Annotated in this window: 56 protein-coding genes and 1 tRNA gene (2 of these 57 running past the window's edge); 28 read left to right on the forward strand and 29 right to left on the reverse strand. The window is 65.7% G+C overall.

Going from position 1 to position 54,318, the window contains the following annotated elements; all coding sequences use genetic code 11:
- Positions 1-1,005 carry the 3' portion of a C13 family peptidase gene (locus AC2T4A_RS00280; protein ID WP_486742497.1) on the forward strand. 726 nt of this gene lie to the left of the window's left edge, so only the last 1,005 of its 1,731 coding nucleotides appear in the window; its start codon lies beyond the left edge, outside the window; the stop codon is at positions 1,003-1,005.
- 30 nt (positions 1,006-1,035) lie between these two features.
- Positions 1,036-1,677 (forward strand): oxidoreductase, encoded by a 642-nt coding sequence (locus tag AC2T4A_RS00285; RefSeq protein ID WP_416745927.1) that lies wholly within the window; start codon positions 1,036-1,038, stop codon positions 1,675-1,677.
- Between the two features lie 39 nt (positions 1,678-1,716).
- Here AC2T4A_RS00285 and AC2T4A_RS00290 read toward each other — a convergent pair whose 3' ends face one another.
- From AC2T4A_RS00290 to AC2T4A_RS00310, 5 genes are read right to left on the reverse strand one after another with little or no spacing between them, the layout of a single operon-like run.
- Positions 1,717-2,283, reverse strand: coding sequence for a nucleotidyltransferase family protein (locus tag AC2T4A_RS00290; protein WP_486742498.1), 567 nt, complete (start codon positions 2,281-2,283; stop codon positions 1,717-1,719).
- Positions 2,280-3,251 carry an XdhC family protein gene (locus AC2T4A_RS00295; protein WP_486742499.1) on the reverse strand — a complete coding sequence of 324 codons (972 nt, stop codon included), beginning with the start codon at positions 3,249-3,251 and terminating at the stop codon, positions 2,280-2,282. The genes AC2T4A_RS00290 and AC2T4A_RS00295 overlap by 4 nt, the downstream gene beginning before the upstream one ends.
- Positions 3,252-3,254: 3 nt before the next feature.
- Positions 3,255-4,466, reverse strand: coding sequence for a c-type cytochrome (locus AC2T4A_RS00300; RefSeq protein ID WP_478377420.1), 1,212 nt, complete (start codon positions 4,464-4,466; stop codon positions 3,255-3,257).
- Positions 4,467-4,468: 2 nt separating this feature from the next.
- Positions 4,469-5,008 (reverse strand): (2Fe-2S)-binding protein, encoded by a 540-nt coding sequence (locus AC2T4A_RS00305; protein ID WP_024764769.1) that lies wholly within the window; start codon positions 5,006-5,008, stop codon positions 4,469-4,471.
- Positions 5,001-7,832 (reverse strand): xanthine dehydrogenase family protein molybdopterin-binding subunit, encoded by a 2,832-nt coding sequence (locus tag AC2T4A_RS00310; RefSeq protein WP_416745935.1) that lies wholly within the window; start codon positions 7,830-7,832, stop codon positions 5,001-5,003. Before AC2T4A_RS00310 ends, AC2T4A_RS00305 begins: the two co-directional genes overlap by 8 nt.
- A 321-nt stretch (positions 7,833-8,153) precedes the next feature.
- On the opposite strand from AC2T4A_RS00310, the gene AC2T4A_RS00315 reads away from it, so the two are divergent.
- Complete coding sequence (locus AC2T4A_RS00315; protein WP_416745937.1) at positions 8,154-9,365, forward strand: MFS transporter; 1,212 nt, start codon at positions 8,154-8,156, stop codon at positions 9,363-9,365.
- A 186-nt stretch (positions 9,366-9,551) separates the two neighbouring features.
- On the opposite strand, the gene AC2T4A_RS00320 is transcribed toward AC2T4A_RS00315, so the two are convergent.
- Genes AC2T4A_RS00320 through AC2T4A_RS00330 form a run of 3 tightly spaced genes read right to left on the reverse strand, consistent with a single transcriptional unit; the run spans position 9,552 to position 12,162 of the window.
- Positions 9,552-9,701, reverse strand: a complete 150-nt coding sequence (locus tag AC2T4A_RS00320) for a DUF2474 domain-containing protein (protein ID WP_037007166.1) — start codon at positions 9,699-9,701, stop codon at positions 9,552-9,554.
- Between the two features lie 11 nt (positions 9,702-9,712).
- Complete coding sequence (gene cydB / locus AC2T4A_RS00325; protein ID WP_416745940.1) at positions 9,713-10,720, reverse strand: cytochrome d ubiquinol oxidase subunit II; 1,008 nt, start codon at positions 10,718-10,720, stop codon at positions 9,713-9,715.
- Between the two features lie 2 nt (positions 10,721-10,722).
- The gene (locus AC2T4A_RS00330; protein WP_478377423.1) at positions 10,723-12,162 is read right to left on the reverse strand and encodes a cytochrome ubiquinol oxidase subunit I; all 1,440 of its coding nucleotides are present in this window, start codon (positions 12,160-12,162) and stop codon (positions 10,723-10,725) included.
- A gap of 475 nt (positions 12,163-12,637) precedes the next feature.
- On the opposite strand from AC2T4A_RS00330, the gene AC2T4A_RS00335 reads away from it, so the two are divergent.
- The 3 genes from AC2T4A_RS00335 (at position 12,638) to AC2T4A_RS00345 (ending at position 15,722) form a co-directional block, all read left to right on the forward strand.
- Complete coding sequence (locus AC2T4A_RS00335) at positions 12,638-13,417, forward strand: MetQ/NlpA family ABC transporter substrate-binding protein (protein ID WP_486742500.1); 780 nt, start codon at positions 12,638-12,640, stop codon at positions 13,415-13,417.
- Positions 13,418-13,534: 117 nt separating this feature from the next.
- Complete coding sequence (locus AC2T4A_RS00340) at positions 13,535-14,725, forward strand: trans-sulfuration enzyme family protein (RefSeq protein ID WP_486742501.1); 1,191 nt, start codon at positions 13,535-13,537, stop codon at positions 14,723-14,725.
- A gap of 19 nt (positions 14,726-14,744) precedes the next feature.
- Positions 14,745-15,722: a sigma 54-interacting transcriptional regulator gene (locus tag AC2T4A_RS00345; RefSeq protein ID WP_486742502.1), complete on the forward strand. Its 978-nt coding sequence runs from the start codon at positions 14,745-14,747 to the stop codon at positions 15,720-15,722.
- Between the two features lie 58 nt (positions 15,723-15,780).
- Here the strand turns inward: AC2T4A_RS00345 and AC2T4A_RS00350 are convergent, their stop codons facing one another.
- Positions 15,781-16,128, reverse strand: coding sequence for a hypothetical protein (locus AC2T4A_RS00350; protein ID WP_416745948.1), 348 nt, complete (start codon positions 16,126-16,128; stop codon positions 15,781-15,783).
- Positions 16,129-16,901: 773 nt separating this feature from the next.
- Here AC2T4A_RS00350 and betT point away from each other — a divergent pair.
- Positions 16,902-18,860: a choline BCCT transporter BetT gene (gene betT, locus AC2T4A_RS00355; RefSeq protein ID WP_486742503.1), complete on the forward strand. Its 1,959-nt coding sequence runs from the start codon at positions 16,902-16,904 to the stop codon at positions 18,858-18,860.
- Between the two features lie 192 nt (positions 18,861-19,052).
- On the opposite strand, the gene AC2T4A_RS00360 is transcribed toward betT, so the two are convergent.
- The 10 genes from AC2T4A_RS00360 to AC2T4A_RS00405 all read right to left on the reverse strand — a co-directional run bounded on the left by AC2T4A_RS00360 (position 19,053) and on the right by AC2T4A_RS00405 (position 30,996).
- Positions 19,053-21,092 carry an OPT family oligopeptide transporter gene (locus tag AC2T4A_RS00360; protein ID WP_486742504.1) on the reverse strand — a complete coding sequence of 680 codons (2,040 nt, stop codon included), beginning with the start codon at positions 21,090-21,092 and terminating at the stop codon, positions 19,053-19,055.
- 276 nt (positions 21,093-21,368) lie between these two features.
- Positions 21,369-22,205 (reverse strand): taurine dioxygenase, encoded by an 837-nt coding sequence (tauD, locus tag AC2T4A_RS00365; RefSeq protein WP_486742505.1) that lies wholly within the window; start codon positions 22,203-22,205, stop codon positions 21,369-21,371.
- A 243-nt stretch (positions 22,206-22,448) separates the two neighbouring features.
- Positions 22,449-23,267, reverse strand: coding sequence for an ABC transporter permease subunit (locus tag AC2T4A_RS00370; RefSeq protein WP_416745956.1), 819 nt, complete (start codon positions 23,265-23,267; stop codon positions 22,449-22,451).
- On the reverse strand, positions 23,257-24,048 hold the full coding sequence (locus AC2T4A_RS00375) for a taurine ABC transporter ATP-binding protein (protein WP_486742506.1): 792 nt from the start codon (positions 24,046-24,048) through the stop codon (positions 23,257-23,259). The genes AC2T4A_RS00370 and AC2T4A_RS00375 overlap by 11 nt, the downstream gene beginning before the upstream one ends.
- A 130-nt stretch (positions 24,049-24,178) precedes the next feature.
- The gene (gene tauA / locus AC2T4A_RS00380) at positions 24,179-25,189 is read right to left on the reverse strand and encodes a taurine ABC transporter substrate-binding protein (RefSeq protein ID WP_478378568.1); all 1,011 of its coding nucleotides are present in this window, start codon (positions 25,187-25,189) and stop codon (positions 24,179-24,181) included.
- Between the two features lie 80 nt (positions 25,190-25,269).
- Positions 25,270-26,241 (reverse strand): aliphatic sulfonate ABC transporter substrate-binding protein, encoded by a 972-nt coding sequence (locus AC2T4A_RS00385; RefSeq protein ID WP_478378567.1) that lies wholly within the window; start codon positions 26,239-26,241, stop codon positions 25,270-25,272.
- A gap of 174 nt (positions 26,242-26,415) precedes the next feature.
- Positions 26,416-27,312 (reverse strand): acyl-CoA dehydrogenase family protein, encoded by an 897-nt coding sequence (locus AC2T4A_RS00390; RefSeq protein ID WP_478378566.1) that lies wholly within the window; start codon positions 27,310-27,312, stop codon positions 26,416-26,418.
- 192 nt (positions 27,313-27,504) lie between these two features.
- Positions 27,505-28,449 (reverse strand): ABC transporter substrate-binding protein, encoded by a 945-nt coding sequence (locus tag AC2T4A_RS00395; protein ID WP_416745963.1) that lies wholly within the window; start codon positions 28,447-28,449, stop codon positions 27,505-27,507.
- A gap of 11 nt (positions 28,450-28,460) precedes the next feature.
- Positions 28,461-29,528, reverse strand: a complete 1,068-nt coding sequence (locus tag AC2T4A_RS00400) for an LLM class flavin-dependent oxidoreductase (RefSeq protein ID WP_486742508.1) — start codon at positions 29,526-29,528, stop codon at positions 28,461-28,463.
- Between the two features lie 571 nt (positions 29,529-30,099).
- Positions 30,100-30,996 carry a LysR family transcriptional regulator gene (locus tag AC2T4A_RS00405; RefSeq protein ID WP_416745967.1) on the reverse strand — a complete coding sequence of 299 codons (897 nt, stop codon included), beginning with the start codon at positions 30,994-30,996 and terminating at the stop codon, positions 30,100-30,102.
- 113 nt (positions 30,997-31,109) lie between these two features.
- Between AC2T4A_RS00405 and AC2T4A_RS00410 the strand changes: the two genes are divergently transcribed.
- Positions 31,110-31,715, forward strand: coding sequence for a 3-mercaptopropionate dioxygenase (locus AC2T4A_RS00410; RefSeq protein ID WP_486742509.1), 606 nt, complete (start codon positions 31,110-31,112; stop codon positions 31,713-31,715).
- Positions 31,712-33,295 carry a rhodanese-related sulfurtransferase gene (locus AC2T4A_RS00415; protein WP_416745971.1) on the forward strand — a complete coding sequence of 528 codons (1,584 nt, stop codon included), beginning with the start codon at positions 31,712-31,714 and terminating at the stop codon, positions 33,293-33,295. Before AC2T4A_RS00410 ends, AC2T4A_RS00415 begins: the two co-directional genes overlap by 4 nt.
- Positions 33,296-33,359: 64 nt before the next feature.
- On the opposite strand, the gene yedA is transcribed toward AC2T4A_RS00415, so the two are convergent.
- A complete protein-coding gene (yedA, locus tag AC2T4A_RS00420; RefSeq protein WP_416746445.1) occupies positions 33,360-34,253 on the reverse strand; it encodes a drug/metabolite exporter YedA in 894 nt (297 codons plus the stop codon).
- Between the two features lie 171 nt (positions 34,254-34,424).
- On the opposite strand from yedA, the gene AC2T4A_RS00425 reads away from it, so the two are divergent.
- Entirely contained in the window at positions 34,425-34,871 is a 447-nt protein-coding gene (locus AC2T4A_RS00425; protein WP_416745973.1) for an Lrp/AsnC family transcriptional regulator, read from the forward strand.
- Positions 34,872-35,140: 269 nt separating this feature from the next.
- Here the strand turns inward: AC2T4A_RS00425 and AC2T4A_RS00430 are convergent, their stop codons facing one another.
- On the reverse strand, positions 35,141-36,418 hold the full coding sequence (locus tag AC2T4A_RS00430) for an acetyl-CoA C-acetyltransferase (RefSeq protein WP_486742510.1): 1,278 nt from the start codon (positions 36,416-36,418) through the stop codon (positions 35,141-35,143).
- Between the two features lie 168 nt (positions 36,419-36,586).
- Here AC2T4A_RS00430 and AC2T4A_RS00435 point away from each other — a divergent pair, with 168 nt between their 5' ends.
- Positions 36,587-37,942, forward strand: a complete 1,356-nt coding sequence (locus tag AC2T4A_RS00435) for a 3-oxoacyl-ACP reductase (protein ID WP_486742511.1) — start codon at positions 36,587-36,589, stop codon at positions 37,940-37,942.
- A 262-nt stretch (positions 37,943-38,204) separates the two neighbouring features.
- Here the strand turns inward: AC2T4A_RS00435 and AC2T4A_RS00440 are convergent, their stop codons facing one another.
- Together AC2T4A_RS00440 and AC2T4A_RS00445 are read right to left on the reverse strand one after the other, a co-directional pair.
- Entirely contained in the window at positions 38,205-38,609 is a 405-nt protein-coding gene (locus AC2T4A_RS00440) for an EF-hand domain-containing protein (RefSeq protein ID WP_486742512.1), read from the reverse strand.
- A 64-nt stretch (positions 38,610-38,673) separates the two neighbouring features.
- The gene (locus AC2T4A_RS00445) at positions 38,674-39,681 is read right to left on the reverse strand and encodes an AraC family transcriptional regulator (protein WP_416745981.1); all 1,008 of its coding nucleotides are present in this window, start codon (positions 39,679-39,681) and stop codon (positions 38,674-38,676) included.
- A gap of 470 nt (positions 39,682-40,151) precedes the next feature.
- Here AC2T4A_RS00445 and AC2T4A_RS00450 point away from each other — a divergent pair, with 470 nt between their 5' ends.
- The 9 genes from AC2T4A_RS00450 (at position 40,152) to AC2T4A_RS00490 (ending at position 45,480) form a co-directional block, all read left to right on the forward strand.
- On the forward strand, positions 40,152-41,009 hold the full coding sequence (locus AC2T4A_RS00450; RefSeq protein ID WP_486742513.1) for a MaoC family dehydratase: 858 nt from the start codon (positions 40,152-40,154) through the stop codon (positions 41,007-41,009).
- Between the two features lie 46 nt (positions 41,010-41,055).
- Positions 41,056-41,373 (forward strand): nucleotide pyrophosphohydrolase, encoded by a 318-nt coding sequence (locus AC2T4A_RS00455; protein ID WP_416745985.1) that lies wholly within the window; start codon positions 41,056-41,058, stop codon positions 41,371-41,373.
- Positions 41,370-42,140 (forward strand): methyltransferase domain-containing protein, encoded by a 771-nt coding sequence (locus AC2T4A_RS00460; RefSeq protein ID WP_486742514.1) that lies wholly within the window; start codon positions 41,370-41,372, stop codon positions 42,138-42,140. The genes AC2T4A_RS00455 and AC2T4A_RS00460 overlap by 4 nt, the downstream gene beginning before the upstream one ends.
- Before the next feature lie 53 nt (positions 42,141-42,193).
- Positions 42,194-42,790, forward strand: a complete 597-nt coding sequence (locus AC2T4A_RS00465; protein ID WP_486742515.1) for a DUF4136 domain-containing protein — start codon at positions 42,194-42,196, stop codon at positions 42,788-42,790.
- A gap of 122 nt (positions 42,791-42,912) precedes the next feature.
- Positions 42,913-43,473: a DUF4136 domain-containing protein gene (locus AC2T4A_RS00470; protein ID WP_416745991.1), complete on the forward strand. Its 561-nt coding sequence runs from the start codon at positions 42,913-42,915 to the stop codon at positions 43,471-43,473.
- A gap of 13 nt (positions 43,474-43,486) precedes the next feature.
- Complete coding sequence (locus AC2T4A_RS00475; protein ID WP_486742516.1) at positions 43,487-43,981, forward strand: GNAT family N-acetyltransferase; 495 nt, start codon at positions 43,487-43,489, stop codon at positions 43,979-43,981.
- Positions 43,968-44,342 carry a DsrE family protein gene (locus AC2T4A_RS00480; protein ID WP_486742517.1) on the forward strand — a complete coding sequence of 125 codons (375 nt, stop codon included), beginning with the start codon at positions 43,968-43,970 and terminating at the stop codon, positions 44,340-44,342. Before AC2T4A_RS00475 ends, AC2T4A_RS00480 begins: the two co-directional genes overlap by 14 nt.
- Entirely contained in the window at positions 44,318-44,800 is a 483-nt protein-coding gene (locus AC2T4A_RS00485) for a glycine cleavage system protein H (protein WP_416746447.1), read from the forward strand. Before AC2T4A_RS00480 ends, AC2T4A_RS00485 begins: the two co-directional genes overlap by 25 nt.
- On the forward strand, positions 44,797-45,480 hold the full coding sequence (locus tag AC2T4A_RS00490) for a M15 family metallopeptidase (protein ID WP_486742518.1): 684 nt from the start codon (positions 44,797-44,799) through the stop codon (positions 45,478-45,480). The genes AC2T4A_RS00485 and AC2T4A_RS00490 overlap by 4 nt, the downstream gene beginning before the upstream one ends.
- 32 nt (positions 45,481-45,512) lie before the next feature.
- Here the strand turns inward: AC2T4A_RS00490 and AC2T4A_RS00495 are convergent, their stop codons facing one another.
- Complete coding sequence (locus AC2T4A_RS00495) at positions 45,513-46,007, reverse strand: hypothetical protein (protein ID WP_486742519.1); 495 nt, start codon at positions 46,005-46,007, stop codon at positions 45,513-45,515.
- 179 nt (positions 46,008-46,186) lie between these two features.
- On the opposite strand from AC2T4A_RS00495, the gene AC2T4A_RS00500 reads away from it, so the two are divergent.
- The 5 genes from AC2T4A_RS00500 to AC2T4A_RS00520 all read left to right on the forward strand — a co-directional run bounded on the left by AC2T4A_RS00500 (position 46,187) and on the right by AC2T4A_RS00520 (position 48,348).
- Complete coding sequence (locus AC2T4A_RS00500; protein ID WP_478378552.1) at positions 46,187-46,603, forward strand: anti-virulence regulator CigR family protein; 417 nt, start codon at positions 46,187-46,189, stop codon at positions 46,601-46,603.
- A 129-nt stretch (positions 46,604-46,732) separates the two neighbouring features.
- The gene (locus AC2T4A_RS00505) at positions 46,733-47,356 is read left to right on the forward strand and encodes a GrpB family protein (protein WP_486742520.1); all 624 of its coding nucleotides are present in this window, start codon (positions 46,733-46,735) and stop codon (positions 47,354-47,356) included.
- Between the two features lie 70 nt (positions 47,357-47,426).
- On the forward strand, positions 47,427-47,630 hold the full coding sequence (locus AC2T4A_RS00510) for a hypothetical protein (protein ID WP_017520627.1): 204 nt from the start codon (positions 47,427-47,429) through the stop codon (positions 47,628-47,630).
- A gap of 82 nt (positions 47,631-47,712) precedes the next feature.
- Positions 47,713-47,925 (forward strand): DUF6434 domain-containing protein, encoded by a 213-nt coding sequence (locus AC2T4A_RS00515; protein ID WP_478378550.1) that lies wholly within the window; start codon positions 47,713-47,715, stop codon positions 47,923-47,925.
- Positions 47,926-48,348, forward strand: coding sequence for a hypothetical protein (locus tag AC2T4A_RS00520; RefSeq protein WP_486742521.1), 423 nt, complete (start codon positions 47,926-47,928; stop codon positions 48,346-48,348).
- Here the strand turns inward: AC2T4A_RS00520 and AC2T4A_RS00525 are convergent.
- The gene (locus AC2T4A_RS00525; protein ID WP_486742522.1) at positions 48,310-48,741 is read right to left on the reverse strand and encodes a hypothetical protein; all 432 of its coding nucleotides are present in this window, start codon (positions 48,739-48,741) and stop codon (positions 48,310-48,312) included. The two genes, AC2T4A_RS00520 and AC2T4A_RS00525, sit on opposite strands and share 39 nt — an antisense overlap.
- 233 nt (positions 48,742-48,974) lie before the next feature.
- Between AC2T4A_RS00525 and AC2T4A_RS00530 the strand changes: the two genes are divergently transcribed.
- Entirely contained in the window at positions 48,975-49,211 is a 237-nt protein-coding gene (locus tag AC2T4A_RS00530) for a ribbon-helix-helix domain-containing protein (RefSeq protein ID WP_478378547.1), read from the forward strand.
- 144 nt (positions 49,212-49,355) lie between these two features.
- On the opposite strand, the gene AC2T4A_RS00535 is transcribed toward AC2T4A_RS00530, so the two are convergent.
- Positions 49,356-49,451 (reverse strand) — tRNA-Sec (locus AC2T4A_RS00535).
- A gap of 246 nt (positions 49,452-49,697) precedes the next feature.
- On the opposite strand from AC2T4A_RS00535, the gene AC2T4A_RS00540 reads away from it, so the two are divergent.
- Complete coding sequence (locus AC2T4A_RS00540; RefSeq protein ID WP_486742523.1) at positions 49,698-50,168, forward strand: hypothetical protein; 471 nt, start codon at positions 49,698-49,700, stop codon at positions 50,166-50,168.
- 64 nt (positions 50,169-50,232) lie between these two features.
- Positions 50,233-51,687, forward strand: a complete 1,455-nt coding sequence (locus AC2T4A_RS00545) for an alpha/beta hydrolase (protein WP_486742524.1) — start codon at positions 50,233-50,235, stop codon at positions 51,685-51,687.
- A 194-nt stretch (positions 51,688-51,881) separates the two neighbouring features.
- Here AC2T4A_RS00545 and AC2T4A_RS00550 read toward each other — a convergent pair whose 3' ends face one another.
- The 3 genes from AC2T4A_RS00550 to selB form a co-directional block, all read right to left on the reverse strand.
- Positions 51,882-52,124: a type II toxin-antitoxin system RelE/ParE family toxin gene (locus tag AC2T4A_RS00550; RefSeq protein WP_486743743.1), complete on the reverse strand. Its 243-nt coding sequence runs from the start codon at positions 52,122-52,124 to the stop codon at positions 51,882-51,884.
- 41 nt (positions 52,125-52,165) lie between these two features.
- A complete protein-coding gene (locus AC2T4A_RS00555; protein WP_486742525.1) occupies positions 52,166-52,444 on the reverse strand; it encodes an antitoxin of toxin-antitoxin stability system in 279 nt (92 codons plus the stop codon).
- A 98-nt stretch (positions 52,445-52,542) separates the two neighbouring features.
- Positions 52,543-54,318: the 3' portion of a selenocysteine-specific translation elongation factor gene (gene selB, locus AC2T4A_RS00560; protein WP_486742526.1), read on the reverse strand. The gene runs 147 nt beyond the window's last position; 1,776 of the gene's 1,923 nt are visible here — the last part of the coding sequence; its start codon lies beyond the right edge, outside the window; its stop codon occupies positions 52,543-52,545.

The raw sequence follows: 54,318 nt of genomic DNA on the forward strand, positions 1-54,318 counted from the left end.
AAAGGCGACTTCCGCTTCTGGCGCTTCGATGGCAAGGGCACGCTGAGCAAGTCTGACGGCCAGACCTACAGCGGCGGCTTCGCTCGCGGGGAATACTCGGGCGAAGGTACTCTCACCCGCCACGACGGCAGCGTGCAGAAGGGCATCTGGAGCGCTGGCCAGCTACGCCAGGACGCCGCCGGCAAACTGCTGCCCAATCCACTGGAAGTGGGCCTGCTGGAACAGGGGGCGATGCTGGAGAAGACGCTGGCGGCCATCCCGCAGTCCACCCCGGCGATCGAACTCTACGGCGTCAGCCTGGGCGGCGATGGCAAGCAGAGCGTGTTCCTGCGCGAAGCCGACTATGTCGCCAACTTGCTCGCCGAGCGCTTCGGCGCGCGCGGTGTGGTGCGCCTGGTGAACCACCGCGACCACCTCGCCGACCGCCCCATGGCCACCCGCGAAACCCTCGCCCGCACCCTGCGCACCATCGCCGAGCGCAGCGGCCCGGAAGACCTGGTGTTCATCTACCTGACCAGCCACGGCTCCCACGACCACCAGTTGGTGCTGGACATGCCGGGCCTGAAGCTCGACGACCTGCCGGCCAGCGAACTGGCCAGCCTGCTCGCCCCGCTCAAGGACCGCACCAAGGTGCTGGTGATCTCCGCCTGCTACAGCGGCGGCTTCATCCCCGCGCTCAAGGATGACAAGACCCTGATCATGACCGCCGCACGCAGCGACCGGGTGTCCTTCGGCTGCTCCGAGGAGGCGGACTTCACCTACTTTGGCGATGCACTGTTCGCCAAGGCCTTCCAGCAGACCGACGACCTGAAGCAGGCTTTCAAGCTGGCCAGCGACACGGTCGCCAAGCGCGAGAAGGAAGAGGAGTTCGAGCCATCGGAGCCGCAACTCTGGGCCCCGGAGGCGGTCATTACTCGCTGGCAGGCCCTGCGCGCGCAGCAGTCGCACGCGGAGCTGGCGCTCGGGAATGGCGACGCGCAGGCAAAACGACAGGGCGCCAACTAAGCTGGAAAGTGTGTCAGAGGGGAAACACAGATGTACTCGAAACCGACGAATATCCTGCTAGCTGGCGCCACCGGCCTGACCGGTGAGCATCTGCTCGACCGCATGCTCAACGAGCCTACGGTCAAGCGCGTCATCGCTCCGGCCCGAAGGAAGCTGGCGGAGCATCCACGCCTGGAAAACCCCATCGGCCCGCTGGCCGAGCTCATCCCGCACCTGGTCCAGCCGGTGGACACGGTGTTCTGTTGCCTGGGCACCACGCTCAAGGAGGCCGGCTCCGAGGAGGCCTTTCGCAGTGTCGACTACGACCTGCCGCTGGCCCTGGGCGAGCGCGGCCTGGCCCTGGGCGCACGGCACTACATCGTGGTCAGCGCGCTGGGTGCCGACAGCAAATCATCGATCTTCTACAGCCGGGTGAAAGGCGAGCTTGAGGATGCCCTGCGCCAGCAAGGCTGGCAGCAACTGACCATCGCCCGGCCGTCGCTGCTGCTGGGCCAGCGTGAGGAAGTCCGCCTCGCCGAACTGCTCGCCGCGCCTTTCTCGCGCATCCTGCCGGGCAAGCTGCACGGCATCGAAGCCATCGCCCTGGCCCGTGCGCTCTGGCGCCTGGCATTGGAAACCGGCAAGGGCACCCGCGTCGTCGAATCGGACGAATTGCGCAAACTGGGCAAGTGACCGTCCGTTGAGCGACGCGGATGGCGGATGAATCCGCTCCTACCAGAGCAGCCCCGCCGGCGTATCCACGTCACGCAGCACGCCGGCGTCGGCAACGTCCAGGGTGATGCAGCGATCACGCTGCGCCTGCACCACCGTCCGCGCGCCTTCGTCGCCGCTCAGCTGCGTCAGCGCCGGCCAGAACTCGCGGCCGAATAGCACCGGATGGCCGCGCTGGCCATTGTGAATCGGGAAGAGAATGGTCGAGGAGCCGGCGGCATCGGCCAGCACACGCAGTGTTGCGGGGGCAATCCAGGGCATGTCGCCGAGCAGGATGGCGACGGCCTTGGCGTCGGAACCCTGCAGCGAGGCCGCACCGGCAGCCAGGCTGTGCCCCATGCCCAACGCCGCATCCGGGCTGTGGATAACGTGGCAGCCAGGCGGCAGGCCGAAATCCTCTGCCCGCTCGCCATCGCGCAGTACCACCCGCACTTCATCGAACACCGCCAGCGCACGCTCGACACTATGGGCCAGCAGGCTGCGCCCGTCTGGCAGGGTCGCGCGGCGCTTGTCCGCGCCGAAGCGCGAGCCCTGGCCGGCGGCCAGCACCAGCGCCACGACTGTCACAGCGCCTCGCGGGCGATGCCGCTGCGGGTGCGCAGGATGTCGGCGAGTACGGCGAGGGCGATTTCCGCGGGGGTCTTGCTGCCCAGGTTGAGGCCGATGGGCGCATGCACGCGCGCCAGGTCCGCCTCGTTCAGGCCACCAATGCGGTGCAGGCGTTCGCGGCGCTTGTCGGAGGTGGTGCGCGAGCCCATCACGCCGATGTAGAAGGCTTCGGTGCGTACGGCTTCGAGCATCGCCAGGTCGTCGATTTTCGGATCGTGGGTCAGGGCGACCACGGCGGTGTCCGCGTGGCAGCCGCCGTTGGCGATGAAGATCGACGGCAGTTCGCGACGGATTTCGATGCCGTCCAGCACCACGCCGTCCAGCGCCTCTTCGCGGGGATCACAGAGAATCACCTCGAAGCCCAGGCCCTTGCCGAACTCCGCGCAGAAATGCGCAACGCTGGAGTAGCCCGCCAGCAGCAAGCGCTGCGCAGCGCCGACGCGCAGACGCACGCGGGCCTCGTCGCGCTCGACCCGTGGGCCGTGCTCGTGGTCGTCGCTCAGGCGGCGGCTGCCGTCCCGCAGGTTCACTTCGCGCAGCAGGCGGCGCTGGCCGAGCAGCGCCGATTCCAGTTCGCGCAGGTGGGCCTGCACATCGCAATCAGGCGCGAGGTTTTCCACCAGCACATCAAGGATGCCGCCGCAGGGCAGGCGGATATTCGAGCGTGTGTCGCTGCCGTCGCCGTAGCGCACGACAACTACCGGCTCGCTGAATTCGCCCTCGGCGACGCGTTCGAGGAAGTCATCCTCGACGCAACCGCCGGACAGCGAGCCCACCCACTGGCCGCTGGCGTTGACCGCCAGCAGCGAGCCCGGCGCGCGGGGCGCCGAGCCATAGGTGAAAAGCACGCTGCACAGCCACACGCGCTGGCCAGCGGAGGACCACTGGAGCGCCTGGCGGACCACTTGCAGATCGAGATGCTGCACGAATTACTCCGACTTCAGCTGAGCAACCTGTTGTACGCCCAGATCGCCCGGCAGACCACCCCAGGCCTGACGCAGGTAGTTGATCAGATCCGTGAGTTGCTCGTCACTGAGCTTGTCGGCAAAGCCCGGCATCGGCTGCATGCGCTCGAAACCGGTGAACTGCTGCTCGCGGATGCCTTCGACGATGACCTTGGCCAGGTTGCGCGAATCGGCCAGGCGCAGGGTGGTGTTGCCCTGCATCGCCACGGCGATGTGCGGCTTGCCCTCGCCGTCGTTGCCGTGGCAGCCGGCGCAGACGTTGAGGTACTGCTGGCGGCCGCGCTTGGCGCTGTCGCTGAGCTTGTCCTCGGCCACCGCCTGCACGACCTTGGCCTGCGGCGGCTGCTCGCCGAGCAGGTAGGTGGACATGGCAGCCAGGTCCTCGTCACCCAGGTGCTGGGTGCTCAGGTGCATCACCGGGAACATCTCGTTGAACATGCTGCCCTGCGGGCTCATGCCGTGCTTGAGGAAGCCGGTGAGGTCAGCGGTGGTCCAGCCGCGCTCAGCCAGGTCCTGGGCCAGCAGGCTCGGCGCGCTGTAGCCGTTGAGCAGGCCGCCGGTGAGGCGTTTTTCCTGCTCCAGGGCACCGATCTGGTTGCGCGGGGTGTGGCACTCGCCGCAGTGGCCGAGCACTTCCACCAGGTACTGGCCGCGCTTGTAAGGCTCGCTCTTGCCCTCGGTGCTTTCCAGCTGGACGCTCTTGCCGTAGAGCATGTTCCAGCCGGTCAGGCCCAGGCGCACGTTGAACGGGAAGCTCAGGCTGGTTTCTGGAGCTGCACGGTGCACCGGCGTCTGGCTCATCAGGTAGGCGTAGAGGGCATCGCTGTCCTCGCGCTTGATGAGGTGGTACGAGGTGTAGGGCATGGCCGGGTAGAGATTGGCGCCGTCCTTGCGCTTGCCCTGCGTGAGGGCGGCGAAGAACTCGTCGGCGCTGTAGTTGCCGATGCCGAAGTCCTTGTCCGGGGTGATGTTGCTGCCGTAGATGGTGCCGAACGGCGAGTGGATCGGCAGGCCACCGGCGAACGGCGCGCCGCCCTCGGCGGTGTGGCAGGCCATGCAGTCGGCGGCGCGGGAAACGTACTCGCCGCGCTTGATCAGCTCCTGGTCAGCGGCTTGTGCGCTGAGCGCTAGACCAAGGCCAATGGCCAGCGCGAGGCCGGAAAGAATGCGCTGCATGCTCAACCCTCCTTGACCAGGCCGAGATCGGTCAGCACTTCGCGGGTGGCGTCGTAGTAACGCACGTACCCGGTGCAGCGACAGATGTGGTGGCCGAGGCTCGCCTCGATGGTCGATTCCAGTTCGCTCTTCTTCAGCGGCTGGCGCTGGGCCTTTTCCACCAGCACGGTGGCGGCGTTGACGAAGCCCGGTGCGCAGTAGCTGCACTGGAAGGCGAAGCGGTCGACGAACTTCTGCTGGATCGGGTTCAGTTCCTTCACCGAACCGTCTTCCTCACGCTTGGCGTGGCCCTCGATGGTGCGCACCTTCTTGCCTTCGAAGTAGTGCGCGCCGGTGATGCAGGTGCGCACTTCCTCACTGGTGCCGTCGGGGTTGTCGACGATCACCACGCAGGCGTGGCAGATGCCCTGGCCGCAGCCCAGGCGCGAGCCGGTGAGGTTCTGGTATTCGTGCAGGTAGTCGATCATCGGCAGGTCCTCGGGAACCTCGACCGGACCGACGGTTTGACCATTGAGGGTCAGGTTGAGCGGACGGTTAGCCATTGAGGGCCTCCTTGATGCGAGCGGGGGTGATGGGCAGGTCGCGGACGCGCTTGCCGATGGCGTGGGCCACGGCGTTGCTGATGGCGCCGACCACTGGGATCATCACCACTTCGGCGATGCCCTTGGACGGGTCGCTGGGCGAGAGTGGCGGAAGGATTTCCGAGCTCTGCTGCCAGACGGCCACGTCTTTCGCCTTCGGGAGACGGTAGCGGTTGAAGTTCCAGTCGCCCTCACCCGGGCCACCCTCGTACAGCGGCATGTCTTCGAGCAGAGCATGGCCGATGCCCATGGCGGTGCCGCCCTCGATCTGGCCTTTCACCAGTTCCGGCACCAGCACGCGGCCGCACTCGATCCAGCTGTGGTGGTTGAGCACGCTGACTTCACCGTTGCCCTTGTTCACCTTCAGCTCGACGATGGTCGCTACCGGGCTGTAGTAGGTCACGGCGGCGTTGTTCAGTTGCACCGGCGGATAGGCCACGTTCTGGCGATCCAGCAGGTGGAAGCCGGCGCTGTTCATCTGCGCCTTCTTCACGCCCGGCGCGCCCTCTCCGTATTTCACGGCCAGGGCGTCCAGCGGCAGGCGATCGCGCACGCCGTCGATGACGTAGTCGCACTCCGCCCAGCTCCAGCGATTGAAGCCGTGGACGGTGGCACCGGTGACCAGGCCTTTTTCGTGAGCGACCTGCGCCAGCTCGGCGAACGACAGCGGCTGCAGGCCGTTGGCGGTCAGCTTGCCGTCCACCCAGTGGGCGTCTTCGCGGCGCACCACCAGCGGGTTGGCCGCACCGTTGAACGGACCACGGCGCCAGATTTCCAGGGCCGCCGGCCACAGGCCGTGGTTGAACAGCACACGGGCCGCTTCACGGGTGGCGTGGCTGAAGTAGTAGGCCGAGTTGGTCGCCGACGACGCCGAGGCGTACTTGCCGACCCAGCGCGGGTTGCGCAGCTTCTCGTCCTGGGTCGGCTGGCTCATGGTGTAGGGGTCTTCGCCGCTGAGCAGTTGAAGTTCCGGCCACTCGGTTTCGGCGGTCTTCATCTCATCAGCCGGCTTGCCGAGGAAGTCGGCCACCACCAGCGCCTGGGAGGTGGACATGCCAGTGCCGATCTCGATGCCGATATGGCGCATATGCACCTTGCCGGTGGCATCGAATTCGATGCTCGCCATCGGCGCTTCGGAACCAGTGCCGAAGTCCTTCTGGCAGATGGCGAAGCCGACGCCGTACCAGTGGTCCGGGTCCTTGGCGTCCATCTCTTTCTTGCGCGCGTCGCGGGTCTTCCACCACTCGTGGGCGGCGGCCTTGTCGAGGATCTCGTGCAGGCGCAGCGCGCCAGCGGGGATCGCGCCCTGGGTGTTCTTCATGCCCGATTTCAGCGCGTTGACGCGGCGCAGCTCGATGGCGTCGACGCCCAGGCGACCGGCGATCTCGTCCACCATCATCTCGGTGGCGGCCATGCTCTGCAGGGTGCCGTAGCCACGCATGGAACCGGCCTCGACGGCGCGGGAATGGTAGGCCGTCACCTGCAGGTCATTCTGCGGCATGTAGTAGATCGACTGCGCGGCGGTGGCGCCCACGGCAGCCACGGACGGGCTGTAGTTGATGCGGCCGCCGCCGTCCACGCTCATCTCGGTGCGGAAGATCTTGAAGGTCATGTCCTTCTTGTCCACCGCCAGTTGGTAACGGATGTCGAACGGGTGGCGCTTGATGCCGCTCTGGAACTGCTCGTAGCGGTCATTGGCCAGGCGCACCGGTACACCGTTGCCGTACAGCGCAGCCAGGGCCGCGTAGTAGACGAAGATGTTGTGGTCCTTGGAACCGTAACCCACGGTGTAGCCGGGGTGCATGTTCAGCTTGGCCAGGCCGAAGCGCGACGGGGCGATCATGTGCGCCGTCTCGTAGGCCGCTTCGAACGGGCACTGGGTGGCGACCACGAAGTGCAGGGTCTTGCTTGCCGGGTCGTACCAGCCGTTGCCGTTGTCCGGCTCCAGGGCGGCCGGCTCGATGGACGGAGTCTTGTAGCGCTCGTCGAAGACCAGCCAGTTCTCCGGCGGGTTTTCGATCTGCTCCTTGATCTTCTGCGCGTAGAACAGGCCCTGCTCGGTGAGGTCGCCGTGCTGGTTGGGCTGCTGGTTCCACACCGGTTTGCGCTCGCGGATCATCGGGAACAGGATCGAGTCCTTGAGGCTGGAGAACTCGTCCGGATCGGCCGAAGTCGCGCCGCCGACGCGCACGTAGCGGAAGCTGCCGTAGGGATCGCCCTGGTACAGCGGCGCCTGCGCGCCATAGCGGATCGCCTTGTCGTTGAACTTCATCTTCAGCTTGGCCTGACGGAAGCGCTCGAAGTCGTTCCAGATCAGGATGGCCACCGGGTGGCCGATGAACATCGGCACCTTGCCGCGCGGCAGCAGCGGGTCCGGGGCGTGGGCTTCGGGGAAGACGATGCCGTCCTTGTCCAGGTCCTCGGCGGTGACGATACGATCGGGCTGCAGCTCGGCGCCCAGCCAGGCGAGGTCGATGCCGTCGAAGATGCGGTCGGCCTTGATGGTCTTGAGCAGCATGGCGTGGCCCTGCTGCTGCGGCCAGCCGGGCATGTCCTTGGAGCGGATGTCGCGGGCGAATACCTTGTTGCCGCAGACCTTGGACAGCGCGTCGTTACGGAAACGCGCCTTGCCGTCATGGCCCATCCACTGCTGGGGGGAGACGGTGACGGAGTTTTCCATCAGGGCAGCGAAGGCCCGGCTGCCGAGCGGCGCCATGGTCACGCTGACACCGGCAATCAGCCCGCCTTGCAGGAAGGCGCGCCGGGAAATATCACGGTTGGACATGGTTCATCCTCTGGACGGTGGAGGCCCGCCCATGTGGTTTTTTTCGGTGCTGGAGAGAGTTCGGAGGCCGCGGAATCGCGGGCGTCTCGGGGATGGCGCCGGAGGAAAGATCCTGCAGGAAAACCTGACTCTTCTGTCAACTTTAACGCACCTCAATAGTGCGAAGCAAAGTCAATCGGGCAGCTTGTCGCGCCAGCGCAAATTTTAGTCGACGGGTCGCGACTATTCGCCAATTGCGGAATCCACTGGCGACAAGCGGAAAAGTGTTACGCCGTGCTACGCTGCCCAGCCCTTGCTTAGCCTCCTAACAAAGTCCCTTTCATGACCGCCGAAGCCACGTCCCTGCTGCGTCACCGCCCCTTCCTCGCCTTCTGGCTGGCCCGTGTCTGCACCGCCAGCGCCTTCCAGATGATTACCGTGGCCATCGGCTGGCATATCTACGAGCTGACCCACAACGTGCTCGACCTCGGCCTGGTGGGTTTGGTGGAATTCACCCCGCGCGTGCTGTTCATGCTGCACACCGGCCACGTCGCCGACCGCTACGACCGCCGGCGCATCGCCTCGCTGTGCCAAGTCGCCCAGGGCCTGATCGCCGTCGCGCTGGTGGTGGGCGCCAGTACCGACAACGTGACCCGCGAGATGATCTTCGTGATGGCCTTCCTGCTCGGTACCGCGCGGGCCTTCGAGATGCCGACCACCCAGGCGCTGCTGCCGAACATCGTGCCTACCGCGCTATTCCCCCGTGCCGTGGCGGCCTCCGCCTCGGCGATGCAGGCGGCGACCATCGCGGCGCCGGCCTTCGGCGGCTTCCTCTATGCCTTCGGCGCCTTCTGGGTCTACACGCCCACCGCGGTGCTGTATTTCATTGCCTGCATCCTGGTGCTCACCCTGCCCTCGCGCCAGGCGCCGGCTGCGCAAGGCAAGGCCACGCTGGAATCGCTGCTGGCCGGCATCCGCTTCATCCGTAGCCGTCCGGACATCTTCGGCGCCATCTCGCTGGACCTGTTCGCCGTGCTGCTGGGCGGTGCCACTGCGCTGCTGCCGGTGTTCGCCAAGGACATCCTGCTCACTGGCCCCTGGGGCCTGGGCCTGCTGCGCTCAGCCCCGGCGGTGGGCGCGCTGCTGATGTCGTTCTGGCTGGCGCGCTTCCCCATCGAGCGCAATGTCGGGCGGATCATGTTCACTGCCGTGGGCGTGTTCGGCGTCACCACCATCGCCTTCGGCCTGTCGACGTCCTTCTGGTTCTCCCTGGCGGTGCTGGTGGTACTGGGTGCGGCGGACATGATCAGCATGGTGATCCGCGGCGCCTTCGTGCAGCTGGAAACCCCGGACGAGATGCGCGGCCGGGTCAGCGCGGTGAACGGCCTGTTCATCGGCGCCTCGAACCAGCTGGGCGAGTTCGAATCCGGCGTCACCGCCCACTGGCTCGGCACCGTGCCGGCGGTGGTGCTCGGCGGTGTCGGCACGCTGGTCGTGACTGGTGTGTGGATGAAGCTGTTCCCCACCCTGGCCAAGCGCGACAAGCTGCACTGAGTTCGCCGTTTCTGCAGGAGCGAGCTTGCTCGCGAACCCATTCACTGGCGGCTCCGGCGTCATGCAGTTCGCGAGCAAGCTCGCTCCTACGAAGAGCCCTAAAAAAATCCCCCGCCGGAAGCACCAGCGAGGGATGTGGGAACGGACGCTGCGAACAGCGCCCGGATGGGATCGTTTACCGTGCGGCTAGTGCGGCGTGCCCAGCCCCGCCGCGCTCATGAACAGGCGCATCAGCCAGGCCGCGACGCCCAGGCCGGCCACGCTCAGCGCCCAGATCAGCACCAGCCAGCCCAGCCGCTTGCGCAGCGGCGCCTTTTCCTGCTCCTCATGGGTCATGGTCCGCACCTCTAGTGGTAGCCGTCGCCGTGCTTCACCTTGCCGCGGAACACGTAATAGCTCCACGCGGTGTAGACGAGGATGAAGGGGATGATGAACAGTGCGCCCACCAGCATGAAGCCCAGGCTCTGTGGCGGCGCCGCGGCGTCCCAGATCGACATCGACGGCGGGATGATGTTCGGCCACAGGCTGATGCCCAGCCCGCTGTAGCCGAGGAAGATCAGCGCCAGGGTGAGCAGGAACGGCTTCACGTGGTCATTGCGCGCCACCGAGCGCAGCAGGCCGTAGAAGGTCAGCAGCACCAGCAGTGGCACCGGCAGGAACCAGAACAGGTTCGGCAGGCTGAACCAGCGCTGGGCGATTTCCTCGTGGGCCAGCGGCGTCCACAGGCTGACGATGCCGATCACTGCCAGCAGTACCAGCGCCAGCGGACGCGCCAGGTCGTGCATGCGCTGCTGCAGCTTGCCCTCGGTTTTCATGATCAGCCAGGTGCAGCCCAGCAGTGTGTAAGCCACCACCAGGCCGACGCCGCAGAACAGCGGGAACGGCGCCAGCCAGTCCAGCGCGCCGCCGGCGAAGGCGCGGTTTTCCACCGGGATGCCCTCGATGAACGCACCCAACGCCACCCCCTGGAAGAAGGTCGCCACCAGCGAGCCGACGATGAACGACTTGTCCCACAGGTGCCGCTTGTTGGCCCGCGCCTTGAAGCGGAACTCGAAAGCTACGCCACGGAAGATCAGCCCGACGAGCATCAGCATCAGCGGCAGGTAAAGCGCCGAGAGCACGGCGGAATAAGCCACCGGGAAGGCACCGAACAACGCCGCTCCGCCCAGAACCAGCCAGGTCTCGTTGCCATCCCAGACCGGCGCCACGGTGTTCATCATCACGTCACGGTCGCCCTCGTCCTGGCAGAACGGATAGAGCATGCCGATCCCCAGGTCGAAGCCGTCCATCACCACATACATCATCACGCCGAAGATGATGATGATCGCCCAGATCAGCGGAAGGTCGATGCCCATGCTCAGTTCCTCCCTGCCGGACTGTCGGTTTCATCGTCGTCGAGGCCCTCGGCGGTAGCCGACAGCGGCCGCGCCGCGGTGCGCTGCTGACCGGCGCCACCATGGCTGGTTTCACGCCCTTCATGGGTGATCGGGCCCTTGCGTACCAGGCGCATCATGTAGCCGATGCCCACGCCGAACAGCGAGAAGTACACCACCACGAACATCACCAGGGTGATGCTCATCTGCGTCACGCTGTGGTTGGACACCGCATCGGCGGTACGCATCAGGCCGTAGACGACCCAGGGCTGGCGGCCGATTTCGGTGGTGAACCAGCCGGCGAGGATCGCTATCAGGCCGGACGGTCCCATCCACAACACCAGATGGAGGAAGGCGCGGCTCTCGAACAGGCGCTTGCGCCAGCGCAGCCAGGCACTCCACAGGCCGACGAAGATCATCAGCATGCCCAGGCCGGCCATGATGCGGAACGACCAGAAGACCACGGTGGAATTGGGCCTGTCAGCTTTCGGGAAGTCCTTCAGTGCCGGGATCGGTTCCGTGGTGCTGTGATTCAGGATCAGGCTGCCGAGCACCGGGATCTCGATCTTGAAGCGGGTTTCCTCACGCTCCATGTCCGGCCAGCCGAACAGGATCAACGGAGTCGGGCCGCCCTCGCTGTTGTCCCAGTGGCCCTCCATCGCGGCGATCTTCGCCGGCTGGTGCTTGAGGGTATTCAAGCCATGGGCATCACCCACCATGGCCTGGATCGGCGCGACGATCAGCGCCATCCACATGGCCATCGAGAGCATCTTGCGGATCGCCGGGTTGTCACGGCCGCGCAGAAGGTGCCAGGCCGCCGAAGCGCCGACGAAGAAGGCGGTGGCAACGAAGGAGGCGATCGCCATGTGCAGCAGGCGGTAGGGGAAGGACGGGTTGAAGATGATCGCCAGCCAGTCCACCGGCACCACGACGCCATTGACGATCTCGTGGCCCTGCGGAGTCTGCATCCAGCTGTTGGACGCGAGGATCCAGAAGGTGGAGATCAGCGTGCCGATGGCCACCATCACCGTGGCGAAGAAGTGCAGGCCCGGGCCGACGCGGTGCCAGCCGAAGAGCATGACGCCGAGGAAGCCGGCTTCAAGGAAGAAGGCAGTCAGTACCTCATAGGTCAGCAACGGGCCGGTGATACTGCCGGCGAAGGCCGAGAAGGCGCTCCAGTTGGTGCCGAACTGGTACGCCATGACGAGGCCGGAGACCACGCCCATGCCGAAATTGACGGCGAATATCTTTGACCAGAAGTGATAGAGGTCGCGGTAGACCTCCTCGTTGGTCTTCAGCCACAGACCTTCGAGCACAGCCAGGTAACTGGCGAGACCAATGGTGATGGCGGGGAAGATGATGTGGAAGGACACGGTAAAGGCGAACTGGATCCGGGCCAGGTCGAGCGCCTCTAATCCGAACATGACGATTCCTCTTCAGGCTGACGCCAACCCCACGGAAGGGTCGGGCACCGTACCTTGCGCATGCGCAGGGCGTTCTTGCGTGATATCTGACTTTTCTGACTCAGTTTCGAGCCACCGATCTGACGTCGGTTCGGGTTCTTTTAGCCGCTCAATCAGAATGGACCACCATCTGCATTGACGCCGCTCAAGAAACTGCACCGATCTTACGCGCCCCGGGGGCCTGGCCTGGAGTGGTGGGTTGCCGCGCGACGGCGTGTCGCGCGACAGCTTGTCTCAGGGCACGACCTGCCCTTTCATATGAACAAAATCGAATATGAAAATGAAAAATTAATATTTTATTGGAATAAAAAAGGCGGGTAACTTTCGCTGCAACCGCTGCCGAGTGAGCCGCGGAAAAAGAATCCACCGCCCGTACGAAGGCCCCATCCCGGCCGGCCCGGACGCCAGCGGTCATCTGCCCCACAAGGACATCGCAATGAAAAAGCTGCTGCTTCTGACCGCCCTCGCCACTGCCTTCACCACCTCCGCCTTCGCCAACGAGAAGCTTGTCGTTGCCGCCACCCCGATCCCCCACGCCGAGATCCTCGAGCTGATCAAGCCGACCCTGGCCAAGGAAGGCGTGGACCTGGAGATCAAGGTCTTCACCGACTACGTGCAGCCCAACGTGCAGGTCGCCGAGAAGCGCCTGGACGCCAACTACTTCCAGACCAAGCCGTACCTGGACAACTTCAACTCCGGCAAGGGCACCAATCTGGTCACCGTGACCGGCGTGCACGTCGAGCCCTTCGGCGGCTACTCGAAGAAGTACAAGTCCATCGACCAGCTGCCTGACGGCGCCACCGTCGCCATCCCCAACGAAGGCAGCAACAGCGGCCGCGCCCTGCTCCTGCTGCAGAAGGCCGGTGTGATCAAGCTCAAGGACCCGAGCAACGCCCTGGCCACCCCGAAAGACATCGCCGAGAACCCCAAGCACCTGAAGTTCAAGGAACTGGAATCGGCACTGCTGCCGCGCGTGCTGGACCAGGTCGACCTGGACCTGATCAACACCAACTACGCGCTGGAAGCCAAGCTCAACCCGGTGAAGGACGCACTGATCCTCGAAGACCGCAACTCGCCCTACGTGAACTACCTGGTGGCGCGCCCGGACAACAAGGACAGCGATGCGCTGAAGAAACTCTCCGCCGCCCTGACCAGCCCGGAAGTCAAAGCCTTCATCGAGAAGAAGTACAACGGCGCCGTGGTGCCGGCCTTCTGATCCGTCGCCCGGCCGAGCGCCGGGCGCAACGACTCCCACGCTGGGCGCGCTTTCGGCGCACCCGCTTTGACGCCGGTGGGCAGGTTCCACCGGCGTTTTTCTTTCCAAGGACTTGCCATGAGCGACCACGCCAAAGGCCCCTCCACCCGCGCCGTCCATGCCGGCCACGATGTCGACCGGCGCATGGTCACCCGCGCCAAGAGCCTGCCGATCTACCAGAGTTCGGTGTTCGTCTACGACGCCCTGGAGCAGGTCGACGACTTCCTCGCCGGCAACCCCGACAACTACATGTACACGCGCATCGGCAACCCCAACCACAGCGCCGTGGAAGAGTTGCTGCGCGAACTGGAAGGCGGCGAGGACGCGCTGTTCTCCGCCTCCGGCATGGCGGCCATCTCCGCCGCGCTGCTGGGTGTGCTGGGTGCCGGTGATCACCTGATCGCCAGTCGCGAGCTGTACGGCACCACCCAGAGCCTGATCGAGAAGGAACTGACGCGCTTCGGCATCGCCTCCACCCTGCTCGACCTCAACGACCTGGCAGCGGTGGAAGCGGCGATCACCCCGACCACCCGGCTGATCTACACCGAGACCGCCTCCAATCCGCTGGTGCGCGTCAGCAACATTCCGGCGCTGGCTGACCTCGCCCACCGTCACGACCTCAGGCTGCTGGTGGACAACACCTTCCTCTCGCCGGTGCTCTACCAGCCGCTACGCGATGGCGCCGACCTGGTGATCCACAGCACCACCAAGTACCTCAATGGCCACAGCGACGCCATGGGTGGCGCGCTGGTCGGTGATGCACGGTGGATCGCCGCTGCGCGGCGCTTCCAGATCAATGCCGGTGGCAGCGCCAGCCCCTTCGAGAGCTGGCTGAACTTCCGCGGCGCCAAGACCCTGGCCCTGCGCATGCGCGCGCATTCGCAGAACGCCCAGGCGCTGGCCGAAGCCCTCGAAGCGCACCCGCAGGTGGCCCGCGTGTTCTACCCCGGTCTGCCCTCGCACCCGGACCACGAGCTGGCGCAGCGGCTGTTCCGCAAGGGGCATTCGGGCATGTTGAGCTTCACCCTGAAGGGTGGCCTCGATCAGGTCGACACGCTGATCGGCGAGCTGCAATTGGCCGCCTTCGCCCCGTCGCTGGCGGGCGTCGCCAGCAGCATCACCCACCCCGGCAAGACCTCGCACCGCGCGCTGTCCGCCGAGGCCCTGACCGCGCTGGACATCCACGATGGCACCATCCGTGTCTCGGTGGGCATCGAGGACAGCGAGGACATCGTCCGCGACTTCCTGCAGGCGCTGGACGCGCTGTAAGAGCAGAAGGAGATTCCCCATGAACGCACCCCACGCGCCGCTACCGCTGCTGACCTTCCCCGACGCCGACAAGAGCCCGCTGAGCATCCGCGCCAAGGCGCTGGTGTTCTTCGACCCGCGCTCCCATGAAGTGCGTGACGAGGTGGAGCGCCTGGCGCCGTTGCCGCAGCCGGTGCTGATCCACGGCGAGACCGGTACCGGCAAGGAGCTGCTGGCCCGCCACATCCACCGCGCCAGTGAACGCCCCGGCCTGTTCGTCGCGGTCAGTTGCAGCGCACTGAGCCGCAACTATGCCGATGCCGAGCTGTTCGGCTACGCACCCGGCGCGCACAACGGCCCGGTGGGCAGCCGTGCAGGCTGGTTCGGCTCAGCCAATGGCGGCACCCTGTACCTGGACGAGATCGCCGACCTGCCGCTGTCGCTGCAGCAGAAGCTGCTGCGCGTGCTACAGGAGCGCGAGGTACTGCGCGTCGGCGCACGCGAACCGGTGCCGGTGGATGTGCGACTGGTCGCCGCCACCAGCATCGATCTGGGGCAGGCGGTGAAAGCGGGGAAATTCCTCGAAGGGCTGCAGCAATACCTGCACGACGGCAACCTCACGCTGCCGCCGCTGCGTGAACGCATCGGCGATATCCAGCCGCTGGCCGAGTACTTCCTCGGCGTGCATGCGCAACGCCTGGAACTGCCGGTGCCGCAGATCACCACGGATACGCAGCGTGCGCTGGAGGGCTATTCGTGGCCGGGCAATATCCGCGAGCTGGAAAACGTCATCCACTTCGCCCTGCTGGTCAGCCCGGGCGAGGAGATTCGCCCGGAGCACCTGAACTTTTCAGGGGGTGTAGCCGGGTCTGCGAGCGCGACCGGGCCAGGCCTCCTGGCGGGATCAGGCGGCGAAACGGACATTAGCGATGAGACGCTTGAGCGCCTGGTTCGCCAGCCTGGCGTCGAGGCGCAGTTGCGTGCGCTGCTGCAACGCCTGGAGCACGAGCGCGGCTGATGCCGCGCCGTAGTCGCCAGCGCGACCCGAAGGGCCGCGCACGGGCGACAGAGCAGTCTTACTTGGTAGCGGTGTTCGAGTGAGCGACCACCGGAGTGCAAGACGGGTTGGTCAGCTTGGCCGGATCGGTCAGCAGGCCCGGCATCATGCGCGAGGTGCAGTTGAACACGCGGCCTTTGGTAGTGGTGGCGACGTAGGAGAGTTCCTGGCCACCCAGGGCGTCCGGCTGACCGGCTTTGACGTCGCTGACGACCAGCTCGTCAGAAGAAGCCAGACCAATCATCTGAGCGGTAGCGGCTTGCAGCGGAACGATGGCCTGGTTGGTGGTCATGGTCTGGCAGCCGGCGAGCGAAGCGAAGAATGCAGCGGCAATTGCGGTACGAACAGCGGTACGTTTGAAGTCCATCTCGTGATGCTCCCTAATTGGTGGTTTTTTGTCCTGCCGGGGGAGACTAACGGAATCGGCAAGTCAATCGCCATAGCCGTTTCACAAGTTTTTCACGAAATATTGCACACCCGTTCAAATTTCCAGGCTCGGATACGCTCTAGTGCGGGAACTGTGCTAAGGGAAAAACTGTTTCTTGCCAGTAACAGCCGTTTATCGCTTCAAAGCCAGAGCCGGCGCTGAAACGCTTCACCTTTGGCGACGAATGGTCGCAGTGAAAGGCCGTGCCGACTCACAGGTCGGCAGGAGGGAATCCTGAGCAGGAAGTCAAAATCAGGACTATTTACCGCCGATACCAAACAAAGCAGTCCCATCGACCAGATCAATACCGCTCATCAAGACCATTCACTTCTTTTTGTCACAATCTTCAGGGAAAATGGCTATCAGGCGGTCGGGACCCATTTTCCCCGGCGCCATTGGAGACTACCGTGACCAGCTTTGCCGCTCTTGCCAACTTCTTCGCCGCCACCGCTTTCCTGACTGCGCCCGCAAAGGCCGACCCGGAACGCCGTGAGATCCGTGAGGCGAAAAAGAACCGCCGCAAGTAAGCAGTACCCGCTCCGCTCGGCCCTTTTGACAGGGCCGGCGGCGGGACCATCGGTCCCGCCGATTGGCTTTCCAGGGCCTTCCCGTGTTTTCATTGAATGCTTGTTCAAGGAAAATTTCGAGGGACCCCGCCCGTTTTGTCCGCTGCACAATCGCCCCCGTCCGTAACACCCTCCCCCGCCATGCGCATGAACCCACCGGTCTTCTACGGTGCGGCCGCGCTGATTCTTCTCTTCTCCCTGATCGTCATCAGCCAGCCCCAACGGGCCGGTGAATGGCTGCTCGCCGCGCAGTCCTGGGCCGCCGATACCGTCGGTTGGTACTACCTGCTGGCGATGACGCTGTACCTGATCTTCGTGGTGGTCACCGCGCTTTCCGGCTATGGAAAGATCAAGCTCGGTGCCGACCACGACGAGCCGGAATTCAGCTACCTGTCCTGGGCCGGCATGCTGTTCGCCGCCGGTATCAGCATCACCCTGTTCTTCTTCTGCGTCTCCGAACCGCTGACCCACTTTGCCCAACCGCCGCAAGGCGAGGCCGGCACTCCGGAAGCGGCGCGTCAGGCCATGCAGCTGCTGTTCCTGCACTGGGGCCTGCACGGCTGGGGCGTGTTCGCCCTGGTAGCGATGGCGCTGGCCTACTTCGCCTACCGCCACAACCTTCCGCTGGCGCTGCGCTCGGCGCTCTACCCGCTGATCGGCAAGCGCATCAACGGCCCCATCGGCTATACCGTGGACTGCTTCGGCATCATCGCCACGGTGTTCGGCCTGGGCGCGGACATGGGCTTCGGCGTGCTGCAACTCAATGCCGGGCTGGACTTCCTGTTCGGCATCGCCCACAGCCATCCGGTGCAGATGACGTTGATCGCGCTGATGATGGGTGCGGCGATCCTGGTCGCCGTGTCCGGCGTCGACAAGGGCATCCGCCTGCTGTCGGACATCAACATGCTGCTGGCCTGCGCACTGCTGCTTTTCGTGCTCTTCGCCGGCCCCACCCAGCATCTGCTCAACACCCTGGTGCAGAACATCGGCGATTACCTCGGCAGCCTGCCGACCAAGAGCTTCGACCTCTACGCCTATGGCAAGGACGGCAGCGACTGGCTGGGCGGCTGGACAGTGTTCTACTGGGCCTGGTGGATCGCCTGGGCACCCTTCGTCGGGCTGTTCATCGCGCGCATCTCGCGCGGGCGGACGATCCGCGAGTTCGTCTTCGGTGTGCTGTTCATCCCACTGGGCTTCACCCTGGCGTGGATGTCGATCTTCGGCAACAGCGCCCTGGACCAGGTGCTCAACCATGGTTTCAGCGAGCTGGGCCGCGTGGCCATCGCCGATCCGTCCATGGCGCTCTACCAGATGCTGCAGAACTACCCGGCCAGCCGCGTGGTGATCACGCTGACAGTGCTGGTCAGCTTCGTCTTCTTCGTCACCTCGGCGGACTCCGGCACCGTGGTGCTCTCCACCCTCTCCGCCCACGGCGGCAGCGCCGATGACGACGGCCCGAAGTGGCTGCGTGTGTTCTGGGGCGCAGCCACCGCGCTGGTGACCGGCGGCCTGCTGTTCGCCGGCAGCATCGATGCGCTGAAATCAGCGGTGGTGCTGACCTCGCTGCCGTTCTCGCTGATCCTGCTGCTGATGATGTGGGGCCTGCACAAGGCGTTCTACCTCGAATCCCAGCGTCAGCGTGCGCGCACTCACTCGCTGGCGCCGCCGCCCTCGGCCAAGCCTGGCGGCTGGAAGCGACGCATCTCCCAGGCCGTGCACTTCCCCACGCGGGATGAGGTGTACCGCTACATGGTCGACGTGGTCAGCCCGGCGATCGCCGAGGTCTCCGAGGTGTTCCGCGAGAAGGGTCTGCAGGTGGATTCCGACCTGGACCTGAGCAACCTGGAGATCGGCCTGGAGATCGGCCACGGCGCGCAGCATCCGTTCCTCTACCAGGTCTCGATGCGCGGCTACTTCACCCCCTCCTTCGCCCGTGCCGGCATGGGCGGCCTGCACCTGAAGAACCGCCGTTACTTCCGCGCCGAGGTGCACCTTTCCGAAGGCAGCCAGGACTACGACCTGATGGGCTACAGCAAGGAGCAGATCATCAACGACATGCTCGACCAGTACGAACGGCACCTGCAGTTCCTGCATCTGGTGCGCTAGGTTCAGACTTGCGCATGCCCTTGTCGGAGCGAGGGGGACACCTGGTTCTTGCTCGCGAACCGCCCAACACGGGCGCTGCCGGTGAATCCGTTCGCGAGCAAGCTCGCTCCTACAGACTGCGCATCTCACGGTACGAGGAGCAGATAATGAAAAAGGCGCCCGAAGGCGCCTTTTTCACATCGCGGCGAAGGATCAGCCGCGGGTGCCGCTCAGCACCTTGCGATAGAACAGCACGCAGATCGCCACGAAGACCACCAATCCCAGCCACTGCGCGGTGTCCTCGAAACTCCCCCCGACCAGGGCCAGGGGCGAGGCAGAACCAGTGGCGCCGATGATGGCGGCGAGCAGGATGCCCATCAGGCTCTCGCCGACGATCAGGCCGGAAGCCAGCAGCACGCCCCGGCGCCTGGGCTCGTCGGAGAATTTCTCCGCGTCGACACCGGCTGCTGCAGCGCGCTTGGCCAGCGCGGTCTCCAGCAGCCAGCCGATCACCGCGCCGACCACCAGGGTCATGCCGATGGTCGGTGGCAGGTAGATGCCCAGACCTACGGCGAGCACCGGCAGGCTGGCCTTGCCGGTGCGGCGCAGCAGCACGTCCACCAGAATCAGCGCAATGCCCAGCGCCACGCCGATCAGGATCATGTTCCAGTTCAGCGCATTGTGGAAAATCCCACTGGCGATGGCCGTCATCAACGTCGCCTGCGGTGCCGCCAGCGCGGCGTTCGGGTCCATCGCTTCACGCGGCAGCGCGCCGGTGAAGCCGTAGGCGTTGTACAGCAGCTCCAGCACCGGCGGGATCACCAGCGCACCGACCAGGCAGCCGACGATCAGCGCGACCTGCTGGCGCCAAGGCGTCGCGCCGACCAGATAGCCGGTCTTCAGGTCCTGCAGGTTGTCATTGGAAATCGCCGCAATGGCGATCACCACGGAGGTGGTGAACAACGCCAGGGCGATGGCCAGTTTGCCGCCCTGCTGGTCGAGGAAGCCGGTTTCCAGCGAACCGATGCCGAGGATCAGCAGCGACACCAGGATCACTGCGATGATGCCGATACCGGAAATCGGGCTGCTCGAGGAGCCCACCAGGCCGGCCATGTAGCCGCAGGCAGCGGCGATCAGGAAGCCGAAGAAGAAGGCGAAGATCACGCAGACCGCCACCAGGCCCCAGAAGCCGAAGCCCTTCAGGTCCGGCGCGGCGTCGCCGAGGAAGTAGGAGAACACCACGAACAGCGCCACCAGCAGGAAGCCGGCAATGGCGACGATCCACTTGGCGGAGAGGTCCTGCTCGGTGCGCAGGTCGCTCACTTCGCCACGACCACGCACCGCGCTGAGCGACGACCAGACGCCCTGGACCATGGGCTTGAACAGGGTCGCCAGGGTCCACAACGCGGCGATGCCAATGGTGCCGGCGCCGAGGAAGCGCACCTGGCTGCTCCACAGCTTGGTGGCCAGCTCCGGCAGGCTCTGCCCGGCCGCCAGCACGCTGTTCACCGAGAGCAGCGGCACGGCCACGCCCCAGGCGATGACCACACCGATCAGGATGGCGATGCCGGCGGTAATGCCCATCAGGTAGCCGGCGCCGACCAGCGCCAGGGAGAAGCCGGTGGACAGGCGGAACGCCGCCTGCCCGGCGGTGATCCAGAAGCTGAAGCCCTCGGCGAGCACCTTGAAGCCGCTGCTGAGCAGGCTGAACGCAGCGGCGACCACACCACCGGCGAGGATATCGCGCAGGCCCGGAGCGCCGGCTTTCGCGGGCTTGCCGGCCTTTTCCTGTTCCTCGTCCTGGCTGCCGACACGGAGGATTTCCGCGGCCGCCACGCCTTCGGGGTATGGCAGGCTGCTCTGTACGACCATCACGCGGCGCAGCGGGATGGTGTAGAGCACGCCGAGAATGCCGCCGATGGAGCAGATGGCCGCCGTCTGCCAGAACGGAAAACCGCTCCAGTAGCCGATCATCAAGAGGCCGGGAAGGATGAAGATGATCGAGGACAAGGTGCCGGCCGCTGAGGCCTGGGTCTGCACCATGTTGTTCTCGAGGATGTTGGAGCCGGAGAAGTAGCGCAGCACGGCCATGGAAATGACCGCCGCGGGGATCGACGAGGCGAAGGTCAGGCCGACCTTCAGGCCGAGGTAGACGTTGGAAGCGGTGAACACCACGGTGATCAGCGCGCCGAGAATCAGGCCGCGAACCGTCAGCTCGGCGAGGTTGGACTCGTCGGGAATCCGTTCTTGCATGTAGGCAGTCTCTTCATAAAGCGGAACTGCCAAAGCGTAGGACAGTGAGCCAGCCACCGCGACCCAGAATGGCGACGAATGCGGTCTGCGGTGCGGCTTTGTTGCCGCAAGTCATGGGGATGACGGTAATTTCCGAGTCACCGCGCCGTCTGTAGGAGCGAGCTTGCTCGCGAACGGATTCCAGGATGACTCCGGAGTTATGCGGTTCGCGAGCAAGCTCGCTCCTACGAACAGCCTGTCAGTCCCGTAGGGCGCAGGATTTGGACGCTGGAGAAGTCAGAACGGCTTGTCCCCCAGAATCGTCGCACGGTGCATCACGCGGCGCTGCGGACGGTAATCGTCCACCGCGTAGTGCTGGGTCACGCGGTTGTCCCAGAAGGCCACGTCGTTCTCCTTCCAGCGCCAGCGCACGGTGAATTCCGGGCGTGCGAAGTGGGCAAACAGCAGGTCGAGGATGGCACGGCTTTCCGCCGGCTCCAGCTCGTTGATGCGGGTGGTGAAGCCGTCGCTGACGAACAGCGCCTTGCGCCCGGTGACCGGGTGCGTACGGATCACCGGATGGCTGCGCGGCGGGTTCTTCCTGCGCGCTTCTTCCAGCCGCGCCAGGTCCGCGTCGGTGGCGCCGAAGCGCTCCTGGGGGAAGGACTTGCTGATGTCGTGGGTCGCGGTGAGTCCGTCGAGCAACTGCTGCAATGGTTTCGACAGCGCCTCGTACGCCGCGATGCCACTGGCCCACAGCGTGTCGCCGCCGTAGGGCGGCAGTTGCTTGGCGGCCAGCACGGCGCCGAGGGCCGGGGTTTCCAGGAAGGTCACGTCGGTGTGCCAGATGGCGTTGTCGCGCACGTCGGTAACGGCGGTATCGAGGACGATGACTTCGCGTTGTTCCGGCGAGCTGGGGTAGATCGGATGGATATGCAGGTCGCCGAAGCGCGCGGCGAAGGTCGCCTGCTGGTTCGGCGTCAGCGGCTGGTCGCGGAAGAACAGCACGTGGTGATCGAGCAGGGCCTGTTCGATCTGGCGCTGCGCCGCGTCGTCCAGCGGGTCGGCCAGGCGCACGCCAGAAACGATGGCGCCCAGGGCAGGGCTGATGGGTTCGATGCTCAGGGTGGTCATGTTCGTGTTCTCTCGTGAGGTTCACGGGGCGGGCGGCTTGGCTTGCCCTCTCCCCAGCCCTCTGACTAGGCGTCCCCCCCTGAAGGGAGAGGGGGTCTATTCGGCGTATTCGGATATTCCGGAGCAGTCCTGCAATCGCAGGTCCCTTCCGGCTAGCAGAGGTGCTCGCCTCCGCTCTGGACCAGTCCCCTCTCCCGCTCGCGGGAGAGAGTCAGGGCGAGGGGCCTTCAACTCTCGGCCTCATCACTCCCAGGAAGCGAAGCGCTTCTGCAGCCAGCGCAGCCCCAGCTCGAAGCTCAGCGCGATGGCCGCGATCAGCAGGATCCCCAGCACCACCACATCGGTGGCGAGGAACTGCGCGGCAGACTGCACCATGAAACCCAGGCCGCGGTTGGCGGCGATCAGCTCGGCGGCGACCAGGGTCGACCAGCCCACGCCCAGGGCGATGCGCAGGCCGGTCAGGACTTCCGGCAGCGCGCTGGGCAGGATCACATGGCGCACCACCTGCAGGCGGCTAGCACCCAGGCAGCGCACGGCCTGGATGCGCGATTTGTCCACACGGCGCACGCCGGCGGCGGTGGCGATCAACAACGGGGCGAACAGCGCGAGGTAGATCAGCAGCACCTTGGACAACTCGCCGATGCCGAACCAGATGACGATCAGCGGCAGATAGGCCAGCGGCGGTACCGGGCGGTAGAACTCCACCAGCGGATCGAAGGCGGCGCTGACCAGCGGATTAAGGCCCATCAGGATGCCCAGCGGAATGGCGGTCAGTACCGCAGCGCCCAGCGCCAGCAGCACGCGCAGCAGGCTGGTACCGACGTGTTGCCACAACGACGCATCGACGTAGCCCTCGGCGAGCAGACGCTGGAAAGCTTCCACCAGTTGTTCCGGTGCCGGCAGGAACAGCGTGTCGACCCAGCCCAGGTGCGTGGCCAGCCACCAGAGCACGAAGACGCCACCGATGCTGCCGGCGGCGGCCCAGCGGCGGTAATCGCCCGGCACGCTGCGGGCTTTCGGCGCAGCGGCGGGTAGTTTGGCGGCGAGGGTTTCAGTGGGCATGCTCGGCCTCCGGTTCTTCGAGGAACTCATCGAGAAGCAGTTGGCGCAAACGCGCGAATTCCGGGTCGGACTTGATGCTGCGCACCGGCTCGCCTGCGGCGTAGCGGCGGGCGAAGTCCAGCGGCAAGCGCTTGACGATGCGCGCCGGCGGGCCGTCCATTACCACCAGGTCGGTGGCAAGGAACAACGCTTCATCGACGCTGTGGGTAATCAGGAACAGGCCCTTGCCGGTCTTGCGCCACAGGTCGAGGGTCAGCACTTGCATGCGCTCACGGGTCAGTGCGTCGAGGGCGCCGAAGGGTTCGTCGAGCAGCAGGAAATCCGGTTCCACCGCCAGCGCGCGGGCCAGCCCCAGGCGTTGCCGTTGCCCGCCAGAGAGTTGCGAAACACGGTAGTCGGCGTGTTCGCCCAGGCCTACCAGCTTGAGCACTTCATGGGCACGAGCGTTGCGCTCGGCAGCGCCAACGCCGCGGATGCGCAGGCCCAGCGCGACGTTGTCCAGGGCGTTGAGCCAGGGCATCAGCGCGTCATCCTGGAACACCACACCGCGTTCGCCACCGGGGCCCTCAAGGGTCCGGCCATCGATCTGTACACGGCCGCTATCCGGTGCCTGGAAGCCCGCCAGCACGTTGAGCAGGCTGGACTTGCCGCAGCCGGACGGGCCTAGCACCACCAGGGATTCGCCCTTGGCCAGGCTGAGAGTGAGGTCCTGCAGCACGACGCGCTCGCGTCCGCGCTGCTGGAAAGAGAGGCTGACTGCCTCGGCCGTCAGACGGCTCATGTTCTGCCCTCCGTAGGGTAAGAAGAAATGCGTGGCGCTTTTCTGTAGGAGCGAGCTTGCTCGCGAACCCGCTGAGCTTCAGAGCAAGCTGGGGTTCGCGAGCAAGCTCGCTCCTACGAAGAGCAGGTACTCAGCGCTGCCCGACCTGCACGCTCTCCGCCTGGCGCACGTATTCGGCGCTGACGTAGGGCGAGTAGTCCTTGAGTACCGACGGCACACGCTTCTGCTCTTTCAGGAACTCGGCAGTGCCGGCGATATCCTTGGCGGTGCCGCCACCCAGCAGCGCGGACGACAGCTGCGCCTGGGACTCGGGGAACGCCGAACCGGCGAGCAGCTCGGGCACGTCCTGCGGATCGGCGCCGGTCAGCTTGGCGATCTTTTTCACCTGCTCGGAATCGGCGGTCCACTGCGCCTTGTGGGCGTTGTAGTCGGCGAAGGAATCCAGGCTCACCCTGGCGAACTTGGCGATGATTTCCGGGTGCTTCTCGGCGAAGTCCTTGCGAGCCACCCAGACCTCGAAGGTCGGTGCGCCCCACTGGCCAACTTCTGCGGCGTCGGTCAGTACCTTGCCGGACTTCTTGATCTCGCCCAGGGCGGGCGACCAGACGAAAGCGCCATCGATGTCGCCACGGCGCCAGGCGGCGGCGATCTCGGTGGGGTTGAGGTTGACGATCTTCACCTTGGTGGGGTCGATCTTCCAGTGCTTGAGCGCGCCCAGCAGGCTGTAGTGCGAGGTCGACACGAAGGGCGTGGCGATGGTCTTGCCGATCAGGTCCTCGGGCTTCTCGATCTTGCTGCCGTTACGCACCACCAGGGCCTCGGCGGCGTTGATCTGCGCGGAGACGATGAAGGCAACGATCGGCAGACCGCGCGAAGTGGCGGCGGCCAGCGGGCTGGAACCGAGGTTGCCCAGTTGCACGTCGCCCGAGGCGATGGCGGCGACTACTTCCGGGCCACTGTTGAAGCGGCGCCAGTCGAGCTTCTCGCCGATGACTTTTTCGTAGGTGCCGTCGGCCTGCGGGACCTTGGTCGGGTCGATGCCGGTCTGGTAGCCGAGGACGATGTCGGCCTGGGCGGCGCCTGCGACGCCGGCCAGGGCGAGCGCGGCCAGCAGGCGGCGCGTTGCACTGATGTGTTTCATGTGAAGCTCCTGGAAATGCGTACAGAGGCGGCCGGCCGGGCCGTGACGGGCCGCTCCAGGGGAGCGGCGGGAACGATTGATCAGTTGCTCGCCACATCCGGCTGCCAGACCGGCACCGCGCGGGCGTCCACCGGCTTGGGCAGCAGACCCTGGGCATAGAACGCATCGGCGATGCGCTGCTGCTCGTCGAGGCCGTCCTTGCGCACCGGCTGCACGTCATAGCTGCGGCGGGCGTTGGCCTGTTCGACGGTGGCGACATCGAGGTTGCCCCACAGCGGGCCGAGCACCTTGGCGGCGTCAGTGGGGTGTTCCTTCACCCAGCGACCGGTCTTCTGCAGTTCGGCAAAGACCTGCTTGAGCACTTCCGGGTGGGCCTTGGCGTACGCGGTGGACGCCAGGTAGTAGCGCTGGTAACTGGCCAGGCCCTTGCCATCGACGAGCACGCGGGCGTTCTGCTGGCGCTGGGCGCTGGCGACGTACGGGTCCCAGGTCACCCAGGCATCGATTTTGTGGTTTTCGAAGGCGGCGCGGCCGTCGGCGGGAGTCAGGTACGCCGGCTGGATATCGGAGAACTTGAGGCCGGCCTTCTGCAGGGCAGCGATCAGCAGGTAATGGCTGCCGGCGGCCTTGGTCACGGCCACGCGCTTGCCCTTGAGGTCAGCCAGCGATTTGAGCGGCGAGTCCTGGGGCACCAGGATCGACTGCGCCGTGGGCGACGGGGTTTCGCGGGCGAAGTAGGTCAGTTGCGCGCCGGCGGCCTGGGCGAAGACCGGCACGGTATCGGCCACGTCAGCGGACAGGTCGACATTGCCGACGTTGAGCGATTCGAGCAGCGGAAGACCGCTGGGGAACTCATGCCAGGTCACCTTGATGCCTTGCTTGCCCAGTTCGCGCTCCAGGCTGCCTTGCGCCTTGACGATGGTCAGCAGGGTGGAAGACTTCTGGAAGCCGATGCGCAGGGTCTCTTCGGCGTGCGCGGTCAGCGCGCCGAGCAGTGCGACCGAGGCGCTCAGGCCAACGGCGAAACGGCGCAGGAAAAGGCTGCGGGACATGGGTACGGCTCCTCGGGTACGGGTTGGCCGCCCGCAGAGCGAGGGCGGACCACTGGACAGGTCAGGTAGTGCTGGATGAGTCCGGTGGTCCGGTAGAGCGAAGATTACAGGTATAAAAAATCCAAAATAAATAATTTTTAGTTCTTAACTAATGCCGGACGGATTTAGCGCCGATCAGTGCGCAGCCCCCAGCAGCCGGGCCCTCAGGCCCTCCGCACGGAGACTCGATTGCGCCGCCTCGCGGGCGACCGCCAGCGCCTGGATCGCCAGGTTGGAAAAGTAGCTGCTGCGGCTGAAACTCAGGGCCGCGCCCGCTTCGATATCCTCGTCCAGCTGCGCGGCAGCCTGCTCGCTGAGCACCAGGGCGAGCCCCAGCAACCGAGACAACGCCGAGCTCTCGGATAACTCCAGGCGCTGCGCCGCATGCAGCGCCAGTCCCAGGGCGACGTTGGCCTCCAGCAGCAGAGCCAGGCCATCGCACAGCGATCGACGAGGTGTGATCGCCAGGCCGGGAGGCAGAAGGATGTCTTCGGGGTGCAGACGCAGTTCGTGGCATTGCGCACCCGCGCGCAACACCAGCCCCGCTCGGGTCGCGGGCAGAGCGGCAAGCAGGTAGTCACGGCCCGGCTCGTACCAGGCACGCAGCACCAGCCAGTCGGCAGCCTCGACGGTAAAGACATCCAGTTCCAGGCCATTGACGCGAAAGCCACCGCGCACATGCTCGGCCGCCTGCAGCGACGGGCCGTCCCCCAGCGCGCCCCACAGCGGTTCACGCAGCAGCGTCAGGTTCAGCAGACGCTGCACCTGCTCCCGGCTGCCCAGCAGGCTGACACGGGCAAGTTGCAGGTGATGCACGGCGAACAGCCGAGCCAGGCCGCCATCGCGCTCGCAGAGGTCGCGCAAGGTCTGCAGGATGTCGCGCCAGGGGCTGCCACTGCCGCCCAGTTGAGCAGGCAGGGACAGCCGCAGCAGGCCGGACTCGCGCAAAGCGCGGGCCCAGATGCCGGCAGTGCTGGGAACAGGTGGAGCGACCGGCCGGGCCGCGGCCAGCCGGAACGGAACAACGCTCATGAACACCTCTGGAAAGACGGGAGGATCAGTAGCCTGGGCGTTGCGCGCGCGGGTGGACTGAAGCGGAAACAGAGCTGGTAACGGCCCGTTGCACGTCGGAAGAGAGCCGGCGGCCGGGGCGGCACTTAGAACCATATCCAAGCACCGCCGCGAGGTTAAATAACCTTTTTGCCTTAGCTGAGAACCCGACAATCAGTGGAATGAGGTGGCGAAGGACGTATCGATCACGCTGGAGGTATCAAAAGCCTTGGGCAATGCGCCGGTCTGCAAGAGGAAATCGGCGGTGCCCTGGTAATCGGCGGCGGCCTGTTTATCCACCGGGCCAACGCTCATGGCGGCCTGGCCGATCCAGTGGCGCGAGACGGACTGATCGAGGTTGGCCTTCTTCGCCCAGATGTCTGCGTACTGCTCCTTGTGCGCTTCGACCCAGGCGCGGGCCTTCTGCAGACGGCCGAGGAAGTCGGCGATCTGTTCGCGCTTGGGATCGATGGAGTTGGCGTTGGCAGCGATGCTCGACAGCCCCGGCATCAGGTCACGGGCGGTGAGGATCGGGCGCGCGCCGGAGAACACGATCTGCTGCGAGATGTACGGCTCCCACACCGGGAAGGCATCGATGCTGCCACGCGGCAGGGCAGCGGCGGCGTCGATGGGCATCAATTTGACGAATTCCACGTAGTCGCTGGGCAGGCCGGCCTTCTCCAGCGCGCGCAGGGTCAATTGCTGACTCCAGGCACCGGGCCAGTAGGCGACCTTCTTGCCCTTGAGGTCGGCGATGGTCTTCACCGGCGAGTCCTTGGGCACTAGCAGCGCGATGGTGTCGGGGTTCTGCCGGGAGATGCCGATCAGCTTCACCGGCGCGCCCTTGGCGGCGAGGAAGATGAAGCCCGAATCACCGAGGAAACCCAGGTCCAGCGCGCCGGCCTGCAGTCCTTCGGCCACCGGCGCTGCGGACTGGAAGTGCTTCCAGTCGACGGTGTAGGGCGCGCCTTCAAGCACGCCGGACGCTTCCATCGATGCGCGCACGTTGTAGTAGTTCTGGTCGCCCACCCGCAAGGTCGGCAGGTCGGCGGCCTGGGCCAGCGGTGCCCCCAGGATCAGCGCGGCGAACGTGGCGCGCAGGCGTTGCTTCAGGTTCATCGAAAAGCTCCTCAGCCGACGCGCCGCAGTTGCGGCAGGCGGGCGATATGGTCATGGATGGCAGGAATCAGGCCCTGGCCGTAGCGCACGGCATCGCCGAGCGGGTCGAAGCCACGGATCAGGAAGGTGGAAACGCCCAGGCGGTAGTACTCACCCAGCGCAGCGGCAACCTGCTCGGGCGTGCCGACCAGTGCGGTGGAGTTCCAGCGCGCACCGGTAAGCCGGGCCACACCGGTCCACAAGCGGGTGTCGAGCACCTCGCCCTGCTGCGCGGCAGCCAGCAGGCGCTGGGAGCCGACGTTCTCCGGCTGGTGATCATTGAGCGGCAGGCCCAGGCGGGTGCGGTTCTCGCGCACCTGCTCGAGTACTTCGGCGGCACGCTTCCACGCAGCCTCCTCGGTGTCGGCGACGATGGGGCGGAAGGACACCGAGAAACGCGGATCGCGTCCCTGCGCGTTGGCGACGGCCCGCACGCGGCGGATGTGCCCGTCGACGGCGGCCAACGGCTCCCCCCAGAGCATGTAGGTATCGGCGTGCTTCGCCGCGACCTCGATGGCAGCATCGGAGGAGCCGCTGAAGTAGATCGGAATATGCGGCTGTTGCCGCGGGCGCACGGCGGGCGAGGCGCCCTGGAAGCGGTAGAACTCGCCGTCGAAATCCACCGGGCCGTTGGCGGTCCATATCTCGCGCAGGGCCTGCAGGTATTCGTCAGTGCGGGCGTAGCGGCGATCGTGTTCGAGGTAGTCGCCGTCGCGCGCGAGGTCCTCATCGTTGCCGCCGCTGACCACATTGAGAGCCAGGCGGCCGTCGCTGAACTGGTCGAGGGTGGCAAGTTGGCGAGCAGCCAGGGGCGGCGCGATCACGCCGGGCCGGTAGGCCAGCAGGATGCCCAACCGGCGGGTGGCGGCGGCGACGAAGGAACTGACCACCGCACCCTCGGCGGCATTGCTGAAGTAACCCACCAGTACGCGGTCAAAACCGGCGTCCTCATGGGCCTGGGCGAATCGCCGGACGAAGCCGGCGTCTACCGCGTCCCCCAGCGGCTGATCCACCTCGGAACTCGGGGTGGCGGTGATCATGCCGAGAATTTCCACGCTCACTGTGTTGCCCTCGCCTGGGCCGCTGCATAAGGTCGGCGGCTTTCGTTATAAGAAAAACATCGGTTTCGATGTTGTTCTTAGAAGCTATAGGCAAGAACTTCATGATGGAAATTCATTTTTGTCATATCCTAATATGCGAATTGAGCATATTCAGCCACACCCAAGTTGCGCGCTGAGCTTTTCGCTCTTCGTAGGAGCGAGCTTGCTCGCGAGCGGTGCCGCACGGCGCCATTCGGCTGAACCATTGAGCGAAGGAGCTTGCTCGCGAACGCTGCCGCACGGCGCCACTCGGCTGAACCAATGAGCGAAGGGGGTTCGCGAGCAAGCTCGCTCCTACACGGGGCGCCGAGTGGCGGTAGGACCGTAGGGCGCATAACGCGCCAGCGCTATCCGCCGCGAGGTAAATCGGCGCATAACTTTCGCTCTTTGTAGGAGCGAGCTTGCTCGCGAGCGGTGCCGCACGGCGCCATTCGGCTGAACCAATGAGCGAAGGGGGTTCGCGAGCAAGCTCGCTCCTACAAGGGAGGGCCGAGGGGCGTGCAGGCCGGATTCAGTCCGGCGAAATATCCAGCCCCCGGGCCACCGCCGCGCCGAACAGCCGCGCCGGCGTTTCCAGGTTGCCCAGCAGGCGAGGCCGAACCAGCCACAGCTGGATCAACGGCTGGAAGTCCTCCAGCTCCAATATCCGCAGCTGGTCACGGTAGCGGCTACGTGCAAGGGCTGGCGCGGGCACCAGCCCCAGGCCACGGCCTTCGGCCACGAGGCCGAGCTGCAGCTCGCTGCCGAAGGTTTCCAGGTTCAATTGCAGCGCCAGCCCCTGATCGGCCAGGGCCCGCTGCAGGCCGGCACGGAAGCCACAGCCATCCGGGTTGAGCACCCAGCCATGCTGGTAGCAATCGAGCAAACGACGGGCCCGCACGTCGCTGTCTTTCGACGCGACTACGCAGAGTTCGACCCGGCCCAGTGGCGTAGCGCCGAGGTCATCGGGGAATACCTTGCTGGGCGGGAACAGCACCACCGCCGCGTCGAGATCGGCGTTCTCCAGCCGCGCGAGCAGATGGCTGCCCCAGCCGCTGCTGACCTGCGCGCGCAATTCCGGGTATTCACCGGCCAGTTGCCGCAGGGCTTCCAGCAACACCACTTCGCCGATGCTCTGCGGCACTCCGAGGCGCAGTATGCCGCTAGGCGTCGTGTCGCTGGCCACCAGTTCCCGCAGGCCATCCACCTCGCGCAGCACCCGCAGGCACTGCTCGAACACCCGGCGGCCAGCGGCGGTGGGCTTGAGCGGCTTGGTGTTGCGGTCCAGCAGCTCCACCCCGAGGGACTCCTCCAGGCTCTGCACCCGCCGGGTGATGGCTGACTGGGTCAGGCCAAGGCTCTCGGCGGCCTGGCTGAGGGAGGCATTGCGGATCACCGCGACGAAGGCATCGATGTCGTCGATCTTCATGAGGCTGGCACCAATTGCGTTTCTCGCATATTAGCTTAGATTCAAAATGCATTTCAGGAATAAAAATGCGTTTGCTACCGTAGCGCCAGAACCTTCCAGAGTGAATCCCCCGCATGTCAGCTCCCCTTCGCCTCGACCGCCTGCGCCAGTTCATCGGTGACCTCGCGGCGCTGATCGACACGGCTCCCGACGAAGCCACGCTGCTCGCCAAAGCCAGCCCGCTGCTGGCCGAACTGGTGCGCCATGACGATTGGCTGCCCGAGAACTACACCCGTCCCGATCCCCAGCGCTACCAGCAATACCTGCTGCACGCCGATTCCCGACAGCGCTTCTCGGTGGTCAGCTTCGTCTGGGGGCCGGGCCAGCGCACGCCGGTTCATGACCACCGAGTCTGGGGCCTGATCGGCATGCTGCGCGGCGCCGAGTATTCGCAGCCGTTCGCCTTCGCCGCCGACGGTAGCCTGCAGCCCGAGGGCGACCCGCATCGTCTGGAGCCGGGAGAAGTCGAAGCCGTATCGCCACGCATCGGCGACATCCACCAGGTCAGTAACGCCTTCGCCGACCAGCCCTCCATCAGCATCCACGTCTACGGCGCCAACATCGGCGCGGTGCGACGTGCCGTCTTCAGTGCCGAAGGTGAAGAGAAGCTCTTCATCTCCGGCTATTCCAACAGCCAGTTGCCCAACATCTGGGACCTGTCGAAAGAGAACCTTGCATGAGCCAGATCAGCCGCCGCTCCTTCCACGACATCCGCGCCGCCCTCCTCGCCCGTCAGGAGCTGGCCCTGCTGGACGTGCGCGAGGAAGACCCATTCGCACAGGAACACCCGCTGTTCGCCGCCAACGTCCCGCTGTCCAAGCTGGAGCTGGAGATCTACGCCCGCGTTCCGCGCCGCGACACGCCCGTCACCGTCTATGACGACGGCGAAGGCCTGGCGCAGAGTGCAGCGCAGCGCCTGCTGGAGCTAGGCTACAGCGACGTGGCCGTGCTCGACGGCGGGCTCGCCGGCTGGCGCGAAGCTGGCGGCGAGCTGTTCAAGGACGTCAACGTGCCGAGCAAGTCGTTCGGAGAACTGGTGGAGGCCGAGCGCCACACCCCATCGCTGGCCGCCGAGGAAGTGAAGGCGCTGCTCGATTCCCGGGCCGACGTGGTAGTGCTCGACGCCCGCCGCTTCGACGAATACCAGACCATGAGCATTCCCAGTGGCGTCAGCGTGCCCGGCGCCGAACTGGTGCTGCGCGTCGCCGAGCTGGCGCCGAACCCGGCCACCCGCGTCATCGTCAACTGCGCCGGGCGCACCCGCAGCATCATCGGCACCCAATCGCTGGTGAACGCCGGCATCCCCAACCCGGTGTCGGCACTGCGCAACGGCACCATCGGCTGGACCCTGGCCGGCCAGCAACTGGAGCACGGGCAGGCACGACGCTTCGCCGAAGTATCCGCGGCCACCCGCGAGTCCGCCGCCCAGCGCGCCCGCGCCGTGGCCGACCGCGCGAAGGTCGCGCGCATCGACCTCGCCGGCCTGCGCCAGTGGCAGGCCGAAGCCGAGCGCACCACCTACCTGTTCGACGTGCGCACCCCCGAAGAGTACGAAGCCGGCCATCTGCCAGGCTCGCGCTCCACCCCCGGTGGCCAGCTGGTGCAGGAAACCGACCACGTCGCCAGCGTGCGTGGCGCGCGCCTGGTACTGGTTGATAGCGACGGCGTGCGCGCCAACATGAGCGCTTCCTGGCTGGCCCAGATGGGCTGGCAGGTGGCCGTGCTCGACGGGCTCTCCGCTGCCGACTTCAGCGAACAGGGCGCGTGGAATGCGCCGCTGCCGCCCAAACCACAGGCCGAAACCATCAGCCCGCAGACCCTGGCCGACTGGCTGCGCGAACCGGGCACTGCCGTGCTCGACTTCACCGCCAGCGCCAACTACGTGAAGCGCCACATACCCGGCGCCGCCTGGGCCCTGCGCAGCCAGCTCCAGCAGGCAGTGGCGCAACTGGGTAATGCCCAGCGCTATGTGCTCACTTGCGGCAGCAGCCTGCTGGCGCGCTTTGCCGTGGCGGAAGTGGAAGCCCTGAGCGGCAAGCCGGTGTTCCTGCTCGATGGCGGCACCGGCGCCTGGGTCGCCGCCGGGCTGCCCACCGAGGAAGGCGAAAGCCTCCTGGCGGCGCCGCGCATCGACCGCTACCGCCGCCCGTACGAAGGCACCGACAACCCACGCGAAGCCATGCAAGGCTACCTTGACTGGGAGTTCGGTCTGGTCGAGCAACTGGGCCGCGACGGCACCCACGGCTTCTTCGTGATCTGACCTGAGCCGGAAAAGACAGCGCCCGCCGACAGTCTCCTGTGGGCGGGCGCTTTTCGTTCCAGGATCAGTTCGCGGGGCTGCGCCGCCACTGCGGCAGGCCGATCAGCACCACCGCACTGATGATCACCGCCATCGCCAGGGATTCCGCCAGGCCGATGTGCTCGCCGGCGAACACCACGCCGAGCATCACCGCCACCGCCGGGTTGACGTAGGCGTAGCTGGTGGCCGCCGCCGGGCGCACATTGGCCAGCAGGTACATGTAGGCGCTGAAGGCGATGATCGAACCGAACACCACCAGGTAGGCCAGCGCGCCCCAGCCGGCGGCGGTCGGCATTTGCTCCATGCGCTCGCCACTGAGCAGGCTGCCCAACAGCAGCACGCCACCGCCCACCAGCATTTCCACCGCACTGGCCATGGCGCCGGCGGGCAGGTCCAGGCGCCGGCTCCACACCGAACCGAAGGCCCAGGTCGCCGCCGCAAAGAGAATCAGCGCCGCGCCTGCCGGGCTGCCCTGCAGGTTCGAGCCCAGGTTGAGCAGCACGATGCCGAACAGGCCCAAAGCGATGCCCGCCCATTCCAGGGCATTGGTGCGGTTACCGAAGAAGCGCCCGAACACCAGGGTGAACAGCGGCACGGTTGCCACCGCCAGCGCCGCCACACCCGAGGCCACGCCCCAGTGCTCGGCCACCGTCACCCCGCCATTGCCGCAGCTGAGCAGGAGGATGCCAATGGCGCCTGCCGACAGGCATTGCTTGAACGTGGGCAGCGGCGCGCCGCGCCAGAGCATCCAGGCGAACAGAAGAGTGCCGGCGATGATGAAACGGCACCCGGCCATCAGCATCGGCGGCCAGGATTCGACACCGATGCGGATCACCAGGTAAGTCGAGCCCCAGATGAAGTAGAGGGCGAAAAAGGCGGCGATCAAGGTCAGGGAGACGCGGGCTCTGGGCATGGGCATCGTAGTCATGGGAGGGCTCGACAAGGCAGGCGGGGCGATTCATTTTATGCAGGCAACCCCGTGCCGATAAGGCACAGACAACGCCAATAGCGGCGTAACACTTTTCAATCGATGGATTTTCCGGTTTTTCTCCGTTGAATCTGTTTTGACCAGAATGCCGAGGTGGAACCGATGGACAAATACGACCGTGCCCTGCTCGCTGCCCTGCTGGAAGACGGCCGCCTGTCCTTCGCCGAACTGGCCCGGCGCATCAATCTCTCCCCGCCGGCGGTGGCTGATCGCGTGGCGCGCCTGGAGGCAGACGGCGTCATCACCGGCTACCACGCCAGCGTAGACCTGTCGAAGATGGGGCGTTCCATCCAGTGCCTGATCGAGATGCGCCTGAACGACCATCGCAGCAAGAGCATGCTCGACCCGCTGCTGGAAATTCCGCAGATCATCGACTGCTACCGCATCACCGGCGAGGCCTGCGTGATGCTCAAGGTGGCGGTCAGTTGCACCCAGGAACTGGAAGAGCTGATCGACCGCCTCGCCCAGTTCGGCACCAGCAAGACCTCGCTGGTGCTCTCCACGCCGTTCTCGCGGCGCGTGCATCCAGCGATGTTGCAGGGCGGCTGAGGGCCTTTTCTAGAAGGGAATTGCAGGGGGAAGACGCTCTCCTACGGAAGCGACCTGGCGAGGCCCGCCCGCCGACCTTCTGTAGGAGCGAGCTTGCTCGCGAACAGCCCGAACTTCGGCGTAACCGGTGTTCGCGAGCAAGCTCGCTCCTACAGCCCCCTCGCAGTTTCGTAGGATAAAAAAAGGCGGCGCCGCTCGCGCGGTGCCGCCTGAAGTCACGGAGTTGCTACATCGCGGGGCGGCGAAGAGGGCCGCCCCGTTGTATTGGATTACCGTTCGACGATTGCGGTCACACCCTGACCACCTGCCGCGCAAATCGAAATCAGTCCACGCCCCTTTCCAGCACCATCCAGCAGCTTGGCCAGGTTGGCGACAATGCGCCCGCCAGTGGCGGCGAATGGGTGGCCGGCGGCCAGCGAGCTGCCCTTGACGTTGAGCTTGCTGCGGTCGATGGAACCCAGCGGCGCGTCGAGGCCGAGGCGGGTCTTGCAGTAGTCTGCGTCCTCCCAGGCCTTGAGGGTGCACAGTACCTGGGCGGCGAAGGCTTCGTGGATCTCGTAGAAATCGAAGTCCTGCAGGGTCAGGCCGTTGCGCGCCAGCAGGCGCGGCACCGCGTAGACCGGCGCCATCAGCAGGCCCTCGTGGCCACCGACGAAATCCACTGCCGCCGCTTCGCCGTCCTTGAAGTACGCCAGGATCGGCAAGCCGCGCTCCTTCGCCCACTCCTCACTAGCCAGCAGCACCACCGAGGCGCCGTCGGTCAGCGGTGTGGAGTTGGCCGCCGTCAGAGTGCCGCGCGAGCCGCGCTCGAACACCGGCTTGAGGGTGCCGATCTTCTCCAGGTTGATGTCCGGGCGCAGGTTCTGGTCGCGCACCAGGCCACGGAACGGCGTCATCAGGTCATTCTGCCAACCCTCGTCATAGGCGGCGGCCAACTTGTGGTGGCTCTCGTAGGCCAGTTTGTCCTGCTCGTCGCGCGGGATGGCCCAGGTCTGCGCCATCAGCTCGCAGTGCTCGCCCATCGACAGCCCGGTGCGCGGCTCGCCGTTCTTCGGGATGTGCGGCATCAGGTGGCGCGGGCGAATTTTCAGCAGGCTCTTGATCTTCTCGCCGTTGGACTTGCCGCGGTTGGCCTCCAGCAGGATCTTGCGCAGCCCTTCGTTGACGCCGATGGGCGCGTCGGAGGTGGTGTCCACGCCGCCGGCGATGCCGCAGTCGATCTGCCCGAGGGCGATCTTGTTGGCCACCAGGATCGCCGCCTCCAGGCCGGTGCCGCAGGCCTGCTGGATGTCATAGGCCGGGGTTTCCGGTGCCAGGCGCGTGCCCAGCACGCATTCGCGGGTCAGGTTGAAGTCCCGCGAATGCTTGAGCACGGCGCCTGCGACCACTTCGCCCAGGCGTAAACCGTGCAGCTTGTAGCGCTCGATCAGGCCGTCCAGCGCGGAGGTCAGCATCTCCTGGTTGCTCGCCGTCGCGTACACGGTATTGGAGCGGGCGAAGGGAATACGGTTGCCGCCGACGATGGCGACCCGGCGCAATTGGGTCATGCAGAGCTCCTACAAGGGTGAGCGTTGAAGTGCGGTCAAGGCTAACCTTAGCCGCTTGTGTCGCATTGGCCGCCCCGCCGTTGCGCAGGTCAGCGCGGTCAATTGCGTCGAACCCGTGCCTGCGTAGAGTGGTCAGCACTTTAGAGAATCCGTTCAGGAGCCCGTTCCATGACCGATCGCTACATCGCCTTCGCCAACTCCAACGTCGGCCGCCGCCTGGTCGGCGCCCTCGGCCTGCCCGCGCCGGTTCGCCTGGAGCGCTGGAGCGCCGGGCGCACGCGGCCGGTGGACGGAGCGTTGCTGCTCGGTGGCGAGGGCAACCTGAACGAGGCAGTGCTGCCGTTCGCCGAGCGTCTGACCGACTCGATCTTCGCCTTTACCGACGGCCAGTACGGCCTGCCGCGCTGGACCGCCGAGCACGGCCCAAAGCTCAAGGCGATCGTCTTCGACGCCAGCGGCCTGACCCGCTTCGAGCAGACCCTGGAGCTGCGCACCTTCTTCCAGGGCGCACTCAAGGGTCTGGATAAATGCCCGCACGTGGTGATCCTCGGCCGCGCGCCGGAGTCGATCAAAGACCCCATCGCTGCCAGCGTGCAGCGCAGCCTGGAAGGCTTCAGCCGCTCCCTGGGCAAGGAAATCCGCCGGGGCGGCAACGTGCAGTTGGTGTATGTCGGCAAGGGTGCGGAAGACCAGCTCGAAGGCGCGCTGCGCTTCTTCCTCTCGCCCAAGAGCGCGTATGTGTCCGGGCAGGTCGTGCGCCTGTCCGCCTACGCCCAGCAGGTGCAGGACTGGAGCCGTCCGCTGGTAGGCAAGCGCGCGCTGGTGACCGGCGCCGCCCGCGGCATTGGCGCGGCGATTGCCGAAACTCTTGCCCGTGACGGCGCCGAGGTAGTCCTGCTGGACGTACCGCCGGCCAAGGAGGCTCTCGACGCCCTCGCCGCGCGCCTGGGTGGCCGTGGCGTGGCGCTGGACATCTGCGCCGCCGACGCCGGTGCGCAGTTGGTCGAGGCGCTACCCGATGGCGTCGACATCGTGGTGCACAACGCCGGCATCACCCGCGACAAGACCGTCGCCAAGATGAGCGAGGCGTTCTGGAACTCGGTGATCGACGTGAATCTGAAAGCCCCGCAGGTGCTGACCCAGGCGCTGCTGGACGCCGGCAAGCTGCACGACGACGGCCGCGTGGTGCTGCTTGCCTCCATCAGTGGCATCGCCGGCAACATGGGCCAGACCAACTACGCGGTGAGCAAGGCCGGCCTGATCGGCCTGGCGCAGGCCTGGGCACCGGCGCTGGGCAAGAAAGGCATCAGCATCAACGCGGTTGCGCCGGGCTTCATCGAGACGCAGATGACCGCTGCCATCCCGCTGACAATCCGTGAAGCCGGTCGGCGCATGAACTCCATGGGCCAGGGCGGCCTGCCGCAGGACGTCGCCGAAGCCGTGGCCTGGTTCGCCCAGCCGGGTTCGGGTGCTGTGAGCGGGCAGGTACTGCGGGTGTGTGGGCAGAGCCTGCTGGGGGCCTGATCGCGTTTCCCCTGCAGTAGCAACGGTATTTCTCTGACAGGCTGTGCCTGGGAGTCCCCTCTCCCTAACCCTCTCCCTGAAGGGAGAGGGGACTGTGCAGTGCCAGGCGAACTTCCGTGCTAACCGAAAACGCCGAACGGCTCCGTCTCCCTTCAGGGAGAGGGCGGGGGAGAGGGTTAACGGGCGCAGAGAAACACCTCGGAGGGAATGGGCTTTATCCGCACTCTGGCCGACAAGCCGTTGAACGAGCCAGGGCAAAAGGTCAGCCCCGCGCCGCCACCAATTCACGAAACTCCTGCGCACTCACCCGATGATCGCCATCGCGATCGGCACGCACGATCAGCGCCGGTTCCTGGGTCATGAATTCCGCCTGACTGACCTTGCCGTCACCGTCACGGTCCGGCCAGGCGATGGCATTGGGCGAGACCTGAACGTTGGGGTTGGGCGGCGTCACTTCCTCACGAGTCAGCAGGCCGTCCTGGTTGCGGTCCAGCCGATGGAACATGCGCACGCGCATGGCGGACAGGTCTTCGGCCTCGATGAAGCCGCTGCCATCGCGGTCCAGACGAGCGAACGCCGTCTCGCCCATTTCTCCCGCCCCTGCGTGCTGAGCACTCAGCAGCAGGACGGAGGACAGCAGCAGGGTCTGGCGGATTGGGCTTTGCATCGGACATACCTTGGCGGAAATTGACCGGCAAAGCCTAGCCAGAGGCGAGCTCGAAAGGGTTCGATCACTCCGCTGGCGGCTGCGGCCGGCCGCGGCGGCGGAACTCCACCGGCGTCTCGCCAACCCAGCGCTTGAAGGCGCGATAGAAGGTGCTCGGTTCGGAGAAGCCGGTACGCTCGACAATCACTTCGATGCGCTCGTCAGTCTTGAGCAGCAGCTCCTTGGCCAGGCGGCAGCGGTAGTCGGTCACCAGGTCGTTGAAGCGCACCCCAGCCATGGCCAGGCGTTCGCGCAGGCGGCGGGCCGGCATGTCCAGACGGGCAGCGACCTGCTCCAGCGTCGCGCCGCCATCCACCAGCAGTACACCGATCAGCTCGCGCACCTTGCGCACCAGGTCCAGCCGTTCGACTTCCGCCAGTTGCCGGCGCGCCAGTGATTCATGCATGCGCAGCAGCTCGGGGGCGGCATGTCGCGAGGCCTTGTCCAGCACGGCGGCGTCGAAGATCAGCGCATAGCGCTCGGCGCCCAGCACGGCCGGGCAGCCGTAGACCTCGCGGTAGCGCGCGGCAGGCGCCCCCTCTTCGTGCATCAGTTGTACTTCGTGGGGCTTGAAATCGCCTTCGGTCAGCGCGTGGAACAGGCGAACCACTGCACCGGCCAGCATCTCGGGGAAGTGCCGGTTGGTTCCGGCGGTATGGCCAAGCAGCAGGACGGCTTTCTCACCCTCCACTTCCAGACGGGCATTGAGCGTGTCGGAGAGCAGGCGCACGTAGCGCAGGGCATGGCGCAGGCCTTCCCCGAAGGTGGCGCTGGACAGGAACAGGTATTCCAGCAGCAGGCCATGGAACGCAGGCAGGTGGCCGGCCAGGTAAAGGCCGACGTGCTCTTCGCCGCACTCTTCGGCGGCCGCTTTCCAGAACAGGTTCTGTGCGCTGTGGGGGAATCGTCCAGCAGGCAGGCTGCCGGCTGGCAGGCCGACGCGGGCCAGCACGCGGTCGGGGTCGGTACCGCTGGCGCGCAGGGCGTCGATCACCGGGCGCATCAGCGCCACATCGTCGGTCAGATCACGCATGGTGTTTTTTTCTAGTTATCCATGAGGCGGGCCCATCTTAGGCAGCTTTTCCATCGCCCCTCAAGAGAATCAGAAAGCAGGTTGAGGGAAATATCCGAGCAATTGGACGGTCACATTGACTTGCCTGCCGCGCGCCGAGTTGCCACGGCCAATGCCCACGCCTGAGCGGCGGCTAAGCTGATAAGGGGCTGCTGACGCTTCGGCACGGCCGCGACGGCGCCGCATTTTGCGCAGGGCTAGGCGCGAGGAGTGTGGTTTGGTCATCCCAAATGAACGACGAGTAACGACGCTCTGCGCAAAATGCGGCCCGTCCCTTCGGGTTGCGCGGCAAATCACGCCATGCGTCGTTGCGGGGCTAGGCAAGGGAACGCCATTACCGTCGCCCCGCGTCTAGCCTGGCGTGATTTGACGCAGCAACGCGGCTCGCGCCGAAACGTCAGCAGCCCCTTTTGCCCCTCAGGAGATACCCGATGCCCCGCGATTGGCTTGACCTGTCCGCCCCACCCGCTCTCACCGGCCTCTTCGCCCGCGCCGCCGTGCGCCGCGGCGTGCGTGGTCGCAGCCTGCCGACCCGCGGCCTGCGCTGTCCGGTCACGGTCGATCCGAAGCACCTGGAGCGCTATCGCAAGGTCTGCGGCTTTGCCGACAACCACCTGCTGCCGCCGACTTATCCACACATCCTCGCCTTCGGCCTGCAGATGGGACTGCTGACCGACGCGAGCTTCCCCTTCCCGCTGCTGGGCCTGGTCCACCTGGAAAACCGTATCAGCGTGTTGCGGCCCCTGGGCGGGCTGGGGCCGTTCAACGTCAGCGTGCGCGTGGCCGACCTGCAGCCCCACGAGAAAGGCGTGACCTTCAGCATCATCACCCAGCTCCACGACCAGCTCGGGCTGCTCTGGGAAGGCGACAGCCGCATCCTGTTCCGCGGCATGCGCCTGGACGGCACACCCCCGGCGCGCGAAGCACTGGCCGAGTTGCCACTGGAGCAGATCGACGCCTGGAACTGCCCGGCGGATATCGGCCGACGCTACGCCCGTGTAGCGGGCGACTACAACCCGATCCACCTGTCTGCCGCCAGCGCCAAACTGTTCGGCTTCCCCCGCGCCATCGCCCACGGCCTGTGGAACAAGGCGCGCAGCCTGGCTGCCCTGGGCGAGCGCCTGCCGATGGCCGGCTATCGGGTCGACGTGCGCTTCCAGAAGCCGGTGCTGCTGCCGTCGCAGGTCAACCTGCTGGCCAGTGAGCCAGCGCCCTCCGGGCAATTCAGCCTGCGCGGCAAGGACGACCTGCCGCACATGGCCGGCAGTTGGAGCCCGCTGGACGTTTGACGCGCCAGGCTTGAAGCTATGGGGCTCACGTTGGAGCCCCATCTGCATGAACCTCGAAGCCATCACCGCGCGCCTGCACGCCATCCGCGACCACAACGACTGGAGTCGCTTCCACAGCCCGAAGAACCTGGCCATGGCGGCCAGTGTGGAAATGGCCGAGCTGGTGGAAATCTTCCAGTGGCTGCGCGAGGACGAATCGCGCCAGCTGCCAGCGGAAAAACTCGCCCACGCCGGGCAGGAGGTCGGTGACATCGTTCTCTACCTGCTGCTGATGTGTGCGGAACTCGGCATCGACATGGAGCAGGCGGTGCTCGCCAAACTGGCCGACAGCGAACGGCGCTTCATCGAGGGGGGCGCCAAGTGAGCGATTCCCCGAAGACTGGCGACCGCCATTTCGACGAACTGGCCACGCGCTTCGCCGAAAAGATCTACGGCGGCGCCAAGGGCGCGATCCGCCTCGCGGTGCTCCAGGCCGACCTCGCCGAAGCCCTGCCCGACCGCCCGCTGCGCGTGCTGGATATCGGCGCAGGCCTGGGCCACATGTCGCTGTGGCTGGCCGGGCGCGGTCACGACGTCACCCTCGCCGAACCCGCCGCGCCGATGCTCGAAGGCGCGCGCCAGCGCTTCGAAGACGCCGGCCTGCAAGCTACCTTCATCGAGGCACCCTGGCAGGACCTGCTCGGTCAGCTCAACGAGCCCTACGATCTGGTGATCTGCCACGCCGTGCTGGAATGGCTGGCCGAGCCGCTCGCCATCCTCCCCGTGCTGCACCAGCTGACCCGTGCCGATGGCTGGCTGTCCCTGGCCTTCTACAACCGCGATGCACTGATCTACCGCAACCTGCTCAAGGGTCACTTCCGCAAGCTGCGCAAGAATCGTTTTTCCGGCGAAGGGCAGAGCCTTACCCCGCAGGAGCCGCTCGACCCGCGCATGCTCGAAGCTGCCATGGCAGACCACTGGAGCATCGAGGCGCGCAGCGGCGTGCGGGTATTCCACGACTACATGCCGGTGGAGTTCCAGCACAAGGCCGAACCGCTGGACCTGGTGGAGATGGAACTGCAATACCGTCGACATCCTGCTTTCGCCGGCCTCGGCCGCTACCTGCACTGGCTGTGCCGGCCGCAGGATTAGGTGCATAGTTGCCACTGCGCACGCCCGTTGAAGTGAGCGTGCGGGAGTCCGTCATGCCGCGTTATCTGTTGACCCTGCCGCTGCTCGCCGCCCTGGCCGCGTGCCAGAGCCCGAATCCCTACAGCAATACTTCGCTGCCGATCCCGCCCGCCCCCGCGCAGGCTGCCAACCCGGGACTCGACCCTGGCAGCTATCCCGCGCCGCCGCTGGACTACGGCCAGTACCGCTCGTGGAGCTGGGCCAACGGCGCCAGTTTCGGCGGCCCCTTGCAGGACGCCGTCAGTGAAGCCCTCGATCAGCGCGGCCTGCGCCCGGCACGCTCGAATGCCCCTGCAGACCTGACCGTCAGTGCGCAGCTCTCCAGCGAACAGCGCACACGACAAACCACCGATTACTACAACGGCGGCTACTACGGTGGCTACAGCCGTTGGAACGATCCCTGGTACGGCGGCTACGGCGCGTCCTACCCGGTTACTCGTACCTACGTCGTCACCGTCAGCGTGGTGCACATCACCCTGTTCGACGCGCGCAGTAACCAGCAGGTCTGGAGCGGCAGCGCCGAGTATGAGGGTGGCAGCAACCAGAGCGACCAGGCCCGTGCACTGCGCGAAGCCACGCGCAAGGCCATGGACGGTTACCCGCCGGGCTGACTGCCGGCTGGCCGGAAATCCTGCCAGGCATTTATCCGCTGCGACGCTGCGCAGCCCGTCTGCCGCTTGCCTTTGCGCGGACTCTGCGCTTGGATGAAAGCTCTGTCAGGAGTAATCCAACCATGATCCGCCGTTTACTGTTACTGGGCCTGATGCTTGGCCTCGCTGCCTGCGAAACCACCAGCGTCAGTCGCGACTACGACACCACCCGCGACTTCTCCCGCTACCTGACCTGGAGCTGGGCGCAACCGGCTTTCGAATACCGCCCGGATGACCCGCGCATCAAGAGCGACCTCACCGAACAACGCATCAGCGACGCCGTGACCGGCGAGTTCGACCAGCGCGGTCTGCGCCAGGCGCAGGGCGGCAACCCTGGCGACGTCAAGCTGCGCGCCTATCTGATCGTCGACCAGCGCCAGGACCAGGTCACCACCTACAGCGGCGGCTACTGGGGCGGTTACTGGGGAGGCTACTGGGGCCCGCCGCCCATGGCCGAGAGCCGCACCGTGACCTACAAGGTCGCGACCATCCAGGTCGACATGTTCGACGGCAAGGACGGCAAGCTGGTCTGGCGCGGCAGCGGCGAGCAGATCATGCGCAGCAGTCCGCCGACGCCCGCCGAGCGCGAAGCGGCGATCCGCGAGACGGTGCAGAAAATCATCGCCCAGTACCCGCCGCACTGAGTCTGGAGAGCACGTGAACCGACCCGCCCTGCAGCACCGCCTCGCCCTCGCCGATGATCTCGGCGAGGTAGTGGGCTTCCCCCAGGACGCCGACGAACTCTTCTACTGCTACCCCAAGGCGAGCTGGCCACTGACCATCGGCCAGCTCGCCGCCGCAATAGCCGAACGGCGTGGCAGCACGGTGGCCCTGCTCGATGGCCGCGTCGCCGGCTTCGCCAACTTCTACCAGTGGCAACCCGGCGAATTCTGCGCGCTGGGCAACATGATGGTCGCGCCCTGGGCGCGACGGCACGGCGTGGCGCAGTACCTGATCGAGGTCATGGAGAATCTCGCCCGCGACCAGTACAAGGCGCAGGTCATGAAAGTGTCCTGCTTCAACGCCAATGCCGCCGGCCTGCTGCTCTACGCGCGCCTGGCCTACAAGCCGCAGGGCATTGTCGAGCGCGCTGATCCGCAAGGAGGGCGCATCGCCCTGGTCCAACTGGAGAAAGCCCTTGTCCACGCCTGAGCCCCAGCGTGTGCTGATCATCGTCAGCAGCGGCCCGAGCACCCCGGCGCGCTGCGCCGCGCCCTTCTACACCGCCACGCTGCTGGCATGCATGGACGCGAAGGTCACCCTGTTCCTCAGCGGCGAAGGCACGCGCCTGGCCTTCCAGGACATCGCCGATACTCTCTACGCCGCCGAAGATGGCGAGCCGATCAGCCACTTCATCCAGCAAGCCAAGGAAGCCGGCGCACGCCTGCTGATGTGCCGCGCACCGGGCGTGGCCATCGAAGAAAGCCGGCTGATCGAGGAAGTCGACGAGATCGCCAGCGGTGGCGAACTGGCACGTATGATCCTCGAATACGACCGGGTGCTGACGCTGTGAAGCTGCACGGCCTGGAGTTCCCCGATGACCTGCTCTACGCCCCCGACTACAACCTCTGGCTGCGTGAGGAGGAAGGCGGCGCCGTCACCCTCGGGCTCACCGCCTACGGTTGCGCGGTGTACGGACAGATCTTCGCCTTCACCCCCAAGCGCGACGGCTGGCACATCGACTGCGACCGCAGCTTCGGCGTGGTGGAATTCGCCAAGGCTGCGTCGTCCGCGCGCAGCCCGCTGGACGGCACCGTCCTCGCCAGTAACGAAGCCGTGGTGCGCCGACCGGGGCTGATCAACCAGGATTGCTACGGCGAGGGCTGGATGGTGCGCCTGAAGCCCGACGACTGGGCCGTCGCCCGTGGCCGTTTCCTGCAAGGCGACGCTGCACTGGAAGCGTTTGCCCGCCGAATGCATCTGGATGACTTCGACCCCGACGACGACGGCGTCCAGGCCCTGCGCCCATGAACCGGGCAGGCCTGGGCATCGCGCTGCTGCTCGGCCTGTTCATCAGCCCGGCGCTGCGCGCCGACCAGCCGCCGCAGGACGGTTTCGTCTATCTCGATCAGCTGCTGGAATCCGCGCGCTATGACGTGCGCTACGCCGGCGACGACAACTTCGTCGGCGAGCCCATCGATGGTTATCTGAAGGCGCGGATCATCCTCACCCGCGAAGCCGCCACGGCCCTGGCGGCGGTGGAGAAGGACGTCGCCCTGAGCGGCCTGGCGCTGAAAATCTTCGACGGCTACCGCCCGCAACGCGCGGTGAATGACTTCCGCCGCTGGGCCGCCGACCCGCAGGACATCCGGCAGAAGGCCCGCTACTACCCTGACCTGGACAAACCCGCCCTATTCCGCGACGGCTATATCGCCAAGCATTCCGGGCACTCGCGCGGCAGCACTGTCGATCTCACGCTGGTGGATTCAGCGACCGGGGAAGAGTTGGACATGGGTAGCCCGTTCGACTTCTTCGGGCCCATCTCCCATCACGGCACCGCGCTGGTCAGCGTGCAGCAGACGCGCAATCGCGAGACGTTGCGCCAGGCCATGCTGCGGCATGGCTTCGAGCCCTACAGCGCCGAATGGTGGCACTACACCCTGAAGGCCGAGCCTTATCCGAAGACCTACTTCGACTTCCCGGTGCAGTGAAGGATGGCGGCCGTCCCTGGCCGCGGGGTGTATCAATCGTCGTCGTGTTTGCTGGAGTTGTCGCCGGCGTTGTCCAGGCCTTTGGTGTTGTGGGTACCCGGCGTCGTGTCGGAAATCGCCGTCGCCTTGGACAGGCCACGGGTGTCCTTGGAATGCGCCACCGAGGAAGTCGTCTGGCCGTGGCCCTTGCTGTCGTTCTTGGAGCTGCCGTAGTGATTGCCGCTCAGGCCATGATCACGGGTAGCCTTGCCGGCATGCTCGCCGCCATCGTTCGCGCCATTGCTGTTGCTGCCGTGATTACCGCCGGGGCCGCCCTTGCCGCCACCATGGCTACCACCGTTACCGCCGGCATTGCCACCGCCGTGACCGCCGCCATTACCACCACCATTGCCGCCACCGTTTCCACCACCGCCGCCGCCATTACCTTTGGCATAGACCGAACCGATCGGCGAGAGGTCGGCGGGCAGCAAGGCTGTCGTGCCGAGTGCGAATGCACAGGCTACTGCAACAACCAGGGACTTTTTCATCTTGTTATCGCCTCCAGAGGCGGGGGGTTGAGATACCTGTATGACTGGCTGCAGCCCCCGTGGTTCGCAGCCTGCCGACGAAATGCCAGCACGTCGGTGCCAACTCGATCGCCGCCCAAATGACGCGGTAGCGGCTACGCTGGCAACATAGGTTCTCTCACCCCGGAGGCAACACCGACATGTCCAGACTCAACCCTCTGCTGGCAGCCATCCTCGGCATCGCACTGCTGGGCGCCAGCCCTCTGCTGCTGGCTGATCCGGGCAAGAACAAGGGACACGACAAGGGCGGCCAGCATGGCAATCAGGGCAACAACTGGCAAGGCGGCCCGAGCATCGACATCGGCGGCGTTCAGGTCATCCTCAACGACAACCGCAACTACTGGAACCCGGGCGCGGCGCTGCCGCCCGGCATCCAGAAGAACCTTGCGCGCGGCAAGCCGTTGCCGCCCGGGATCGCCAAGAAACTCGACGGCCGCCTGGTCGGCCGCCTGCCCCACTACGACGGCTACGAATGGCAGCAGGCCGGCACCGACCTGCTGCTGGTGACCATCGCCACCGGCGTCATCTACGAAGTGCTGCATAACGTGCTGGATTGATCGGCCAGCACCTGCAGGAGCGGGGCATGCCCGCGATGGGCGCCGTGGCGCTCCTGCAGGTTTACCTGAACTCCTTTCGCGGGACTCCCCTCCAACCCTTGCCTACTGCCTGCCGCTGGAACTATCCGCATGACCTCGCAAGCCCCCGAATTCGACGGCCAGCGCTGGAGCAACGCCGAAGAAGACCGCATCGAAGTCGTCACCGCCGATCCCCTCTGGCCGCAACGCTTCGCCGAAGAAGCGGCCGCCATCGCCCAGGCAGCCGACCTTCCCGGCCTGGGCATCGAACACATCGGCAGCACCGCCGTGCCGGGGCTGGACGCCAAGCCGATCATCGACATCCTCCTGCTGCCGCCGCCGGGCAGCGACCCGCACCGCCTGATCGAACCGCTGCTGGGGCTGGGCTATCAGTACTGGGCAGAGAACCCCGACACCACGCGGATGTTCTTCGTCAAAGGCATGCCGCCGCTAGGCAGCCGGCGCACCCACCACGTCCACGTCATGGACCTGAACGAAGCCTCGCGCCGCCTGCTGTTCCGCGACTGGCTGCGCAACCATCCCGAGGATGCCCGTCTCTACGCCGGGGTAAAGCATGAACTGGCACAGCGCTTCCCCACCGACCGCGACGCCTATACCGAAGGCAAGGACGAAGTCGTTGCGCAGATACTGGGGCGCGCGCTCAACCCGCCGGAGCACCACCGCGACGGCGACGCAGCCCATGGCGGCGAAATCCAGGGGCCGGACAGCCGCTGAAGGGTCTGCTTGTTAATCCGCCGTTAATCCATCCCGCCGAAGCTCGGGGCTCCCCTCAGGAGGAAGTCCCATGCTCAAGCTCTCCGTGGTCACCTTCGCCTGCGTCACCCTGGTCGGCTGCGCCGACGCCCCGCACTACAACCACTTCGGTGCCATCGAATCGCCCGTGCGCGAATCCTTCGGCGAAGACAACCTCGAACGCCAGCCCACCCGCGTGCGCCTGCAAAGCGACGATTATTCGGCGCAGCAACAGCGGATGATGTGGGGCCAGTGACGCCGCAACACCTCGGCAGACCGCGCCAGCGGCTGCCGAGTGCGCTATAACGGCAACTCCCCAAGGCACAGGAATGGACGCCATGGCCTTCGACTGGCACAGCGACCCGATCACCCGGCAGACCCCGCTGGATGCCCACTACCGCAACACCCAGAACGTCCGCCGCTTCATGACCCGGCACTGCGGCGACGACTTCCATTTCGACCGCGCCTTCATGGCCTGGATACGCAGCGGCGCGCCAGCGGACATGGGTGCAGTGGTGGATGAGTGGCGGCGTAAGCATGGAAAGTCCTGAATGCACAAAGCGACTTTTACGCCCGAGGAGGTAAGCAATCGCACTGGCCTCGGCAAGCAGGACAAGCACGTGCGCCGATGGATCATCGGAATTCCGATTGCCGACAGGACTGAATTCCTCCGGCAGCTCTGGCCGCTGAACTACCGGTACGCGCTCGAGCTCTTCCAGGCCGCACAGCTTCCCGCCAATGAGAACAGGCTACTGGTCCGGCACTGGCTCCGCTCGGGTCACCACAATGCAGCCCAGGCACTTATTCAGCGCGCCACGGCAGTTCTGGGGGAGAAAGCGTTCTGGCGGATCGCCTGCGAAGAGACGCTCACCTCCGTCATGCGCGATTTTCTGAACTACTACGGCGACAACCGTCTAGACCGAACGCGCTCGACCTCAGCAACCACCAGCGTTGACTCCCACACCCAGCCATAACGTGAAGTGGCCATCGCGAATCTGCATCGCCTCCCGCACAACGCTATAGCTCAGCGGCAGTACTCCGCCAGTGCTGACCTTCAAGCGATCAGCCAACTCCAGCACCTCCTCGAAGGAAGCTTCCGGCAGGTACTTGTTGAAGGAGTAGCTGTCGTGGCCGATCAGCACCTGAACCGCGTAGACGTCCATCGCGTCGGGATCGAAGGCCAGCAGCCCCTGCAACTGCGGGCCGCCAGGCAGTCGGAACAGCGCACGAACCAGCAACCGCGCTGGCTGAGCCTCAGGCCGGTCCTCCAGCGGGACGAGAAAACACTCCTCCCCGCGCCCCTCTCGCAGCAGCCACAGATCACTCAGCTCCAGATGTTCCTCGGTGAACGACTCCAACCTGACCATGGCCAACTCCTTCCTGCGCCGCGACACAAGCACTCTCACCCTGCAGACGATAACTCGGCCGCACGCGTCATACACCGGCGCGCGAGCCAGGATAGTGAAAGTTCTGCTGAATTCGGCGCAGAGGCCTGACGCATCAGGAGCGATCAGAGACTTTCGTCACCTTCCCGATACCGGCGAGGATCACCAGTGCGAGTAACGCCGGCAAATTTTGCCTATCCAGAGGATTCAGCCACATGAGCACGATGAACATTTCCCTGCCGGATGCGCTCAAGCACTTTGTCGATGAGCAGGAGCGCCAGCGCGGTTACGGCACACGCTGCGAATACGTGCGCGAGCTGACTCGTATGGACCAGAGCCGCCAGCGTCTGCGAGGCCTGCTGATCGCCGGCGCGGAGTCCCTGCCAGCGACACCTGCCGACAGCGACTACTTCGAATCGCTTCGCATGTGGGCATCGAAAGCCCGCGGGTGAAGGGGAGCTCCACGATTGCTCGACATCCCTTCCCGATACAACTGGCAAGGTGGAATGCACCGAAAGCCCTTCGACACCGACGCCGAAGCGCGTTCCCGGGCTGAGCCGGAAGCCTAGAACCACGTAGGCTGTAGAGGGGGGAATTGGCGGAAGGCAGTGAGAGTCGAACTCACCCAGGAACGGCTGCCGTCCCCCACCGGGTTTGAAGCCCGGCCACGCCACCGGGCGTGATTGCCTTCCCTGGTCATAGGCCGGATGCGCGAATGCAGCGGCGAGTGCGGGAGCCCGGATGTTGCCACTATTGCCATGATGGATGCCAGCGCAGCGATGCCGCAGTGGCGGCCAGATCACCAGACAACTGTCGAACAACTCAGAGCACGCTCGCGGCCAAATGACATTAGATAGCCGTTTATTGGCGAGAATAAGGTCAGCAGACTGGCAACCGGTGTTCTAACCTCGCTAGCAGTCACCTGGAATCTCCACGGCATGAAGCCCACTCTACCCATCCTCGATATTTCGCCGCGCCAGGGCATTGGCCCGGTCTGTCTCGGCGACACACGCTCCATGGCGCGGGACGCGCTGGCTGCCATCGGTTTTGTACTGGAATCGTCCAACGGGCCCACGGACTACTTCTGCCAGGCTGCGATCCAGACCGAATGCGATGAGCAGGGCTTCGTCTGGTTCATCGGCATCTCCCAGAGCGAGCACTATCTGGCCCGCTACCAGGGCGTGGACGTATTTTCCCTGGCGGCCGGCGAGCTGTTCGCGCTGGTCGCCGCAGCTGACGGTTCCGGTGTGCACGAATACACGGACAACGAATACCTCTTCCCCGGGCAGATTCTCACGCTGTGGGACGCGGACGAGCAGTACGACCGCCAGGGCAACGAGACACGTCCGGTCTGGGCCCAGGTCGGTATCGGCAACCCCGCCTATATCGAGGCGGTCTCGGCCATCTGATCCGTGAACGGACTTTGCGGCGCCGGGGCTCTATGCTTGTCCCGCACGCTGCCAAGGGAATTCCATGCTGAACGCGAAACTCACCCGAGCTCTGCTCTGGCTGGTCATCCTCATCCTCGCCATTGCCGTGCTGGCGTTGGGACTGCGGGTCGCCGCGCTGCGCAACATTCCGCCGCTGGAGCCCTGGCACACCTGGGTGCCGGACGACCTGCACAGCGGCGCGATCGACCGCACCGACTGGGCTGGTTACCTGGCCGCCGAAGACAAGCTGATGCAGTCCATGCGCAAGGAGATGGCCGCCAGCCTGCAACCCTTCGAGCGCGTGGCCTACAACCGCTATTTCGACCGGAGCGAGGTCTACCCCGGCCACTTCGCCACCGACTGGAACCGTTCCTACGAGATGCGCCCAGACGGCGAGGTGCGCGGCGCGGCGGTACTGTTGCACGGGCTGACCGACTCACCCTACAGCCTGCGCCACCTGGGCGAGCACCTGCGGCAACAGGGCTTCGTGGTGATCGCGATCCGCATGCCGGGCCACGGCACCGTGCCGGCCGGGCTGACCGACGCAGACTGGGAAGACTGGATGGCCGCCACCCGGCTGGCCGTGCGCGAGGCCACTGCGCAACTGCCCAAAGGCGCACCGATGGTGATGGTGGGCTTTTCCAATGGCGGCGCGCTGGCGATGAAGTACAGCCTGGATGCACTTGCCGACCCGAGCCTCGCAATGCCCAGGCAGTTGGTCCTGATCTCGCCCATGATCGGCGTCACCCGCTACGCCCAGTTCGCCGGCCTGGCCGGCTTGCCGGCGCTGCTGCCGGCCTTTGCCAAGGCGGCCTGGCTGAGCGTCCTGCCGGAGTTCAACCCGTTCAAGTACAACTCCTTCCCCATCGCGGCGGCGCGCCAGACGGTGGAACTGACCGACGCCGTGCAGGCCAGCCTGGAGAGCGCCAGCCGCAGTGGCAGCCTCGCCCGCCTGCCACCGGTCCTCACGTTCCAGTCCCTCGCCGACAGCACCGTCAGCACCCCTGCGGTGATCAGCAACCTCTATGACCGCCTGCCAGACAACGGTAGCGAACTGGTGTTGTTCGACCTCAACCGCTCGCTGAATTACGGCCCGCTCCTGCGCCCGGAAATGGCCACCCTCGGCGACCGCCTATTGCCGGAGCGAGAGCGCAATTACGCCCTGACGGTGATATCCAACAGCCCGCAGGACAGCCAGGCGGCCGCCCTGCACACCCCCGCCCGCAGCCAGCGACAGGAGCGCCAGCCGCTGGCCGCCAGCTACCCGGCGGACCTGTTTTCCCTGTCCCACGTGGCGCTGCCCTTCCCACCCGACGACGCGCTCTACGGCCAGCACCCGAATACCGCAGAAGACTACGGCATCCACCTGGGCACCCTGACGCCCCGCGGCGAACGCGGCGTGCTGATCGTCGGGCTGGACCTGTTCCAGCGGGTGACCTCCAACCCGTTCTATGGGTACCTCGTACAACGGGTCGACCAGGTGCTGCCGCAGCGCTAGCGCTTGCCCAGATCCAGCACGACGGCAATCAGGGTGACGGCGATGAACAACAGAATCAGCCAGGAACTCATTGAACCCACTCCCCGGTAGTGAACAGGGCTATCGAGCGGCGTGGGGATGGGTAGTTCAGAAAGTTTCTTCAGCGGTTGCGAGCAAGACTTGGGCATCATCAATTCGGCCCACTTCTGATCACGTCAAACATCGCTCAACGGCGGCCACATCCTGGCTGTGTGCACCAGCGCGAGAACCCACAGAACGTCGGCTTCGATCTGATAGACGAGCCGGTAGCTCTCGTGGGGAATCAGTTCGCGCGTACCGGGAATCTGGCCGGGCTTGCCCATCATCGGGAAGCGCTTGAGTTTGGCGGCGGTGGCGCTGAAAAGGGTGTCCATCTGCACGGCAGCGTCCGGATTTTCGGAGGCGAGGTATTCCCAGATATCGAAACGATCCTGCTGAGCATCTCGCGTTCAGAAAACCTTCATTTACGCTCGGCTGCCCTCAATCGAAGTGCCGCAAAAGCCGCTTCGACTTCTTCGTCTGAGCGCCCGTCTCCCGCTGCCATCGAAGCCCGCCCCGCCTCGACCTTGGTCTGCAGATACTCATCGTAATCCTGAGCCTGGCGCTGCTGACGTATGAAATCGCGCATCAGTTCGCGCATGACCTGAGACGCAGGGCGATGAGCCGCCTCGGCGGCAGCCATGAACTCGGCGCGCAATTCGGGTTCCAGCTTCATGGTGAATACGGCTTCTTTGCTCATGGAGAAATCACCTGGTGATTAAAAGGTATATACCTCATATATACCTTGATCACTGTAGGCGATTCCCCCGTTCCGCGAAATCCGCGTCCGACCAGTAGTCAGGAAGCGTCTTCCGACGCGCTCCGCGCCAATGCCGAATCACCCCTGATCCGCCGCTCATTGCCGAAGCGACGGGTGAAGCCGATGCGGTCGAAGTACTCCAGCAACTGGATGCAGCGCTTGCGGCCGATGCCGATGCGGTCGCGGAAGGCGGCGGCGCGGATGATGCCAGCCTCGTCATGCAGGTGCAGGGCATGGCCGGCGAGTTGGCGCAGGGTTTGTTCGGGGTAGAACAGGTCCTTCACCACCTGGTGCAGCTGGCCCAGGCGAGCGAGCTTGCGTAACAGCAGACGTACGTCACCCTCCTCCACGCTCAGTTCACGGGCGAGGTCGCGCACCCAGGGTGGATCGAAGGCGCCAGCCAGCAGCAAGGGCCAGAGGCGCTGACGCAGTTTCTCGTCGGCTTCGCCCAATTGCACACGGTGGTCGGGCAGGTGCAGCCAGGGACCGCTGCTGTCGACCAGCCCTGCCGCCAGCAGGCTTTCCAGCAGCGCAATGAAGACCGGCCGTTCGAGCGGCGAGAAAGCGTAGCGGCGCAGACGATCACGGTCAGGGCCGAGCTCGTCGGGCGCCTCGCTGTGAAAGCGCTGCAGGGCATCGAGCAGTTGCTGCTGCAGCGCGGACCAGCGCTCGGCGGCGAACAGTCGCGTGCCGAGCCGGGTATTGATTTCAACCAGCTCACCAGGCAACTGCCATCTCGCCCGAGGGCGGTTGAACTGGCGCGCCAGCAGCGCGGGATCAAGGCCGTTGCTGGCGTGGGACAACAGGGTCGGCAAGGCACTTTCGAGATCGTCGCCCTGCAGGGCGCGCAGTTGTTCCAGACGCTCAGGACTGCGCCGGTTGCGCGCGGGGGCGAACGGGTCGAGCACGCGGCCGCCACCAAGGGTGCGCTGCGCAGACTGGTCACGTAGTACCAGACGGTCGCCATGCACCGCATGGCTTGGCGCGTTCAGGACGAGCTGCGCGAAAGTGCGTTCGCCGGGTGGCAGGCGCTCGCCTTCGAGCAGCGCGACACGACCGGTGACATCCTGTGCGCCCAGGTGGACATGCACCGGCGTCCAGTGGGCAAATGCACGGGTTTCGCCGGGCAACAGGTCCAGTTCGATATCGATGCGCGTGGTGGGGGCATGGAGTGTGGGGTCGATCAGCCAGTCGCCCCGGTGAATCTGTTCGAGGCTCAGGCGCTCGCCAGCGATGTTTACCGCTACCCGCTGGCCGGCGTGGGCCTGCTGCGCTTCGCGGTTCTGTGCGTGCAGGCCGCGCACACGAACGCGGCGCCCAGCAGCTCCCAGCAGCAACTCATCACCGACCTGGAGGCTGCCGGCGAAGGCAGTTCCAGTGACGACGACACCTGCCCCGCTGACGCTGAAGGCACGATCCACCGCCAGCCGAAAACCACCTTCGGCGAACTGTTCACGCGTCTCGAGAGCGGCCTTGGACAGGGCTTCACGAAGGATGTCGATGCCTTCGCCGTTGCTGCTGGACACCGGGATGATCGGTGCGCCCGCCAGCGGCCCTTCGGCCAGCAGCGCCTGCAGCTCACCTGTGGCCTGCTCGACCCGTTCGGAGAGCACGCGGTCGACCTTGGTCAGGGCAACGATGGCGCGGCGGATACCCAACAACTCGACAATGGCGAGGTGCTCGCGGGTCTGCGGCATCACCCCGTCGTCTGCAGCCACCACCAGCAACACCAGGTCGATGCCGCTGGCGCCGGCGAGCATGTTGTGGACGAAGCGCTCGTGGCCCGGCACATCGATGAAACCGGTGAGCGCGCC

It is taken from the genome of Pseudomonas sp. PVC-3-1 (assembly GCF_057444315.1).

Bases quoted from the DNA above. Each gene is read 5' to 3' on its own strand.
- AC2T4A_RS00430 (WP_486742510.1), bottom strand. From the start codon at position 36,418: ATGACCCAATTGCGCCGGGTCGCCATCGTCGGCGGCAACCGTATTCCC.
- AC2T4A_RS00310 (WP_416745935.1), bottom strand. From the start codon at position 7,832: ATGTCCAACCGTGATATTTCCCGGCGCGCCTTCCTGCAAGGCGGGCTG.
- AC2T4A_RS00345 (WP_486742502.1), top strand. From the start codon at position 14,745: ATGAACGCACCCCACGCGCCGCTACCGCTGCTGACCTTCCCCGACGCC.
- AC2T4A_RS00390 (WP_478378566.1), bottom strand. From the start codon at position 27,312: ATGAGCGTTGTTCCGTTCCGGCTGGCCGCGGCCCGGCCGGTCGCTCCA.
- AC2T4A_RS00315 (WP_416745937.1), top strand. From the start codon at position 8,154: ATGACCGCCGAAGCCACGTCCCTGCTGCGTCACCGCCCCTTCCTCGCC.
- AC2T4A_RS00375 (WP_486742506.1), bottom strand. From the start codon at position 24,048: ATGAGCCGTCTGACGGCCGAGGCAGTCAGCCTCTCTTTCCAGCAGCGC.
- AC2T4A_RS00530 (WP_478378547.1), top strand. From the start codon at position 48,975: ATGAGCACGATGAACATTTCCCTGCCGGATGCGCTCAAGCACTTTGTC.
- AC2T4A_RS00330 (WP_478377423.1), bottom strand. From the start codon at position 12,162: ATGTTCGGATTAGAGGCGCTCGACCTGGCCCGGATCCAGTTCGCCTTT.
- AC2T4A_RS00455 (WP_416745985.1), top strand. From the start codon at position 41,056: ATGAACCTCGAAGCCATCACCGCGCGCCTGCACGCCATCCGCGACCAC.
- AC2T4A_RS00445 (WP_416745981.1), bottom strand. From the start codon at position 39,681: ATGCGTGATCTGACCGACGATGTGGCGCTGATGCGCCCGGTGATCGAC.
- AC2T4A_RS00545 (WP_486742524.1), top strand. From the start codon at position 50,233: ATGCTGAACGCGAAACTCACCCGAGCTCTGCTCTGGCTGGTCATCCTC.
- betT (WP_486742503.1), top strand. From the start codon at position 16,902: ATGAACCCACCGGTCTTCTACGGTGCGGCCGCGCTGATTCTTCTCTTC.
- AC2T4A_RS00350 (WP_416745948.1), bottom strand. From the start codon at position 16,128: ATGGACTTCAAACGTACCGCTGTTCGTACCGCAATTGCCGCTGCATTC.
- tauD (WP_486742505.1), bottom strand. From the start codon at position 22,205: ATGACCACCCTGAGCATCGAACCCATCAGCCCTGCCCTGGGCGCCATC.
- AC2T4A_RS00510 (WP_017520627.1), top strand. From the start codon at position 47,427: ATGCTCAAGCTCTCCGTGGTCACCTTCGCCTGCGTCACCCTGGTCGGC.
- AC2T4A_RS00410 (WP_486742509.1), top strand. From the start codon at position 31,110: ATGTCAGCTCCCCTTCGCCTCGACCGCCTGCGCCAGTTCATCGGTGAC.
- AC2T4A_RS00305 (WP_024764769.1), bottom strand. From the start codon at position 5,008: ATGGCTAACCGTCCGCTCAACCTGACCCTCAATGGTCAAACCGTCGGT.
- AC2T4A_RS00440 (WP_486742512.1), bottom strand. From the start codon at position 38,609: ATGCAAAGCCCAATCCGCCAGACCCTGCTGCTGTCCTCCGTCCTGCTG.
- AC2T4A_RS00490 (WP_486742518.1), top strand. From the start codon at position 44,797: ATGAACCGGGCAGGCCTGGGCATCGCGCTGCTGCTCGGCCTGTTCATC.
- AC2T4A_RS00360 (WP_486742504.1), bottom strand. From the start codon at position 21,092: ATGCAAGAACGGATTCCCGACGAGTCCAACCTCGCCGAGCTGACGGTT.
- AC2T4A_RS00470 (WP_416745991.1), top strand. From the start codon at position 42,913: ATGATCCGCCGTTTACTGTTACTGGGCCTGATGCTTGGCCTCGCTGCC.
- AC2T4A_RS00505 (WP_486742520.1), top strand. From the start codon at position 46,733: ATGACCTCGCAAGCCCCCGAATTCGACGGCCAGCGCTGGAGCAACGCC.
- AC2T4A_RS00370 (WP_416745956.1), bottom strand. From the start codon at position 23,267: ATGCCCACTGAAACCCTCGCCGCCAAACTACCCGCCGCTGCGCCGAAA.
- AC2T4A_RS00415 (WP_416745971.1), top strand. From the start codon at position 31,712: ATGAGCCAGATCAGCCGCCGCTCCTTCCACGACATCCGCGCCGCCCTC.
- AC2T4A_RS00495 (WP_486742519.1), bottom strand. From the start codon at position 46,007: ATGAAAAAGTCCCTGGTTGTTGCAGTAGCCTGTGCATTCGCACTCGGC.
- AC2T4A_RS00520 (WP_486742521.1), top strand. From the start codon at position 47,926: ATGCACAAAGCGACTTTTACGCCCGAGGAGGTAAGCAATCGCACTGGC.
- AC2T4A_RS00525 (WP_486742522.1), bottom strand. From the start codon at position 48,741: ATGGTCAGGTTGGAGTCGTTCACCGAGGAACATCTGGAGCTGAGTGAT.
- AC2T4A_RS00435 (WP_486742511.1), top strand. From the start codon at position 36,587: ATGACCGATCGCTACATCGCCTTCGCCAACTCCAACGTCGGCCGCCGC.
- AC2T4A_RS00395 (WP_416745963.1), bottom strand. From the start codon at position 28,449: ATGAACCTGAAGCAACGCCTGCGCGCCACGTTCGCCGCGCTGATCCTG.
- AC2T4A_RS00405 (WP_416745967.1), bottom strand. From the start codon at position 30,996: ATGAAGATCGACGACATCGATGCCTTCGTCGCGGTGATCCGCAATGCC.
- AC2T4A_RS00320 (WP_037007166.1), bottom strand. From the start codon at position 9,701: ATGACCCATGAGGAGCAGGAAAAGGCGCCGCTGCGCAAGCGGCTGGGC.
- AC2T4A_RS00555 (WP_486742525.1), bottom strand. From the start codon at position 52,444: ATGAGCAAAGAAGCCGTATTCACCATGAAGCTGGAACCCGAATTGCGC.
- AC2T4A_RS00335 (WP_486742500.1), top strand. From the start codon at position 12,638: ATGAAAAAGCTGCTGCTTCTGACCGCCCTCGCCACTGCCTTCACCACC.
- AC2T4A_RS00385 (WP_478378567.1), bottom strand. From the start codon at position 26,241: ATGTCCCGCAGCCTTTTCCTGCGCCGTTTCGCCGTTGGCCTGAGCGCC.
- AC2T4A_RS00285 (WP_416745927.1), top strand. From the start codon at position 1,036: ATGTACTCGAAACCGACGAATATCCTGCTAGCTGGCGCCACCGGCCTG.
- AC2T4A_RS00515 (WP_478378550.1), top strand. From the start codon at position 47,713: ATGGCCTTCGACTGGCACAGCGACCCGATCACCCGGCAGACCCCGCTG.
- AC2T4A_RS00465 (WP_486742515.1), top strand. From the start codon at position 42,194: ATGCCGCGTTATCTGTTGACCCTGCCGCTGCTCGCCGCCCTGGCCGCG.
- AC2T4A_RS00400 (WP_486742508.1), bottom strand. From the start codon at position 29,528: ATGATCACCGCCACCCCGAGTTCCGAGGTGGATCAGCCGCTGGGGGAC.
- tauA (WP_478378568.1), bottom strand. From the start codon at position 25,189: ATGAAACACATCAGTGCAACGCGCCGCCTGCTGGCCGCGCTCGCCCTG.
- AC2T4A_RS00540 (WP_486742523.1), top strand. From the start codon at position 49,698: ATGAAGCCCACTCTACCCATCCTCGATATTTCGCCGCGCCAGGGCATT.
- AC2T4A_RS00300 (WP_478377420.1), bottom strand. From the start codon at position 4,466: ATGCAGCGCATTCTTTCCGGCCTCGCGCTGGCCATTGGCCTTGGTCTA.
- yedA (WP_416746445.1), bottom strand. From the start codon at position 34,253: ATGCCCATGCCCAGAGCCCGCGTCTCCCTGACCTTGATCGCCGCCTTT.
- AC2T4A_RS00500 (WP_478378552.1), top strand. From the start codon at position 46,187: ATGTCCAGACTCAACCCTCTGCTGGCAGCCATCCTCGGCATCGCACTG.
- AC2T4A_RS00450 (WP_486742513.1), top strand. From the start codon at position 40,152: ATGCCCCGCGATTGGCTTGACCTGTCCGCCCCACCCGCTCTCACCGGC.
- AC2T4A_RS00340 (WP_486742501.1), top strand. From the start codon at position 13,535: ATGAGCGACCACGCCAAAGGCCCCTCCACCCGCGCCGTCCATGCCGGC.
- cydB (WP_416745940.1), bottom strand. From the start codon at position 10,720: ATGGGCATCGACCTTCCGCTGATCTGGGCGATCATCATCATCTTCGGC.
- AC2T4A_RS00425 (WP_416745973.1), top strand. From the start codon at position 34,425: ATGGACAAATACGACCGTGCCCTGCTCGCTGCCCTGCTGGAAGACGGC.